Source organism: Candidatus Manganitrophaceae bacterium (assembly GCA_016200325.1).
In the GTDB taxonomy this organism is placed as follows: domain Bacteria; phylum Nitrospirota; class Nitrospiria; order SBBL01; family Manganitrophaceae; genus Manganitrophus.
The window spans coordinates 1-57671 of sequence record JACQEZ010000008.1; the positions used below are offsets into that span (position 1 = coordinate 1).

The following is a 57671-nucleotide window of genomic DNA, read 5'->3' on the forward strand; positions in this document are numbered from 1 at the left end:
CGGTCGCGCCGAGTTCGGCCGCAGGGGGGCCAGGGGGTTCCACCCCCGGCGTCTGGGGAAGCCGGAGGGGGCGCGACGAGGCGCCCCCACGGTGGGGGGTGGGGTGAAACCCCACGACCTTAAGTCTGTTGAATCCTCGATTCTGAGTCCCAGCTCCTGACTTTTATTCGTCCCTCTTCCCCCTTGACGTTTTCGCTTAGCCCTCTGCTATGATGATCGAATGAAAGAGCCGACTCCGACCGTGGCCCCACCGCTCATCACCCGCGACTTCGTTCTTCTCTTTGCCGCCCATTTTCTCTTCGGCCTCTCTTTCTGGCCCTATGTCCTCCTGCCGGTTTTTCTTCAGACCCTCGGCTTTGATCTTTTCAAAGTCGGAGTCGTCATCGGGACCGCGTCGCTGGCGGGAATCGTCGCCCGGCCCTGGGTCGGGGGGGCGCTCGATCGGATCGGACGGCGGCGGTGCCTCATGATCGGGGGCCTTCTCTTTCTGGCGGCGAACCTCTCCTACCTCGGCATCCATTCATCGGGAGGGGAAATTTATTTTGTCCGGCTTCTGCATGGGCTCGGCATGGGGGTCTTGATGGCGACTTTTTTTACCCTCGCCGCCGACCTCTCACCGGCGACGCGGCGGACCGAGGGAATTGCCCTTTTCGGGATATCGGGACATCTCTCGGGGTCGATCGGCGTGTTGTGGGGCGAGCAGGTCATCCGGCTCGGCGGCTACGCCGCGCTGTTCATCAGCGGCGCCCTCCTGGCCCTTCTGTCGTTGATCATGGGGCTCTTGATCGATGAGCCGGTCCGAGGGGCGCAAGGGGAGCGATCCCAAGATCGATTTCTCGAGATTGCCTTCCGGCCCGCTCTGCGTCTTCCGCTTGTCGCGACGGTCGCTTTCTCCTTCAGCATGACGTCGTATATGGTTTTTCTCAAACCCTATGCGTTGACGGTCGGGATCGGCTCGATGACCCACTTCTTTATCGCGTACACATTAACCGCAGTCGCCGTCCGGCTGATCGGGAGCCGATGGCCCGACCGATTCGGACTCAAATGGGTCCTCTATCCCGCGATGGTGTCGATGGCGATCGGGATTCTCGTCCTCTTCTTCCGGCCGACGCTGGCCGGGTTGGCGGTCGGCGGGATGTTGGCCGGCGTGGGGCATGGATTTATTTTTCCGATCCTCTCGTCGATGATCCTGGGCCGAGAGCGGGAGGAGAATCGCGGCGGGGTGATGACCCTCTTCACGATGCTTTACGATTTCGGTCTCTTCATCGGCGCGCCCCTGTTAGGGTGGGTCGCGCAGGGAGGACGGTATGGGGCGATGTTTTGGGTCGCCGCGTCGGTGCTGACCGGCAGCCTCTTCGCCTTTGTTATTTTTGATTCGACGGGGGGTCATTCTCGCTGACCAGGCCTTTTGCTGAGGAGGCCGGGGGGAGCGTCGCGATGAATTGGGCGATCTGTTCGAAATAAGCGGCGCCGCCGACGGCATCGGTGTTGTTGTGGCCGGCGCCGGGAATCGTATAAAACTGTTTCGGCTCCCGGGCCGCCGCAAAGAGCATCCGGCCCTGCTCAAAAGGGACCACTTCATCCTGATCTCCGTGAACGATCAAAAGGGGAACCGCTACCTGGCCGATCTTGGCAAGATTGTCATAACGGGTTGTCAGGAGCGGCCCGATCGGAATATAGGGTGCGACGATCCGCGCCATCTCCCGGATCGATGCAAACGGTGCTTCTAAAATCAGCCCCTGCACCGGCCGCTGCAGCGCCAGCTCCGTCGCGACCCCGGCCCCCAGCGAGACCCCGAGCAGCACAATCCGGCTCGGATCGACATCCGGCCGTGCTCGAAGATAGTCATAGGCGGCTTGCGCATCGCGATAGGTCCCTTCCTCGGAGATCTCGCCCCCGCTTCGGCCGTAACCCCGATAATCGATCACCAGAATATTGCACTTCAACCCGGGGGCGAAGCGGCGGATCCGGCCGACGACGTAACTGATGTTCCCGCCGTTTCCATGCAGCCAAAGAAGCGTGGTCTGCGCCCCGGGGTAGGGAACGAACCAGCCGTTAATTTTCACCCCGTCGGCGGTGTCGAGGTAGAGCTCTTCGAAGGGGAGGCCGGCGTCGGCCGGCGTCTGCATGATCTCTTTTTCAGGAAAGAAAATAAATGATTTCATGCCACAGCCGTTGAGAGTGAGGAAGAATAGCAGGAGGATTGGAAGAAAGGATCGCCGAGTCATATCTACCCATTTGAGATAACTGATTTGGAGGTGGAAGTCAATCAGGAGGAGAGACGTCGGGTTTGATTCTACAGGCGGCCGCACGGTAGCGTCCTCCCTTGAGACGCCAAGAGGCAGCGGGATGGATCCCATCCAGCGGATTAGGAAGTTTAAAGGAATTTAAGAAAGGGTGATGTCGGCTCGGTCCGTTTCGAAACCTGAACAGCTGAAGATCGGAAGAGGAGGGTACTTGGGATAAGAAGGATCGGTGTCATTTCGCCGGCAGAAGTAGAAGAGGCTTCCTTTGGCGGAACGGACGACCTTCGCATGGGCGCATTCCCGACAAAGGCCGATCTGATCGATGTCATTCCCTTCCATCGCATCCAGCGGATCTAGCAGCGTTCGACCGTGCCTGCATGGGGCCCGCCCCAGCCCGGGGCGTTTAGGCGAGGCTGAGACGATCCGGCCGCGCGGTCCGGGGACAGCCCCCTTCTATCCTTTCTACACCGACGCCCGCGTCTGCTCGTATTTCCGAATCTTCTCTTCCTGCTGAAGCGTCAGACCGATGTCGTCCAGTCCGTTAAGCAGACAGTGGCGTCGAAACGGATCGACTTGAAAGGAGAAGAGCAACCCATCCGCCGAGGTGATCTCCTGATTCTCCAGATCGACATTTAGTCGGTACCCCTCTCTTGCACGGGTCCGCTGAAAAATCATTTCGACCTGATCCTCGGAGAGGGTGATCGGGAGCATTCCATTCTTAAAGCAGTTGTTGTAGAAAATATCGGCGAACGACGGCGCGATGATGCACTTGAAGCCGTAGTCAAGGAGTGACCAGGGGGCATGCTCCCGCGAAGAACCGCAGCCGAAATTCGCCCGGGTCACCAGGACCGTCGCCCCCCGATAACGGTCGGCGTTCATCTCAAACTCGGGGTTCGGCTTTTTCCCATCGATAAAACGCCAATCATAAAACAGAAACTGTCCGAAGCCGGTCCGCTCGATCCGCTTGAGAAACTGTTTCGGGATGATCTGGTCGGTGTCGACGTTCGGAAGATCGAGCAGCGCGACCAGGCCGTTGAGTTTCACGAAAGGTTCCATTCTCTCTCCTCTATTTTTCTAACTTTTCAGATCGTATTGCCGAACGTCAACGAAATGCCCCTCCACCGCCGCGGCCGCCGCCATGAGCGGGCTGACGAGGTGGGTCCGCCCCCCCTTCCCCTGGCGTCCTTCGAAATTGCGGTTCGAGGTCGACGCGCAGCGCTCGCCCGGCTGGAGGATATCGGGATTCATTCCAAGACACATCGAGCAGCCAGACTCGCGCCAATCGAAGCCGGCCTCTTTGAAGATCCGATGGAGCCCTTCCTCCTCCGCTTTGTGCTTTACCTGCTGCGAGCCGGGAACAATCATCGCGTAGACTTTCGGGGAGACCCGCCGGCCCTTGACGAACGTGGCGACCCGCCGAAGGTCTTCGATCCGGGCATTGGTGCAGGAGCCGATGAAGACCCGCTCGATCGGGATCTCTTCGATCGGGGTGCCGGGGCGAAGCCCCATGTATTCCAGCGCCCGCTCCGCCGACTTGCGATCATTCGGGTCGGCGTATTCGGACGGATTCGGAATACGGGCATCGATCGGCAATACCTGTCCTGGATTGGTCCCCCAGGTCACCTGCGGGGTGAGGGTCGCGGCATCGACTTTCAAAGTACGATCGAAGGTCGCCCCCGGATCGGTCGGAAGGTTCTTCCATCGCGCCACCGCGGCGTCGAACTCCTTCGGGGCATGTTTCCGTCCCCGCAAATAGTCGAAGGTCTTCTCGTCGGGGGCGATCATTCCGGCGCGTGCGCCTCCTTCGATCGACATGTTGCAGACGGTCATTCGCTCTTCCATGCTGAGCGATCGGATCGTATCGCCGTCAAATTCGACGACGCTGCCGACGCCGCCGCCGGTGCCGATCCGCCCGATGATCGAGAGGATGATGTCCTTCGCCTCCACGCCGTAGGGACGGGCGCCATTGACTTCGATCAGGAACGTCTTCGGTTTGTCCTGCAGCAGGCACTGTGTCGCGAGAACATGCTCGACTTCGCTCGTTCCGATGCCGAACGCCAGCGCGCCGAAAGCGCCGTGCGTCGAAGTGTGGCTGTCGCCGCAGACGAGGGTGACGCCGGGGAGGGTGAGTCCCAATTCGGGTCCGATGACATGGACGATCCCCTGCTCCGGGCTGTTTAGATCGAAGAGGGTGACGCCGAACTCTTTGCAATTTCGCGACAGGGTGTCCATCTGTTGGGCCGAGATCCGGTCTTCGATCGGGAGGGCGCGATCGCTGGTCGGAACGTTGTGGTCCATCGTGGCGAAGGTGAGGTCGGGACGTCGCACTTTTCGCTCGGCCAATCGCAGGCCGTCAAAGGCTTGGGGCGAGGTCACTTCATGCACCAGATGGCGGTCGATGTAGAGGAGGGTCGGCTTCCCTTGCTCTTCATGGACGACGTGCGCTTCCCAGATCTTCTCAAACATGGTCTTCGGTTTCATGCTGTTCTTCCTCTCCGACGATATCCGTTTATCGATAATGTGAACCGACATTATAACTGAAAAAGAGTGCCGTTGAAAAGTGCTTTTCAGAGGGAGGGTTTGCCGGAGACGCCGGCGGCAAGCCACCAACCGTATCCGGGATCCGGGAAAAGGACACTCCCAAGGAGGGTCGTCGGCTGATCGACCGGCGTCGCCTTGATGCCGATGTTCGAGAGGCTATACAGGAAGGTGCTCGAACCGGAGGTCATGAACACCGATCGGATCGGGGCGGCCCCGCCGAGGAACAGGCCGGCCCGGCACGCGTCCGCCCGGCTGGGTTGATCGGGGGGAAGGTTCGTGCAGTAAACCTGAAAGGCCAGATCGGCATGGTCGACCCGCCCGAGCTCCGTGAAGCCGTCCGTAACACTCACCCGGAAAGCGGCGATCCCGCTGAAGGTATTTCCTGGAGCAGGATTCCAGAGAACCAATGGGATGGCGAGGAGATTCCGCGGGGCATAAAAGGTAAATGCATGCGGATCCCAGAGGGCGTCGCTCCAGGCGAACTGGCCCCCTCCCGCAGGGGTGAACTTGTGAAGGAGTTTTGGATGGATCAGGTCGGTGACGTCGAAGAGCTGAAGCGCGACGCTCCCGCTCTCGGAGGCGACCGTCAGAAGGTGATTGGCGTCGAGCGGATGAAGGTAGGTGCTGAATCCGGGGATCGTCAACTCGCCGATCAATTTCGGCTGACGCGGATTGGAAAGATCAAAAGCGAAGAGGGGATCGACCTGGCGGAAGGTGACGACGAAGCCGCGGTCGCCGAGGAAGCGGGCGCCGGTGATCGACTCGCCGGGCGCAAATCCGTCGACCGAGCCGACGACCTGCAGCTCCCCGGCCTGGTCATCTTCCAGGACAAAAATGTGGTTCTTTCGCTCGAATTGGTTTGTATCGGGATTGATCCGCTGCTCGGTGCTCGCCGCCCGAAGAAATCCGTTCTCCTCGCTTAGGTTAAAGCGGTTGCTGATCCAGCCGTCGATACTTCCGGTGGCGACATAAACCGGCTTTTGGTCTGAAATACGAAATTTGTAGAGGGCCGTCTGCGCCGCCTGATTTCGATCCCACCACCAGCCGCCGCTCGATTGCGCGACATAGAGATACTCTTTGCTCGCATAGGCGAGCCACGCATTGTTGATGAGTGCGGTGGCGGCCAGGTTCGATCCGTCGATGTCGACGCTCGTCACGATCAGGAGGCCGAGATCCTCCTTCACTTCCGGAAGGAGAATATCGCTGCAGGAGAGGAGGGAGATCTCCGTCTGGGTCTCTCCGACCCGGCGAAACGCGTGCGGCAGCAGCCCCTGCGGATCGGCCGCCGTCATCGCTTTTTGAACCGCCTGTTTGATCTCCTCTTTGAGCGGATCGCTCCGCTTCGTCTCCTCCGCGCTTCCGGTGCCGTTCCAGACAATCTGCCGGTATTGGTTGACGAGATCGAGAAAGGCGCTGTCGGTGGTCAATGCGGTCGGCTCCGGCATCTGAAATCGGGATACCCGATGAATCCGCTTCCCGACGCGGCGGCTGTCGATCTGAAATCCTTCCGTTGAGAGACGGGCGGTGATCTGCGGGTGGGCCGGATCGGCGACATCAACGAAGATCATCTGATCGTAGATCCGGAATGGGGCGGCGATCGGCGCCCCCGTCGTGACGGGAGCGGCCGGTCCCGCCAACGGAATCTGCTGAGACGCAAAGATCACGACCCGCCGCGCCGCTTCATCGAGATAGAGGCCGTAGGCGACGCTCTCCAACTTTAAACGGGAAAGCTCTTGAAGTCCCTCAGGAGGGAACCCCTCCTCAATCACCAGAAACCCGCCATTCACGACATAAAGGCGGCCCTCGGCATCGGCTTTGACCCGATCGGCCTCATCGACCCCTTCTTCCTGGGTGTTGGTCCGTGTCACGTCGTCGGGATGCGCGCCGCCGGCGACCCCGGAGGCATTGCCACCCGTTGTCTCCGGGATCGCCGGTTGGGGACAGTCGATGCAGAAAGGGGGCGCTTTGTCGGTATACCGCTCAATCAACGCATCGGTCAGATACTGCTTCAACTCATCACAGTCGGCGGAAGGGGTCAATTTGAGCGCCGAGAGGGGGACCGCCGAGGCGGGGCGCGCCACCGAGGGGTCGGAATGGCCTTTACTTTTACAGCTTCCGATCAGCAGAAAGAGGAAGGAGGTTAAGAAAAGAGAAAACACCCTCAACCCAAAAGAGCGGTTTGTATCGTCGAATTTCAAGGTATCATCCAGCCTGTCGCCTGTTGATAGAGAACCCATCGCTCTAAGATATTCCTCCCCCGTATCGATATTCAACTATAAAAAGGACCTCTCTCCTGCTTTCTCGCGAACGCATTTTGATTATTTGGCGCCACTTTGGTAAGATGGCTTCTTGCTTAACGGTGAGGTAAAAAGAATGTTCAAATCAATCGGATTGCTGTTGCTCGGCGTCATCACGCTCACGGGATGCTCGGGGAGCATCAGCGATGAAGCGCTGGCGAACCTCCCTCCGCCCGAGGCGGGGAAAAAAGTGTTCGAAGCAAAATGCAAAGGGTGTCACACCATCAACGGCGCGGGAGGGGTGAGGGGGCCGAACCTCTCGAATGTCGGCGGCAGGATGGATGAGCCGACCCTTCGCGCATTTATCAAAGATCCCCAGGCGGTGCGGCCCGGCGCCCGGATGCCGCAAATCTCTCTGACCGACAAGCAGCTCGACGCGGCCGCCGCTTATCTGGCGGGGCTGAAGTAAGGCTTAAAATAAGAAGTCAGGAGTCAGGAGCCAGAAGAGAGAATGGGAAAGCGTTTATATTCTGACTCCTGACTTCTCTCTTCTCTTCCTAAGGAGCTTCAATGGCCTGGTGGAAGCTCTCCTTTTTCCTGTTGGTCCTCCTCGGGGTCGGCTTCGTCTTCTCCTTCAGACGGGGGAGCGATCCCGATCGGGGCACTCTCTTCGACCGCCAGCGCTGGAGCATTTGGATCGGCCTCTTCGGCGCGGCCCTCCCCAAATCGGTCAGCGCCATCGTCCTCTGGACCCCCTGGATCTTTCAAAGCCATCCGATTGTCGTCCCGATCTATCTTTTGGCGGAGTTTTCGGTCTTCGTCGCCGTCCTCCTTTTCTACCGTCATATGACGGCGCAGCCGCTGGCCGACCTCGGCTTCTCCTCGGAGCGGCTCGGGATGCGCCTCCTCTTCGGATTGCGCTGGATCCTCGCCGCCTTCCTCGTGATCTATGCCACCTTTTATTTTCTCCTCCGCTTCCAAACATTGGAGGTGTCGCAGGCGTGGCTTCTCCGTCTTTATCGGAACCAAGATGTCATCACCGGGTTGATGCACTTCTTCGAGAAGATGTGGGGCCTGCCGTCTCTGGCGATTCCGATTCTCTTCATGGTGGTTCTCCGGCCCTTTTCCGAGGAGATGATCTTCCGAGGCCTCCTCTACGGTCCGATCCGCCGCAAATCGGACCCGGTGATGGCGGCGCTGATCACCTCTTTTCTCTACATGCTGGCCGATGGGTCTTATACCGGCCATCATCTCCTCTCCGGCGTGTTGGCCGCTTATCTCTATGAGCAGACCGAGTCGCTCTTCCCGGGAATGATCCTGCATGGCTTGATCAATCTCGGCAGCGTGGTCTACTATTTCGGCGGAAAAGACATGATGTCGGTGGTGGTCCGAAAAACGGAGGCGGGCTGGATCGCTCTGTTGTTGACTGTCGTATTGGTGGGATTGGAAGTGCTCTACCGTGTTCTTTTAAAGAGAAGCCGCACCCCGCAAGCGCCGGTTTCCACCTCTTAATCGGCTGTAATCAATCGAATCGACATTCCAAGCGCAGCGCGCTCTCCAGCCGCCGGAGATATTCTTTTTGGGGGATCTCAACCGCGCCGAAGCGTTGGAGATGCGAGGTGATGAATTGGGTGTCGAGAAGCGTGTAGCCGCGCGTTTTCAGCCGCTCAATCAAAAAGACCAGGCAGACTTTGGAGGCATCGCGCATGAGGGTGAACATCGACTCCCCCATAAACGCGCCGCCGAGCGCCACCCCGTATAGCCCGCCTGCCAGCGTTCCTTCAAGATACGCCTCGACCGAATGGGCTTTCCCCAGCCGGTGGAGCGCGGTGTAGGCTTCGATGATCTCTTCGTTGATCCAGGTCTCCTCGCGGCCGGCGCAGGCACGGATGACCCCCTCAAAATTGCGGTTGACGGTTATCTCGAAACGCCCCTGCCGTACAGTGCGTGCCAAGCGTTTCGAGAGGTGAAAGGTGGGAAGATCGAGGATGCCGCGGGGATCGGGCGAATACCAGCGGATCTCCCCGTCGTCGGCCATCGGAAAGATTCCGCGGCAATAGGCCGCTTCGAGAAGCTCAGGCGTCAGCAGGAGAGACATGCAGCTCACTATACCTGAACCGCCGGCGGGGAAGCAATCGCGGGGAAGAAGATGAAATGCGAGGAGACAGAAGTCAGGAGTCAGAATTCAGAATAAAAGCGCGATCGCTTCGCTTCTGACTCCTGTCTCCTGACTTCTGACTTCTGATCCTGCTACGCCGCTTTAGAGAGAAGGTCCTCTTTCAATGAAGCGAATTTTTTTGCCTCCCGGGTGATCGCTTCGTAGTTTTGGCTCTCGACATGTTTTCTTGGGGTCAGCAGGCTCCCCAGCGCGATCGCCTCGACGCCGAGCGAGAGATATTCTTTAAAGGAGTCATAGGTCTTCACGCCGGCCGGAATGATCTTGAGGAAGGGGAGCGGCTTTAAAATTTCATCGACATAGTCGGGGCCACCCAACGCGTCGACCGGGAAGACCTTTACCATGTTCGCTCCCCCCCGCATCGCCGAGTAAATCTCGGAGGGGGTGGAGGCGCCCAAAATGCAGGCGACATTGCCGTCCCGGCAAATCGGGACCAACTCCAGGTTTCCGACCGGAGAGGCGACGAAGTGGCATCCGAGACCGATGGCGGCGCGTGCTTCACGCAGCGTGAGCACCGTCCCCGCGCCGACCAAGATATTCTTCTCCTTCGTTAATTCGCGAATCACATCCTGAGCATCCGGAATGGCATACGAGATCTCGAAGATCCGAACGCCCCCTTCAATAACGGCCTGGACTGTCTTCACAGCCTGATCCGCGCTGTCCGTTCGAATGACGGCGATAATTTTTTCCCGAGTAATCCGTTCGAGTATCGTATTTAACATCTTTTCCTCCGAGTCGATAAAAATGCAAGATTCCCAAAGATTCCAAAAGACGCCTGGAAAAAGGACCCTCTTCCTTGAGGTCCGGAAGATCAGACGCATCGAATCTAGGGTCATGATGATCTTTCGTTTCTGCGCGCGATACACGATGGATCGGCGAAGGAGATACTCGTTCTCCTTTAGGACCGTGATTTCGGTCACACCAGAACGGAAAAATTTGCAAATGCAATGCCGTTTGCAGTTGTTTCAGGTCGCTCGAGAGAACTCGGGAAGGAGATCGACTGTGAAAAAAGAGAACAGATTCGGGAGGGCGATGCCTTCGGCTGGCTTTGAACAAAGAGCAGAAAGAGAAAAGATCCGATTAAATCGGACCGGTTTAGGCGCACCTTCTTCAGTTGAAGCTCAACAACAGGGGGAAGAGACCGTTCTTCTCTTTATAGAGAGAATGGCGAAAGTGGCTCGTTCGGCTGAAGGCGATCCAGCAAAGATGTGCAATAAATGCATACAAACTTATGTTTATTTTTCCTTTTCAAGTACTTCAATTTCTCCGGCGCCGTTTAGAATTTCCCAATGGGATCTTCCCCCTTTTCGGTAAAAATGGACATTTATTTTCACACCTCCCACCCGAAGGTTGCTTAATGTCAGGTCGGGCAGCCAGTCGGGGAGGGTCGGGCGAACATAGAGACGGCGATGCGGCGCATCCGCTTCAATCCCCAGGATCGTTTGTAAGAAGTGGAAAAGGCTCGCCGCCGCCCAGGCCTGTGGGGTGCTGGCACCGAGATACTGAACGGGAAAATCTCCATCGACCCGCTTCAGCCCGGAAAAGAGCTCCGGCATCCGAAACTGATCGAAGTAAGTTGCCGCATCAAAAATCGCTTTCGCAACCCGATTGGCCTCTTCATCAAAACCGTATCGCTTAAAACCGGCGGCGATCAAGCCATTGTCGTGCGGCCAGACCGATCCCAATTGATAGGAGAAAGGATTGTAGGCCGGATTTCGGGAGGAGAGGGTTCGGATGCCGAAGCCGGAGAACATATCTTCTTCGAGGAGGCGCTGCACGGTCCGTCCGGCCCGGTCGTCAGAAATAATTCCCGACCAGAGACAATGGCCCGGATTGGAGGCGACCGTCTCGATCGGCCTCTTCTCCGAATCCAAACCAAACGCGTAAAATTTTTCGGAATCGACCCAGAACGCGTCGTTAAACCGCGTCTTGAGCCGCTGCGCCTCTTGCTCAAGCCGCTCTGCCCGCGCTGCATCCCCCGGCTCGCCCCACGCGCGGAGCAGCTCGGCCATTCTTAATTTTGCATCATAGACATATCCTTGGAATTCACAGAGCGCGATCGGGGTCGGCACCTGTGACCCATCCGGATAGACCACCGCATCATGCGCATCTTTCCATCCCTGATTTCGGTAGCCTTGAGACGACCGGGTTTGATATTCGAGAAATCCATCGCCGTCTCGGTCGCCGTATCGGCCGATCCACTCGAGACATCGATCGGCCGCCCCGCGGAATGCTTTCAGTCGGACGGCATCCCCCCCCCAGCGGTACGCTTCGGACAAAACAATCAGGTAGAGGATCGTCGCGTCGTGGGTGCCGTAATAGGGAGTGTGCGGAATGCGATTGAAATGGGCCAGCTCGCCGAACCGGATCTCATGAGGGATCTTCCCCGGCTCCGCATCCCGCCAGTCGTCGATCTGAGTCGCCTGAAGCTCGGCCAGCGCCTGGAGTGCGCCGAGCGCAAAATTGGGATAAACGGTCATGCTCTGTAAAGAGACGATCAATGCGTCCCGGCCGAAGAGGGTCACGAACCACGGCACACCGGCGGCGGGAACCCAGAGCGACTCCGATTCTGTTTTCTTATAAAGACGAAGCGATCCGATGTCATCAATCGCTTCCAGATAAGCATGGGCTATCTGATCGTTGGGGGAAGCGATTTGTGTGCACCGCTTTCGCCACTCGACCTGAAAGTTTTCCATCGGGGTGGTTTGTTCGGAGGCGGCATGGCAGATTTCGGTCGGTCCGTGAATTTGACCGTCATAACATAAAATAATGTAGCCGCAGGTGTGCCAGCTCTGACCGGGGTCGAGATGGAGGTCGAAGATGATCCGGCCGTTGACATAAGCGGGGGGAGAGCTCGGCCCGACGATTTGATAGATTGTCTTGCGGACGAAGTCTTTGTTCTGGTAGGTCGTGATCGATTCGAAAAAGCCTCCTTCGTTTTTCCGCCATTCGCTGAAGAGGTGGCCCCGCTCCATGAAGCGATGCGATTTCACTTCAAAGATATCGGCAAAATCACAGCGTAAGACGATCTCGAAAAAGAAGGTGACCGGTTTGGAATGATAGTTGGTCAGATGGATATCTTCGTGGATGCCGTCGCCGACACTCCGCTCGATTCGGAGGCCGAGGGTGCCGGCGGGGATGACCCCTCCTTCCGTTTCGATCTCGGAATTGGTGAGGTGAAGGCGCGCCGCAAAATAATGAATCTGTGCGGAAGTCAGCAACTTCCAGCGCTGCATATTGATGAAGAAATGATAATACGATATAAACCGGGTGTCTTGCGCGAAGACGCCGAGCGGCTGCTCGCGGTCGATTTCTCCGGCCTCGGTGGTGATCATGAATGTGTTGCCCTGATTAATGGTGAGGACCGGCGGACCGACCTTGATCTCAACTGCCATGTTTTATCCAATGGGTGTCTTCTTCAGAATAGCGGGAAGGCCCGGCTCTTTTCAAGACAAACAGAGGCAAAGTCCTTCAAGGGGCTTGACATCATTGCGCAATCTCGGATAGTATCTGCCAGTCTCTCCGGTCCCCATCGTCTAGCCCGGCCTAGGACATCGCCCTTTCACGGCGGTAACAGGGGTTCGAATCCCCTTGGGGACACCAACGAATGACGGTTTGTTCGCAGCACTTCCATGCTGCTTCAGACCACCGGGAGACCCCACTGAATCTCCGCCAAATCGGATCGTCTCGACCGTTCCATACCCATTGAGGAACTGAGGAGCACCCTCGCTGTCCAGTGATGGAGGATCCGAGGCGCGGTTTGCAGTCAGCTCGTGATCTGGAACCGTCACACCGACGGAAGCATTGACCATGGCGCTCTTCAATCAAAACCAGCAAAACCAGCAAAACCAGCCGATTGCACAAAACCAGCTGATTGCGTTAAAGCTCAAGAAGCCGATTCCGGCGTTCTCTTTTATGGGATACGCTCGTTCGGACCACCCGTTCGAAAATCTCGACCGGAAAAGAGGAAGAGGTTTGATTTTTATCCGTTCTACCTTTAGGACCGCCGATAGAGCCGGGATGCACCGAGGGATGATAAAACTCATTTAAAAGCGGCGGATTTTTCCGGAAAGAGATCGGTCGATACACCCCGGATCTCCTCTCGCCGCGCCGATTTGAAAATGTCTAGAAAGGAGGTTTAGTGCAATGCCAAAAAGGGTTTTGGTCGTCGATGATAACCAAGATGCGATTCATATATTATCGGCGGTTTTGAAGAAGGGTGGATACCTTGTCTCGGTCGCGCTGAACGGGGAGGAAGCGATGGAGAAGGTCCGTCAAGAGCATCCCGCGCTGATCCTGCTCGACATCATGATGCCGAAGATGGATGGGTTCGAAGTCTGCAAAGCGATCAAAGCAGCCGTGGAGACGCGGGAGATTCCCGTTCTTATCGTCACCGCGCGGAAAGATGCCGAATCCCGGCAGCGCGGAATGAGCGTCGGCGCGAATGAGTACCTGGTAAAACCGATCCGCCCCGCCGAGGTGCTTGCCAAAGTCAGAGCGTATTTGGGCGGCGGCGATTCTTCGGCTCCCCCCTCGTCCTTGAAGTCTATTTTCTTCTCTTTTTTCTTATTAAGACAGACGGTCGATTTTGAATTAAAGACATTCGCATACTGCTCGGCAACGGAGGATAAGCCGGTGTCGTAACCTCATCGCACACCGGATCGTTCCGTCTACGTCTCGGGACGGTCTTTATCAGGTTGGTTTAAATGAATCTGAAATAACGCCCCTTGGAAATCGGCGACCCCTATCGAACAAACAGGTCGAGTCATTCACCTACATCCCATGGAAGGAGATCGGACGATGGAAAAAGCGAATAGGCATGAAAGCGGCTGTTCCGGATCGAGAATTCCCATCTATTGCATCGTTCCCCCCCACATTCTAAAAGAGATCGCGCAGCGCGGCACCGCCGACCAGAAAGCGTGGGCGTTTCGAACCTTGACCGTCTCCGAGCAGGCGCGCGGCCAGCGGCAGGCGGTCGGCCTGATCGCGGCATTGACGGCGACGGCCACCGGCACCAAGCGCCGAACCATTTATGATGCCCAACAGGGAAGCAGCCTCCCGGGGAAAATGGTCCGTATCGAAGGGGGTGCGAAGAGCAAAGACCGTGCGGTGAATGAAGCCTATGACGGCGCCGGAGCGACCTATGATCTTTATCTCAAAGTCTATCAACGCAACTCGATCGATGATCGCGGCATGCGGCTCGATTCGACCATCCATTATGGCCGCAATTATGACAACGCTTTTTGGAACGGCCAGCAGATGGTCTACGGCGACGGCGATGGAAAACTTTTCAACCGGTTCACCATCTCCATCGACGTCATCGGCCACGAGCTGACCCACGGCGTCACCCAATATGAGGCGGGCCTCGACTATCAAGACCAAGCGGGCGCGCTGAACGAATCGTTTTCCGACATCTTCGGCTCTCTCGTGAAGCAATACAAAAAGAAACAGCTGGCCAAGAACGCCGATTGGCTGATCGGAAAAGGCCTTCTCGCCCCCGGGGTGAAGGGCAAAGCGCTCCGGTCGATGAAAGAGCCCGGCACCGCCTATGACGATCCGATTCTCGGAAAAGATCCCCAGCCGGGTGACATGAAAGATTACATCAAAACGCAAGACGACAACGGCGGCGTCCATCTCAACTCCGGCATTCCCAACCGCGCCTTCTATGAAACGGCGATGCAGATCGGCGGCAGGGCGTGGGAGAAGGCGGGGCAGATTTGGTATGTGACGCTGCGGGATAAGTTGCGGCCGACCGCCCAGTTTAAAGATGCCGCAAAAGCAACCGTCGCGGTTGCAAAGGAGCTCTACGGCAACGGCAGCTTGGAGATGAAAGCGGTCAAACAGGGATGGGCCTCCGTCGGTATTAAAACCTAACGCATTTGTCATGAGTTCGCCATGAAAATCGATTTTAGTCGGAGCGGCGGCTTTGCCGGGATCCGTTTGACGGCCTTGATCGACACGGAGACCCTTCCCTCCGCCGAGGCCCAACAGCTCTGCCGGCAGGTCGAAGAGAGCGGGATTTTCGATCTGCCGGCGGTCCTCCGCTCCGACGCCCCCGGCGGCGATCGATTCCAATATCGGGTGAAGATCGAGGATGGGAACCGGAAAAAAGAAATCATCGCCGATGAGGCGGCCGTTCCCGAATCCCTCCGCCCGTTGTTGGATGATCTGACCGATCGGGCGCGTTCCGGCCAAAAAAGAAAAAGCAGCTAAACCGCGGATCAGACCGCTTTATCGATTTTAACGAGACCTGCAATCTCTCACCCCATTATTACCTGCAAAATACTACCGTCAAACAATCTCCTTATTAAATTCCTTGGATTGACACTCATTCTCCGGAGGGATACGATGCATCATCCTTCCCTTTCCTAAAGCCTTCTGAGTCCATCTCGGTCCATATTCCGGTTTATCCCCGGCAGCAACACCGGGGACGCATGATCAAGGCGCTGCGAATCAATGGGGGAGAGATGGGCACACCGCTTCGCGTATTGATCGTTGAAGATTCCATAGAAGATGCCGCCCTCATACTCGATCGGCTAAAGGCCTCGGGATATGATCCCTTCTCCAGACGGATCGACACCGAGCGGGCGATGAACATCGCGCTCGATCAAGAGAGCTGGGATGTCGTCATCTCCGATTTCATCCTTCCCGGATTCAGTGGGCTCGCCGCCTTGAAGCTGATACAAGCACGGGAGCTGGACCTGCCGTTCATTATCGTCTCGGGAAAGATCGGGGAGGAGACCGCCGTAGAGATCATGCGGGCGGGCGCGAACGATTACATGATGAAGGACAATCTGACCCGTCTTTCTCCCGCGGTGGAACGGGAGCTGCGGGAAGCGGTGATCCGCCGCAATCACAAGCAGGCGGAGAAGATGATCAAGTATATCGCGTATAATGACCTCCTCACCAGCCTGCCGAATCGCGTGCTGCTTCACGACCTCGTTAAAAAAGTGCTTCTCGATCGAGCCGCCGAAGGGAAACCGATTGCGCTGCTGCTCTTGGATCTGGACCACTTTAAGGAGATTAACGACACCCTCGGCCATCCCTATGGCGATGTCATTCTACAGCAGGTCGGACACCGCCTCAGCGAAGCGGTCGGGGAGGAGGACAGCGTGGCCCGTTTAGGGGGAGACGAGTTTGCCGTGTTGTTGGCGAAGGTGACCTCCAAAGAGGACAGTCTCCTGGTCGCGAATAAAATCTTGAAGGCGCTGGAGGTCCCGTTCATCATCGAGGAAATTCCGATCGCGGTGGAGGCGAGCATCGGCATCTCCGTCTATCCCGATCACGGAGCCGATTTCGATTCCCTTCTCCAGCGGGCCGACGTCGCCATGTATGTCGCCAAGAAAACGGGAAGCGGCTGCGCCCTTTATTCCCCCGAACTGAATACCCACAGCGAGCGCCGACTCGCTTTGATGGGAGAGCTCCGGCAGGCGATCGACCACGATGAACTGGTTCTTTACTACCAGCCGAAAATCGATCTAAGAACGGGCCGAATCATCGGCGCGGAAGCGCTGGTGCGATGGGAGCACCCGCGTCACGGCCGGATCGCCCCGGATCAGTTCATCGGTCCCGCGGAGCAGACCGGCTTGATCAAACCGCTCACGCAGTGGGTTCTGAATCAGGCGCTCCGGCAGGGACGGATGTGGGGTGAGATCGGATTCAGAATCCCGATGGCGGTGAACCTCTCCGCCAGAAACCTTCTGGAGCATCGCCTTCCGGAAGCGATCGAGCAACTCCTTCAACAATATGGCACCGCACCGGAGTGGCTGCAGCTGGAAATTACCGAGAGCGCCATCCTGGCTGAACCGGCCCGCGTCCTTGAAAACGCCACGGCGTTGGACCGGATCGGCACCGGGCTCTCGATCGACGACTTCGGGACCGGCTACTCTTCGCTCGCTTACCTTAAAAAACTCCCGGTGGATGAAATCAAAATCGACAAGTCATTTATCATCGGGATGAAAGAAAACAGAGACGATGAGGTGATCGTCCGTTCGACCATCGATCTGGCGCATAATCTGGGACTGAAAATCGTCGCCGAGGGGGTCGAAACCAAAGAAACCTGGGATCAGCTTGTCGCCCTCGGCTGTGACGCCGCGCAAGGCTATTACATGGCCCGGCCGCTTGCGCCGGACCTTTTCATCGATTGGCTGAAGCGCTCCCCTTGGGGTTTTAAGAAGGACGAAGCAGGGTGATAGACGGGGGCCCGGACGGCTCCGACGGCTTTATTTCGATGACGATCTCAATTTCATCTTCGGCGGAAAGACCGCGATTCCGGATGTGTGAGGTGAGATTCCCGTAGCCGCGCAGCTGAAGGAAAATATTTTTGAGAATCTCCGGCTTGATTTCCGATTCCCAACGCCGCAGCCAGGCGTGGCCGTCCTCTTCTCCCTCATACTCTTCCGGAAACTGCGCCTCCAGACTGAACCGCAGCACAAACGTCTTTTCCTCTCGAAACAATCTTTCCTCCTTCGTCGACATCCCGCTAACCCTTTGAAACAAATCGTTGGACCTGTGCGGCCAGGAACTTGGCAATCTCCGATGCTTCGAACGGCCAGGCATAGGAGAAGGAGATGCGGGGATGCCGCGCCTGCGCCTGTTCGATGGCGGCGGGGATGTCCGATTTGGAATGGGCGCCGCCCGGGGTCATCATCGGCGTGAGGACCACCACCTGCTCCGGATTCCGCTCCGCGGCCTGATCGAGCGCTTCGTCGACGCTCGGCGCGCAGAATTCGTTGAACCCGACGATCACGTCGCACTTCATTTCTTTTTGTAAATGCGCCGCAAGCGAGATTGATCCATAAAAGAACGGGTCGTTTTCCTCGGTGCGCGGCCAGCCTCGCATCTTGGCATCGAGCGCGTCATGGCGCTGCGCCAAGGCGGCGCGGCCCTCTCCGGACGCCTGCCGAAGCTTCGCCCGAAGGTCGAACAATTCCGCCGCTTCCTTCCTCGGAAAATCGGCCGCCGGCGCACCATGCACCGCCAGCACCACCACTCTCTTCAATCGGTTTTCTCCTCGGTCCGGTGATCGTTCCGGTGTAAACAGGATCTAGCAATTGATCTTTTCTGAGCGCTTTATTTTAATTTAAATCGCCCGGAGTATAACATGACCGACCGATGAATGCTTCTGGAAAAAAGGAGCGGCTTCCTGTAAAATGGGGCGGCTTTTTATGACAATAGAAAGGAAAATGTGATGCCGCAATCCGATTCAGAAACAATGAAACGGCCCCGTCTCGGGGCGCACATGTCGGTCGCAGGCGGGCTCGACCAGGCGCTGTTGCGCGGAAAGTCGATCGACTGCGAGGTGATTCAGATCTTCTCAAAAAACTCCAACCAATGGAGCGCCAAGCCGTTGACCGAAGAAGACCTCTCTCATTTTAAGAAAGCCCGGCGCGAAACGGGGGTCTTTCCGGCGATGGTCCACAGCTCTTATTTAATCAATCTCTGCTCGACGAAAGAAGCCGAGTGGGAGAAGTCGGTCGAAGCGCTCTACATTGAGATGGAGCGGGTGGAGGCGCTGGAGATGCCTTACCTCGTGCTCCATCCGGGCGCCCATCTGGGGGCCGGCGAGGAGGTGGGGATTTCCAGAGCGGCCGAAGCGCTCAACCGGTTGAATCAGCGCGCCGCCGGTTTTCGGATGCAGATCTTGCTCGAGCTGACGGCGGGACAGGGGAGCTGCATCGGAAGCCGCTTCGAAGAGGTCGGGGCGATCTTCAAGCAACTCAGAGAGCCCGAGCGGGTCGGGATCTGCTTCGACACCTGCCACGCTTTCGCCGCCGGCTATGATCTGAGAACCCAGACCGATTATGAAGCGACGATGGCCGCCCTCGATCGCGCGGTCGGCTTAAATAAAGTCCGGGCTTTTCATCTAAACGATTGCAAAAAAGATCTCGGCTGCCGCGTCGATCGGCACGAGCATATCGGTCAAGGGAAAATGGGCACCGCGCCATTCTCCCACCTCATGAACGACCGCCGCTTTTGGGGCCTTCCGATGGTCCTCGAAACGCCGAAGGGAAAAGAGCTTAAGGAAGATGTGATGAATTTGGCGGTTCTGAAAGGGCTGATGAAGGAATAGTCCGGAAAACGGGTTCGAAATGCGGAGTGATACCGGCCGCATTCCACTTTCCGCCCGCCAAAATTACAATATAGGGTTGATTTCATTCGGGTGCACTGTTAGAATCGGGCGGATAAGCCATTAATTTTCGTTCTAGGAATAAAATCTGTGGCCTCATTGAAGTTGGAACGTTAGAACCGGGCGGTTGATTTTGGGTTGGCTTTGCTTTTATTTGGGTTGGCTTTGCTTTTATTAGGATGGAATCGGTTCGGATCAAGCATGGGAGGAGTATTCAATGGCAAACGATAAGAGACAGTTCGTCAATTATATCTTTTATAAGTTGGATCCGGCCTGGAGACGCCTTCCGGCCCAAGAGCGAGAGACCGGAAAGCGGGAGTTCCTGGCAGCCGTGGATGAGTTCAACTCCAAGGTCTTGACGGTCCCTTATTCCACCGTCGGCATCCGCGCCGAAGTCGACATCATGCTCTGGCGGATCAGCTATGATCTGGAGGCGTTCCAAGACATGTCGGCGAAAATGGCTTCAACCAGCCTCGGGAAATACATGAACACCAGCTACTCTTATCTCGCCATGACGAAGCGGTCGATCTATGTCGACAAGCACCACCATGAAGGACAGGAGTCGAAGCGGCTCACCATCGTTCCGGGCGAGGCGAAGTACCTCTTTATCTATCCCTTCGTCAAGACCCGCGAATGGTATCTGCTGACGAAGGCGGCCCGGCAGGGGATGATGAGCGAGCATATCGAGATCGGCCATAAATATCCGACCGTCAAAATCAACACCTCCTACTCGTTCGGTCTCGATGACGCCGAATTCGTTGTTGCGTTCGAGAGCGACTACCCGAACGACTTTCTCGATCTCGTGATGGAGCTGCGTGAGGCCGAGGCCAGCCGCTTTACCGAGCGCGACACGCCGATCTTCACCTGTGTTCGAAAGAGCCTCAAAGACGCGTTGAACGATCTGGGAAGCTGAACGGAATCCGCAGAGGGAAAGCGCTTTCATGACGAATGAAGTTCAGAATGTGATCATCATCGGATCGGGCCCGGCCGGCCTCACCGCGGCGGTCTATGCCGCGCGGGCGAACCTCCGGCCCCTCTTGATTGAAGGGGCCCAGGCGGGCGGGCAGCTGATGATCACGACCGAAGTGGAAAATTACCCCGGATTCCCCGACGGGATTCAAGGCCCGCAGCTGATTTTGGAGATGAAAAAGCAGGCGGAGCGCTTCGAGACCACTTTTCTGACCGGCGATGTCACGTCGGTCGATCTCTCGAAGCGTCCTTTTACCCTGGTCGTCGATGGAGAGCGGACCTATCAAGCGAGAACGCTGATCATCTGCTCGGGCGCCCGTGCGAAGCTGCTCGGGATCGAATCGGAATCCCGCTTGATGGGGCATGGCGTCTCCGCCTGCGCCACCTGCGACGGTTTTTTCTTCCGCGGAAAGGAAGTCTTCGTCGTCGGCGGCGGCGACACCGCGATCGAGGAGGCGAACTTCCTCACCCGTTTCAGCCCGCAGGTCACCGTGATCCACCGGCGGGATAAGCTGCGCGCCTCCAAAATCATGCAGGACAAAGCCTTCCGGAATCCGAAAATTAAATTCGTTTGGGACACCGAGGTCTCCGACATCCTCGGAGAGGGAACGGTCACCGGCGCCGTCCTGAAGAACCTGAAGAGCGGAGAGACGTCACAGACCCACATCGAAGGGGTCTTCATCGCCATCGGCCACGAGCCGAACACCGCTTTGTTCAAAGGGCAAATCGACCTGGACGACCGCGGCTATATTAAAACGCAGCCGGGCACCTCCTATACGAACATCCCCGGCGTTTTTGCGGCGGGCGATGTGCAAGATCCGACCTACCGTCAGGCGATCACCGCGGCGGGGACCGGCTGCATGGCGGCGATCGACGCCGAGCGATTTTTGGAATCTTTGGAATCTGGGGAAGGACACTGACGCATGGCCGAAAAAGAAAACATCCTTTTGATCTCCTGCAGCGAAACCGACTCCAACATGTACTACGCCACAAAATTTCTTGCGCCCGATCCCTTTATCTTCGTCCACGCCCGAGGAAAAAGCTTTCTCTTGATGAGCGACCTGGAGGTCGATCGGGCCCGGGCGCAAAGCCGCGTAGATGAGGTGCTCTCTTATTCCGACTACGAAGAGCGGGCGAAAAAGAAGGGGAGAAATGTTCGAGAGACCGCCGACGTCGTTCAAGTGTTACTTGAAGAACAAGGGGTGAAAGAGCTGACCGTCCCAACGAACTTCCCGCTGGAGCATGCCGACGCCCTTCGGACGCGCGGCTTTACCCTCTCGACGAAAAAAGAGCCCTTCTTCGAAGAACGCGCCATCAAGACCTCAGAAGAGGTCGACGCCATCCGGAAGACCCAGATCGCCGTCGAAGAGGCGGTGGAAGAAGCGATGAATCTGCTGCGGCGGGCCGAGATCAAAAACGGCCAGATCTATCTCGAAGGAAAGGCGCTCACCTCCGAATCGGTCCGCAGCTATCTCCACCTTCGATTGATGGAGCGGGATTGCATCGGCCAGCATACGATTATCGCCTGCGGGGTCGACGCCTGCGATCCCCACAACGAAGGAACGGGGCCACTGCGCGCCAATGAGCCGATCATCTTCGATGTCTTCCCGAGATCGTCCGAGAGCCGCTACTTCGCCGACATGAGCCGGACGGTGGTCAAAGGCCGTCCCTCCGACGGCTTAAAAAAACTCTATGACACGGTTTTAGAAGGACAAGAGCTCGGCATTCGGAAAGTCAAAGCCGGCGCCTCCGGGAAGGCCATCCACGAGGAGATCGTTCAGCTCTTCGACCAGCGCGGTTATCACACCGGCAAGGTCGGCGGCCGGATGCAGGGATTTTTTCATGGCACCGGTCATGGGGTCGGCCTCGACATCCACGAGCCGCCGCGGATCAGCCGCGCCGATTGGACGCTGAAAGAAGGAGAGGTCGTCACGGTCGAGCCGGGACTTTATTATCCCGAGATCGGCGCGGTCCGGATTGAAGACATGGTCCTGGTGGAAAAGGATGGCTGCCGAAATCTGACGACCTATCCCAAGAAATTGGAGATCGACTAAGTGGCGCCCAAACGCAACGGGAAGCAGGCGGTCGGAGACGGTCCCAAAAAGGGGGCTCTGGAGATAGAAAGCCCGGCCCTCAAAGAGCTGGTCGAAAAAATGTTGGTCTCGCTCGGAGAAGATCCGGCCCGGGAGGGATTGAAGGGGACACCGGGGCGCGTCGAGCGCTCGCTTCGTTTTCTCACCAGCGGCTACCATCAAAATGTCGATCGGGTCTTGAACGACGCCTTCTTCACGATGACGAACGAAGAGATGGTGATCGTGAAGGACATCAATTTCTTCTCCCTCTGCGAACATCATCTTCTTCCCTTCTTCGGAAAATGCCACATCGCTTACCTCCCGAACGGAAAGGTCGTCGGGCTCAGCAAGCTGCCCCGGGTCGTCGAGGTCTACAGCCGGCGGCTGCAGCTGCAGGAGCGGCTGACCGGGGAAATCGCCGAGGCGATTTCGGAGAAGATTCATCCTCACGGCGTCGGCGTCGTTATCGAAGCGCAGCACCTCTGCATGATGATGCGCGGGGTCGAGAAGCAAAATGCAAAAACGGTGACGAGCGCGATGCTCGGGGTCTTCAAGACCGATCACAAAACCCGCGCCGAATTTCTCGACCTCTTGCGTCACGATCGGTTTTAGCGGGTAGAAGCGCTATTCCGTTTACTTCCATCCATCCACCTGAGGGGGTCGATGATCTCCGTTGAAGAAGCCCAAAAGCTTATCCTCGCCGAGATCCGCCGCATGGGGACGGAACGCGTCTCGCTCTCCCTGGCGCTCGGCCGGGTTCTCTCAGAAGAGCTCACCTCCCCCCTCGATCATCCGCCGTGGGATACCTCCGCCATGGACGGATATGCCGTCCGCTGGTCCGATACCGCCGGCGCTTCCAAGGCGACCCCCCGCACCTTAAAAATCATCGAAGAAATTCCGGCGGGAACCCTTCCCCGGAAAGAGGTTCAACCGGGCCAGGCTTCCAAGATCATGACCGGCGCGCCGCTTCCCCGTGGGGCCGACGCCGTCGTGAAGGTCGAGGAGACGGAGCGAGCCGGCGATCAGGTCCGGATCTTCGAGGCGGCGGAGGAGACCGACTTCATCCGTAAGAAAGGGGAGGCGATCCGGACCGGCGATTTAATTCTTCAGAAGGGAATTCGGATCCGCCCCGCCGACATCGCGATGATGGCGTCGATCGGCAAGTCGGTCGTTCCGGTTTATCAGCAGCCGCGCGTCGCCATTCTCTCGACCGGCGACGAGTTGGCCGAGCTCGACGAGCCGCGCGGGCCGAACAAGATTCTCAACAGCAACGGCTACGGCCTCGCCGCGCAGGTGGCCGAGGCGGGGGGCGTTCCCATCGTTCTCGGCATTGCGAAAGACACGCCGCAGGATCTGAGCGCGAAGCTGCGGCAAGGGCTGCATGCCGACTTCATCCTCGCCTCCGGCGGGGTGTCGATGGGCGACTACGATTTTGTCCAAGATGTGTTGGTCGAACTCGGCGCCGAGATGAAGTTCTGGAAGGTGGCGATGAAGCCGGGCCAGCCGCTCGCCTTCGGGATGATCGCAGAAAAACCGGCGTTCGGCCTGCCGGGCAATCCGGTTTCCGCGATGGTCTCCTTCGACCAATTTGTTCGTCCGGCCCTTCTCAAGGCGGGTGGGAGAACCGATTTTCTCCGCCCGACGATCCAGGCGACGCTGGAGGAAGAGGTGCGGAAGCATCCTGGAAAACGTCACTTCCTCCGGGCGATCGTGTCGGTGGAGAATGGAGCGTACCGTGTCCGGACGACCGGCGATCAAGATTCGCACATTCTTCTCTCGCTGGTGAAGGCAAATGCGCTGATGATCCTTCCCGAAGAAGGAGACCGGATCAAAGCCGGGGAGAAGGTCTCGGTTCAGCTTTTCTAAATTCCCGATTTGAGTTTGAGACAGATCGATCTGTTTTGAAGGGCCCCCGTTAAGCCCGTTTTTTCGATATCCCCCCCAGCTACAAATTTTCCATGATATTTTCTTGACTGAACCCATTCTCTTCTATAAACTGGGCCGATCCACGCACTCGGGCCGATGACCGTGGAGAATTCTTTACCGATGGAGCGTCGATGAACATGCGGGACAAGCGGAAAACGGTTTTCAAAAGGGGGATTCCAGGCCTCTTGATGGTTTTACTTTTGGGAGCGACGGCGCTCTGGTCGCCTCCGCAGACCTTTGCCGAAGGGGCGGAAGGGGGTAAAGCCGGAAAACCGCGGGTGCTGTTCATGATCGCGGAGCAGAATATCGGCCATCAATTTTACTCCTTCTGGTGGTGGGGTAAGAGCGAGATCCACGGCGAGACGGTCGACCTCTCCGCGGCGGAGACGGCGCTCAAAGAAAGCTTCTTGAGCAAAGGGTTCGAGGTGGTCGATATGTCGGCGACGTCGGGCGTCTTCGACATCTCGAATACCTATAAGGTCGCCGACCTCGGCGACAAAGGGGCCCGAGAGATCGCAAGAAAGGTCAACGCGGAGATCGTCATCAAAGGAAAAGCACTGGCGAAGGAAGGACCGAGAACCCCCGGAAGCGCCGTCGGCTCCTACATCGCCGATGCGACGGCGACAGCGATCCGGGTCGACAACGGCCAGGTGCTCGGCTCCGCCAAAGGACATGGCGTCTCGAGAAATATCTCGGAAGTCACCGGCGGCACGGAAGCGTTGAGCAAGGCCGGCACCGAATTGGCCGACCGCCTCGCCGAACAGATGACCGCCAAATGGCCGGCGTTGAATCAATAATTTGATTGAAAGCACCCCATTTTATTTTCAAGGAGAGGAAAAATGAAAAAGGGTTCGATCTTCCCGGTCCTTGTCGTCGGTTTGCTTCTGGTCTCGTGCGCACTTCCAGTCCACACCATTCCGACGAACCCCTCTAACCCGATTTATACCGTCGCCGTTTTACCGATGTATAACGCCACCAACGATGTCGACGGTCCCAAAGTCGTCCGAGAATTGGCCGATAAGCGAATTCAAAAATGGCATTACAGCAGCAAGCCGTTGACCGAGGTCGACCAGATCCTCCGCGACCAAATGGGGATCTCCATCGGCTCGCAACTCGATTTGACGACGCCGCAAAAGCTCGGCGCCGCCCTCGGCGTCGACGGTGTCCTTTACGGCTATCTCTTGAACTTTGACGACGTGACGACCGGCGTTTACAACGAGAAGCGGGTCCGGGCTGGATTCCGGCTCGTCGACACCAAAACCGGCAAAACCGTCTGGGCGGGGGGACGGGGGGTCCGCAACCAGTCGGGCACCCTCGGATCAATGGCTTCTACCCGGGATGATGGGATTGGCGGTCTGAAGTCGGTCCAAGGTATTTCCGAAATTTCCAGGCTGGAGGAATGGGAGAGTGTCGGCGGCGCGTCGGACGCTTCCTTCATGAAGGCGATGGGAGGGAAACTCCTCGACAAGGCGACCGGCGGCTACCTCAAGTCGGAGAGCGAGGCGATGCTCGATCGGATCTTCGGGAATTTCCCCGCCGGACGCGGCACGGGTGAGGCCGTTCAAGTTGCGATTCCGAGTGCCGTGGCGCCCAAGATGCCGGCGGCGCCGACGCCGACCTACACCGGAAATCCCTTTTTCAGCTATATGAAGCTGGGACAAAAGGATTTTACCTCCGACATGGTGATGACCTCCGTGATGAAAAAAGACAACCGGGAGATGGTGATGACCGGAAAGCTGGCGAAGGGAGGGGAGAACTTTCGCGCCGACCTCGACATGACCGAGACGATGAAAGAGGCAAAGGGCGCACCGCCCGGCCTCTTTAAAATGGCGACGATTTCGAAAGGCCATGACAAAAAGAGCGTCGTCCTCTACCCCGACCTAAAAAAATATATGCAAAATGACGTCACGGAAAAAGAGCTCAAAGAGCCGAAGATCACGAAAAAGAAGGTCGGAGAAGAGGTGGTCGACGGCCGCAAGTGTGACAAGTATCAGGTCGACGTGACGTCGGCGGATGGAAAAACCACGCAAGGCTTTATTTGGGAGCCGAAGGATCTGAAAGATTTCATCGTGAAATCGGAATTTCAAGACAACGATTTCAAGCAGACGATGGAGCTGAAGAATGTGAAGATCCTCACCCCCGCTCCGTCGCTTTTCGAGATTCCGAAAGATTACACGTTGGCGGCGAGCTTTATCGATTTGATGGGAGAGAAGAAGTAATCCGGCGCAGAACCTGCGCATCGGTTTCAATCAAAACATGCACTTTTAGATTCAATCATTCGATTCAATCAATGGAGGAAACCAGATGGTTACGAAGGGGGTTCTTGGTCAAAAAAATATTGGAATCAGCGCTTTACTATTAACCGGTCTCATTGCGGCCGTTTCATCCTCCTGCTCACCCACCACCACCGGTGCGGTGAAGGATGATGTCAGCGTCACCGGCCAGACCAACAAGCTGGAAGAGGCCGGCGTCAACTACAGCGGCCCGCAATACAACGTCGCGATCATGACGTTCGAAAACAAAACGCCGAGCAAGGTGCTTGGGGTCGGCGAAGCGGCGACCGATATCTTGAGGACGATCGTGAAAAAATCGGGCCTCGAGCCGATCACCCTGACCGATTCTGAAATGAGGGAGCAAGAGAAGTTGGTCGCCCTGCAGCAGACCGGGGCGGTAAAGACCGGCAAGAAGAACGCGGCAGAAGGATTCGATTCGATCGATTTCAGAATCTCCGGCGCGGTTACCTCTTACTCTGAGGTGGAGGAGTCGTCCGACGTCCTGGTGGCAAAGAGCAAAACCCAGGTGGCGCGGGTCCAGGTCGATTACGCTTTGGTCGACATTGCAACCGGGAAGAGCCTCGTTGCGGATTCCGGGATGGGCGAGTACAGCAAGAAGACCGGCGGGCTGTTCGGTCTCGGTTCCAAATCTTCAGCCGACACCGGGTTGAGAGAAGGGGCGCTTCGGGACGCCATGACGAAGGCGATGACGAAGATGGTCGAGAAACTCAACAGCATTCCGTATCAGGGCCGGGTGCTCGACGTGGAGAGCAGCAGCCTCCTCATCCGCGCCGGAACGAAGAGCAAGCTGAAAGCCGGGACCGACTTCGGCGTCTTCAGACCGGGCAAAGACATCGTCGATCCGGATACCGGGCGGGTCATCGGAAAGAGAGAGAAACAGGTCGGGGAGGTCACCCTCACCGGCCATCAAGGGGACAATATCTCCGAGGCCAAGGTGAAATCCGGGTCGGGCTTCCTCGTCGGCGACGTGGTCCGGGTCATAAAATAGTTTAATCTTAAGAAATCCTCCTCACCGTCGCTCCCTGCCGTCGCTCACTACGATGGACGGCAGGGAGCGACCGGTGCAACCCTCCATTGCATACGAAGAAGCCTTCGCAATTTTAGCCGGCCTCGACAGAGTCGCTTCCCTCACTTCAGACCGCGCATTTTTTCAGCAATCAAGGGCGAGAGCGCCAGCACGAGGAGGCCGATCGGGAGCAGTCCGCCCTCGGCCAGATTGTAGTCGGAAGCGATCCTTTCCCACGGCGCACCGATCACGAACCGTCCGAAGAGCATCTCAAAGGCGAGCGTCAGGCCGAGCCAGAGGAATCCGACACTGAGTCGGTCGCGGGTGCTCGTCGGAGCGATCCAACGGATCGACCGCGTGACGATGGCCAAGATAATGATGGAGCCGGTGAAAACGGCGATCTGCCGCGCCCTGAAATCACCGATCCGCGGGGCAAGAAAGAGGGTCCGTGCGGCGCCGTGGAGGGACTCGGCGGCCATCAGGATCACCCAGACCCCGAGTGCCCGGAGAAGGATCGCTGCGACCCTAGGATTCGGGGAGTTTCGCCGCGAGGACATCGACCTTCTCAATGGCGGGCGGCTTCGCTAAAAGCTCCGGCGCTTTCTCCATCAGCGCCGCCGCGACACGGCCGGAGAGGTGCGCCTGTCGGCCTGACTCGTCGGGAAAAGCGTCGAAGATGCCGAAGCTGCTCGGCCCGAGGCGGATCGCGAACCAAGCGGTGGTTGCCGGCTCCTGCTGGACCACCGACAGGCCGCTTCGCAAAAAACTTTCGACATCCTTTTCTTTTCCCGGTTTTGCTTCCAATCGAACGAACAGCGCCACTTTCACCATGATCGACCTCCGCTTTTGGATCGTTGATGTTTCTTTCGTTGATTTTGCGATGCTTCTTCTTTACTGGGCCTTTTTCTTTTCTACCTCCCAAACCGACCGGTAATCATAGGTCGGATAAAATTCGGTCCGAAACGCCCCCAGGCGCCATGCTCAATCGCGAGATTTACCTCGCGCAATTTTTCCGCCGGAACGCGCAGCGTCGCCACCTGGCCGATCCCCATCATCACATACCAAGAAACAATTTCCGTTCCGTCGGGGGGAAAGCTTTTGTAGAAGCCGTTCTTCTTTAACTTCGCCTCGATCTCATCGAGCGCCTTCGTCTGGTCATGCCGGAGGAAGATCGTCAGGAGGATTGGACCCTTCGGACTTTTGCGGCTCCTCTCGTGCGTAGACTGTGGACATTGAGATGAGGGCGATCAGAATAACAGCCAGAAATAAAAAGGATCGCCTCTGCATATCACATCCGATGCTCCACATCTTCATGACATTCTCTCATCGTTAGGAATAAAGCAGATTTATTGCGGAATTGATATTTAGCGTTGATGGTTGGGTGAGATACGGCCCACCGCCGCGGGAACAACTGCTTTCAGTCTACGCTGGCGGGACCTTGAGATTCAAGCTTTGATAATGAGGTCGAGGCGCATCGCTGACCGCGCGGCAAGGGATTGCCGTTCTTGGTGTAAGCAGTCGGGACGTAGATATTCAGCGTTCGCAACGGCGCACGGCCGGTGTTCCGGATCTCATGTTTGTCTTTACGTTCAATCAGGAGCAGCGTCCCTTCACGCAGCGGACAGCGCTTGCCTTTGACGATCGCCACGCCCGCGCCGGGGACCACATACAGCCACTGATCACTGCCACGATGGAGATTGTCCGAATCTCCCTCCGAATCCCCAGGAGCGAGGACCATTTCGGCTGCCTGAGATTGGCGGTTGCCGAGGGCAACGCGGAATCCTTGGCCGAATCGAAGATGTTTATGTTTCATTCAATTCCTCCTCATCAATGGCAGATGGCTGTAACCGAGAACCCACGGGGCTAAAAACCCGGCGGTCACATAAACGGTGTCGAGAAGAGCGTGAAGCTTGAGGCCGATCGGACCATGTTCTATCTCGAAGCGATCACCCGTGATCTGTGGGGTATCGATTTCCATTTTTGAGAGGCTGCGCTAAACCCTTTCAATCCGGTCGACGTTTGAATAATCGACCTTCGCGTTGATCTTCGATCCTCTTTTCAGACATTGGAAATCATAGTAGTAAACGCGCTTGATCTCTTTATCGGAGAAGGTGACGGTGTCGATAAACTTGCCATGCTCCTCGAAATCCCAATCGTCTTTCGTCCGATCAAACGGCCGATCATTTTTCTTGGCCGCCTCCTCGCACGCTCTTCCGGGAAGGGAGGCGAGGCCATAGAGATGGGTGTCCGACTGATCGAGCAAGAACGGGTGCCCCGGAAGATCGGTCCGCTCTACCGTCTGCCCCGACCAGTGATTTTTGTAGGGGACCGCCTCTTCTCCCGAAAAAGCACCCGGTGCCTTTGAGCCGGCCGATTTCCACCGAAGCACGCCGAGAACATGTTCATCCTGAAAGAAGGTAGCGGGACGGGCAAACTGAAAGCTGATTCCGGAGGAGGGTCCTTCCAGCGGATGCAGGGTGAAGAGCTCTTCCTCGGTGAATTGGGACGGCGCCCTCACCGTAATATAAAGATCGGCCACCCCCGGCTGAGGCCGAGCGGGCGCCGTATGAGCCGCTCCTTTGGGCGGGCTCGGCTGAGGCGCTTTCGAGAATCTTATTGCAAAGGCATCGGCGCTTCTCGGGGCGGCCGGCATCTCGTAGGCAGGGGGGATCGGGGTGGAATGGCGGTCGGCCGTTTCTGTTTGAAAGAGCCGCGTCACCGCTCGATTCCCGATCGTCCGATGCAATTGATGAATCGAATCCACGGGGCGACTGAGGGAAGCGGAGTCGCTCCGGGATCGCTCATGAGCGCGTGCGGACCGGGGCAGGGACAAGCCCTGTTTTCGTTCAAACGATGACATCTTTCCCTTTACCGATAAAAACCAGACGACTGGGCCGATGATATCACAATTTCGCGGTTCGATTCAGAGCAAAGCCGGGCGCTGATTGCCCGCCGGCACGGGGATAAAAGAGGGGCAGACCCTCGAAGCAGCCTGCCCCTTTTTTATCGTGACAATCCAAAGGTTATTTAGAATGCTCTTTTGCCGGGATGAGGCGCCGGTTGGGCGGCGCCCCGACGGACCGCTTCAACCCCCTTCTCAACCTGCTCGCCATACTCCACGTCGGCGCTCCGGAAATATCCGATGGCGCGCTCGATCACATCCTCCCGGCTCACCCGTCCCAAGCTCGACGCGATCGTCTCGACGAGCCGCTTCTTCGACTCGGCAGGAATCAATCGATAAAGGTCTCCCGCCTGGACGAAGTCGTTATCTTCGGCATGACGCGTCGCTTTCTGCGCGCCGGTCACACCGTGCACCGCCAGCGGCGCATCGGGCCGGTCATTCGTTTGAACCGGTCCGTTGTCGCTGTTCGGCTCGTAGTTCTTGGCCCGTCCGCCGTTGCCGTCGGAGCGCATTACACCGTCGCGGCCGTAATGATTCACCTCGGCGGCATGCGGCCGGTTGACCGGGAGCGACGTGTGATTGATGCCGAGACGGTAGCGGTGGGCGTCGCCATAGGCGAAGAGCCTTCCCTGCAACATCTTGTCGGGGGACGGACCGATGCCGGGAACAAAGTGGCCGGGGTTAAACGCGGCCTGCTCCACCTCCGCGAAGTAATTCTCCGGGTTGCGATTCAAGACGAGCCGGCCGACCTCGATCAGCGGATAGTCATCATAGTGCCACACCTTGGTGAGGTCGAACGGATTGAACCGATAGGTCGATGCATCCGCCGCCGGCATGATCTGCATCTTCAACGTCCAGGAAGGAAACGCCCCTTCGTCGATCGAGCGAAGCAGGTCCAAATGATGATGGTTGGGATTCTCCCCGGCGATCCGTGCCGCCTCTTCAGCTATCAAGCACTGGATTCCCTGGTCGGTTTTGAAATGATACTTCACCCAGAACGCCTCCCCGGCGGCGTTGACCCACTGAAAGGTATGTGAGCCGAAACCGTCCATTTGCCGATAGCTCGCCGGAATGCCGCGATCGCCGAAGAGCCAGGTAAACTGGTGGGTCGCCTCCGGAGCGTGGGAGAAGAAGTCCCAGACATTGTCCGGCTCCTGGACGTGGGTGTAGGGATCGCGCTTTTGCGAGTGGATGAAGTCGGGGAATTTGAGCGGATCGCGGAGGAAGAAGACGGGGGTGTTGTTGCCGACGAGATCGTAGTTCCCCTCTTCGGTGTAGAACTTCATGGCAAAGCCGCGCGGGTCGCGCACCGTGTCGGCCGAGCCGAGCTCTCCTGCGACGGTGGAGAACCGGACAAACACCTCGGTTCGCTTGCCGATTTGGTTGAGGAACTTCGCTTTGGTCCATGGGGTCACCTCTCTCGTCACTTCAAAATAGCCGTAAGCGCCCGAGCCCTTTGCATGAACAACACGCTCCGGGATGCGCTCGCGGTCGAACCGGGCGAGTTTTTCGATCAGATGATGATCTTGAAGGAGCATCGGGCCGTCCGGGCCGGCCGTTTGAGAATTTTGGTTGTCGGCCACCGGCGCGCCGACTTCCGTCGTCAACTTTTTACGTTCTTCGCTCATGGTTTTTCCTCCCATTATTATAGTAATTCTACTTTTAGAGTTTATATAAATACGGGGTAAAATTTTTTGCTGCTGATTACACGCGGACCTTCGTCTCCATCCTTTCATGCTTCATGGCATACCCCCTGCAATATCGGGTATGGACCGTCCATCTAGGATAGAGATTAGAATAACTCTAAATTTAAACCATGTCAATAATATTTTTAGAGCCGAGTCGATTTTAGACGGTGGGTATATAGATGCGTTGGTTTCAGAAAAGAGCCGAAGGGCAAACTCGACACAACATCCCGGCTATAATAAGGGACATCACTCAAAAGGGATCGGTTCGATTAAATCGGGACGCAGACCAGAGGAGAGTCGTTTATCAGAGGACTGAGGTCAGAGTGAGAGGGCGCATCGGTTAAGCCGCTCTCGATCTCCGATCGGACGGCTCGTCGGATTGAATGTCGATCCGCTTACCGCCCGCCTCCGGCGCGGGGAGGGTCACATAGAGAACCCCCTGGTGATAATGTGTTCGGAGCCGATCCTCCGGGGGCGGGGAAGGGAGGGTGATGACCCGCTCGAAGGGACCATAGGAACACTCCTGCAAAAGGGCCTCGTCTATTTTGTATTCCCCCGGCGGTTTTCTCTCTCCTTGAATCACGAGATGATTGTCGATGATTGACAGCGTCACCTCCTCCGGATTCACCTCCGGCAGGTCGATCCGGGCGATCCACTCATCCCCTTGCCGATAAAGATCGGCCGGGGGCATCCACCGTTCCCATCGCTCCGTATCGAAATCAACCCCGAACGGGTCGGGGCCAAAGGTTCTTCTGAAAAGATCGTTTAACTCATGTTGTAGCCGTCGCAACCGGGAAAGGGCGCTCTCCATCGGATCACCTCATCTGAATGCGGGTGTTGTCTCATTATGATCGGATCGACTCTGAAGCGTCAAGGTCGGCTACGTTTAGCCTCTTCGGCATGCTGAGCATCAACGGGAAGCGAAGGAGCGCGGATTGAACCTGGTTTCGCAAAGATGCTACTCTGAAACCAGATGGCGATGGACGATGAGCAATCATAGGCAATTATGAGCAACCATGAGCGCCTATGAGCAACGATGAGCAACGATGAGCAACGATGAGATGGATCGCTGACTTTCACCTTCATTCCAAATACAGCGGCGGATGCAGCCCCCTGATGGAGCCGGAGCACCTGGCCGCGTGGGGGGCGAAGAAAGGGCTCAACCTCCTCGGCACCGGCGACTTCACCCACCCGATTTATCTCGCCCGGTTGAAGGAAATCATGGAGCCGGCGGAGCCGGGACTGCTCCGGCTCAAATCAACCCCGCGCGATTCCGATGCATCGCCTTTCGTCCGGTTCGTCTTATCGTCTGAGATGGGGCTCTTCTTTAAACAGGACGATCAATGGCGCAAAATTCATCTGATCATCGTCGCCCCTTCTTTTGACATAGTCGATCGAATCAATGCGGCGGTTCAGCGTTACGGCGATCTGGCGGAAGATGGCCGCCCGAAGCTCTTTTTGTCGCTGACCGACTGTATCGACCTGGTTCGCGGCATCTCGGAGGGGTGCTGGTTGATCCCGGCGCACATCTGGTCCCCTTGGTTTTCGCTCTTCGGGGCCTTCTCCGGTTTCGATTCTCTGGAAGAGGCGCTCGGCAAAAACGTGACCGCGATCGATGCGGTCGAGACCGGCCTCTCCTCCGATCCAGCGATGAACCGGCGGGTCTCGGCGCTCGACCACCTCCCCCTAATCTCGAATTCCGATGCACACTCTCTTCCGAAATTGGGACGGGAGGCGAACGTCCTCGAAGCGGAGGCCGACCTGTCTGCCCTCCGCGCTGCGATTAAAAGCCAGGATCCGAACCGATTTCTCTACACGATTGAGTTCTATCCGGAAGAGGGGAAGTATCACTACGATGGCCACCGCGGCTGCGGCGTGTCCCTTCCGCCGGAGGAGACGGAACGGCTGAAAAGAAGATGCCCCGTCTGCGGAAAGCGGTTAACGATCGGCGTAATGCACCGAGTGGAGGATCTGGCCGACCGGCCCGAACAAGGTCTGCCACCGCCGAGAATCCCGGCGCGCTATCTTGTTCCATTAATTGAAATTATCGCGGAGGCAATGGGACGACGGGTGGAGGCAAAAGGGGTGACGCAAACCTACGACCGTCTGATTGCGGCGGGCAAAAATGAATTCCGAATCCTGCGCGACGCCCCGCCGGAGGAACTTGCGACCTTTGTTCCCCCCGACATTTTAAAAGGAATCCTCCGGATGCGGGCGGGAGAGGTGATAAAGATCCCCGGTTACGACGGTATTTTCGGGAAGATTCAGCTGTTGAAGTGAGCGCTACTGTTTGATATTCAGAAGAAGGTAGCTGCCGACCCCGAGGAAAAGAAGGTTGGCGCCCCAGGCCGCCAGCCAGGGGGGAAGTACATCAGTGTGGCCGAGCGAAATAGTGATCGAGAAAACGAGCCAGTAGGCGAGCGCCAGGGCAAGGCTGATCGCCGCTCCCCGCGCCACGCCGGCGCTCCTCCGATCATAGAGCGCAAAGGGAATCCCGAGAAGAACCATCATCAAATTGACAAAAGGAAATGCCTGTCGCCCGAGCAGATCGACCCGGTAACGGGTGGCGTCCAGTCCGTCTCGGGAGAGGCGATTGATATAGGATTCAAGGCGGCCGTAGGTCATTTCTTCCGGAATGACGGCGGCTTGTCGAAAGTCTTGCGGTTTTTTATTCAACGGAATGATCTTTTCATCGAACCGCTCGATCTCCACCGTTCCGTCTGCACGAAAGGTCCGATGAATTCCCTTCGACAGCTGCCAATGTCCCTCCCTATAGCTGAGTTCTTCCGCCTCGATCATCTCCGGAAGAGAGAAATCATTCCCAAGATAATAGATGTCGACCCCGCGCATCGTCTGCTTATCCGGCTCAACTAACTCGATATTGAAGATCGTCCGGCTGTCGGGGCGAAGCCAGATTTTATTTTGAACGAGGTTTCCTTCCTGGTTTCTCTTTTCAATCTTCACCTCCTGGATCGTCTTGGCCTTCTTGTGGGTGGAGGGAACCAAGGAGCCGTTTAAGACGAAGAGCAGTCCGCTGAGAAAGAGGCCGAAGAGAACGAGGGGCATCGTCAGCCTCAGCACGCTGATCCCCGAGCTCTTCATGGCAATGATCTCATTGTTCTTCGAGAAAAGACCGAGTGTCAGAAGGGTCGAGATGAGAACGGCGAGCGGAGCGATGTCGAAGATAATCCTCGGAAGGCGATAGAGAAAATATTGCATCACCAGGAGCACTTCAGCATTCGCTTCCGCAAATTTTCGTATCTTTTCCAAGAAATCGATTGTGAGATAGACCACCGAGAGAATGGCCACAACCATCGCGAAGATTTTAAGATATTCCTTAAGAATATATCGAGAAATGATCGACATTGGTCAGGGCCTCTTGTTGCCGAGCTGAAGCAGCCGGGGGTAGGACTCTTGCGCCATCATTCTCATCAGATAGAGCGTCAGGGGGATAAGGACCAGATGGGGAACACCGACCGCCATCAACGGCGGTGCGATCTGAATCGTAATAAGATAGTCTCCCAGGGTGTTTAAAAGATAATAGAGGGTGATCAGCCCGATGCCGACGGTAAAACCTCCGAGCCGTCCCGTTCTTCCGGAGATCATGCCGAGCGGAACACCGATAATTCCGAAGATGAAGGAAGCAAGGGAAAACGAAAAGTTTTTATAAAATTCAGAGAGGAGCCGCAGCGCGCGAAGATCCTTTCCTCCGGAAGCGTCGATTCTCTGCTTGAGCTCCTGATAAGAGGGGGTATCGAGGTTTGCCGGACCCTGGACCATCGATCCGAAATCGAGCCTCAAATCATACGTCCCAAAGGTCATCCGTTGATAGTCCGAGCCGTCCTTGCTCTTCAGATGCAAGCTTCCATCCAAGAGGCGAAATTCGATCGCATTGCTGGCCGGATCATTGGTGAGAACCCCTTTTTTTGCGATGATGATTTTGGGAGATTCCGGATCTCTTTGATCGTAAATAAAGACCCCGTTCATTTCGCTGAAGGTCGGCATCGACTCGACGTAGAGAACGAGGTTTGAAAATGTCCCGTTGAACTTCCCCTCTTCTATGCCGACGCTCGCTCTTTTTTTAAGAATGCGCATCGCCAAGGAGTTAAATGATCCGCCACCCCAAGGTTGGGCGATGCTTCCCATATATAAGGTCAAAAGCGCGGCGGCGACCGAGAAGAAAAGCACAGGTCGAATCAGTCGATAAAACCCGACGCCGACTGACTTTAATGCGATGATCTCATTGTCATAAGAGAGCCGATTGAAGGTCATGATGGAAGCGAGCAGCGCCGCCATGGGGATTGTAAGGAGGAAAAAAGAGGGGAGGAGGGAGAGAAAAATTTGTCCGACACTGACGATATCGACCCCTTTGTCGATAACAAGCTCCATCAACCTCAGGAGTTGATGAATCAGAATTAAAAATGTTAAGATAGAAATGCCGAAAACAAAGGGGACGATCAGCTCTTTGATAATATAGCGATCAAGAATACGGACCATACGACCACACTATACATAGGTTCTCGACCATTGTAAACATCCTGTCTCACGCTTGACAGGGGGGGTGGTTTGTGTTACAAGCAAACGCCCAAATTCGACTGGGAATCTCATTCACATTCACAATCACAAGATCATCTTCGATCTGTTGATCGTATTTAGAATACGAAAGGGGTATTAAGATGAAGAACTGGACGAAACTGTTCGCTGTTTTATTGATTGCCGCCGGATTGACCGGCTGCTATGACCGACCCAAAGAGGAACAAAAACCTCAAACACCCGCCGAGGCACCGAAGCCGGTGACGCCTCCCGCTGAGACGCCTGCGCCTGGCTCGACACCTCCTCCCGCACCAGGCGGGGCACCCGGTCAGACGCCTCCGGCAGCACCGGCGAAATAGGATTAGCACAGACCAAAAATAAATAAAAAGCCTGCTGGTTTATGACAATAAGCCACAGGCTTTTTTATTTGGTTTTCTTGACACTTTGGGGGTTCTATGATATCTCCTTAATACGAATCTAGAGAGGGAAATCCTTGTCTTCCGATAAGAGTTCTATTATCGAACGCGCCCAAAAATTGACTGCAAAAGGGCAGATCGACAAGGCTATTGAGGAATGGCAAAAACTCATCGCAGAAACCCCTAATGACGGCAATATCTATAACACAATCGGCGATCTTCACCTAAAGGCCTCTCATACCAAAGAGGCGATCGATGCCTATCTAAAAGCGGCCGACGCCTTCAGAGGCGCCGGGTTTGATTTAAAGAGCATCGCCGTCTTCAAAAAGATCCTAAAAATAGACCCCTCCAGAATAGATGTTTATGAAAAGTTGGCCGATGTCCATGCCGAAAGGGGACTGGTCGCTAACGCCGTTGAAGATTATACGCGCGTCGCGAAACATCATGCCAAACAGGGAGACCTGCACGCTTCTGTCGCCGTCTATCGGAAATTAGCCAACCTCGATCCGAAGAATTTTGCCGTCCGCCAAAAGCTTGCGGAGGTCTGTCAAAAATGGGGGCTCGCAAAAGAGGCCATTGAAGAATATGGAAAGGTGTTGGCCATCTTTAAAGACCAGCAGATGACCACCGAAGCGCAACAAGTCATCGATGAAGTCCTCAAGCTTGACACTTCCTTGGCCCCCGAGGTAGCTGCAGCCGCAGCGCTGGCTCGACAAGAAGAAGTCCCACCTGCCAAAGAAGAACCCTCCGCTCAGGAAGCGGCGATTGCAGAAACGCCCACTTCAGCCGAGAAAGTCCAAGGGCCGGAGACCGAGCCCTCTGAGCCGGCGCCGGTCCCTTTGGCATTGAGGATGGAGCAATCTTTAGAAGCTGGAGATTGGCCGACGGCTGAGTTGCTTTTAGCCGAGCTTCGAGAAGATCCGCGGGAGGCATTTGCCTTCTTATCAAGATGGGTTCTGTCCTTCATCGGCCGGGGCGCACTCCCTGAGGCACGCTCTATTCTTCAAGAGGCGGTGGGCTTGGCCGAGATGCATTCGATGGTTTCGGAGAGTTGGCCCCTGATTCAGCGCTACCTTGAAGAAGATCCCGAGCAGGTATCTATTCATAAGCTCCTGGCCGAGAGCTTCGAAAAGTCGGGTAAGGAGACGGAAGCGATTGCATCCTATTCAACGATTCTCTCTTTATTATATAAACAAGGTTCGTTGACCGAGGCGCAAACATATTATCAAGAGGTCAAATCACACCTACCCGGCATTTCAGAAGTGAGTCAATGGCGGGAGATCTTCGAGCCGCCGGTGGAAAAAAGCATCCCGTCTGTTCAGGAGTCAGCGGAAGCCGCTCCAGTACCGATCGCGGAAGAGCCGCTTCTACCCGAAACGGAGGCGATCTCCGAGGGCTCCGACGACAACACAGGGACGGGAGAGGCAATCTTTTCAGATTCCATTCCGTCTCAGAGAGAAGCCAGCCAAGCGCCTCAACCGGAACCGGTTGCAGCGCTCTCCGACAGTGCCTTCCAAAGCCACCTCACGGAAGCCGAAGTTTATATTAAATATGGTCTCAGCAGCAAAGCGATCGAACAATTAAAACTTCTCTCCGGGATGGCCCCTTCAAGGGAAGAACCGCACCTGCAGTTGAAAGAGCTGTACCTAAAAGAAGGAATGCGCCAGGAAGCGGCGGAAGCGTGTCTCTTCCTCGCCGACCTTTACGAGAAAAACGGAGAGGAAGAGAAAAGGAGTAGCATCCTCGCCGAACTTAAACTGATCGATCCGAATCGACACGATCAACAGGATGCGCTTCAAGAGATCAAGGAAGATGCCGAACCGATGGAGGAAGCCGTTGCATTACAGGAGATACCGGCGGATATACTCTCAGCCCCTCTAGATGAACTGCTGGAAGCCGGCACAGAGTTGTCCGATGCTTCCGATATTCAAGGAATACCTGCAGCTTCGGAAGGGGAGGCGGTCGAGGAAGAGGCGGCGTCTCCGGTGGATGCCCTCCGAACCGAATTACTCGAAGCTGAAGCATGCTTGAAAAACGGCGATCCAAACGGCGCCAAAGCTATTTTGTGGCAGATATTGAAGGCCGACCCCGGCTGCGCTGAAGCACGTTTGATGCTCCTGAATATTCAACAACGCGTCAAGGATCCTGATCCGGAACCCGCAGCGCCGATAGAAACGCTGGGCCAAGAAGCGGGAGGGGAGGTTTCCTTCGAAGGCCTCGAACAAGGAATCGAGGAAAGCCTACAGGATCTATTATCTGAAGAGCCCGACAGCAACAGCGCTGAGGAAGCGATAGAACCTGCCGCTTCCGAAGAAGACAAAGGCGAATATATCGATCTGAAATCGATCTTCGGAGAGGAACTTAAAGAGGAACTCGATTTGGATGAGATGCTGGATATCAGCCTCACCGGTTTACATGACGTGGTGAAAGATCTACACCATGAGGTTCAAAAAGACCATGACGAGCAGGAGATTGAGACCCACTATAATCTCGGGATCGCTTACAAGGAGATGGGATTAATCCCCGAGGCGATCAAGGAGTTTGAGCTGGCGTTTCAGGGGGATCATCGGTTTCAAGATGCATCGAGCATGTTGGCCAGTTGTTACAAAGAAAACGGAATGATCGAACCCGCCATCGAGATCCTTCAGAACGCGCTGCAAGATTCAAGGTGTAAAAAAGACAACCTGCTGGCCCTCAAGTATGAATTGGCAGGACTCTTTGACCTACAAGGACTTTATGCGCAATCGAAAGTGCTCTACGAGGAACTCTACCTTCTTGACCCTGATTTTCGAGATGTCTCCACCAAAAGACGGTTCCAGCCGGAACCTCCGGCAGACCCAGTTGCACCATCCGTTCAGGAACCGGTCAATCCCAATCGCGGGAAAACCACCAAGAAAAAGAATCGGATCTCCTATTTATAATCGCCTATGAGCTATTTGGAATTCTACAACTTGAAGGAGCAGCCTTTTTCGATCTCGGTCGATAATCGCTTTTATTTTAATAGCAATCAGCACGCGCATGCGCTGGTAAAACTAAAATATGCGGCGGAAGAGCGAAAAGGGCTCGCCGTTTTGGTCGGAGGAATTGGAACGGGCAAAACCACGCTGGCGCGCCGGCTGCTCGATGAACTCGACGAATCCCAATTCGAATCGGCTCTTTTGGTTGTGATTCATACTTCAATCACCTCCGAATGGCTCCTGAGAAGAATTGCCGTTCAGCTGGGAGTGCAAAACCCTTTGGATGACAAGACCGAACTGCTCAGTCAGCTTTATAATCGACTGGTTGAAATTTACGATACCGGGAAAAAAGCGGTGGTGCTCATTGATGAAGCGCAGATGCTGCAGCGCCGGGAGGTGATGGAAGAATTTAGAGGAATTCTCAACATCGAACTGGATGGTCAGAAGTTAATTACCTTCATTTTTTTCGGGTTGACCGATCTCGATACCTATCTGGCGTTGGACAAGCCGCTTCAGCAGCGAATCGGCGTTCGCTATGAGCTCCAGTCGTTTACAGAAAAAGCAACAGAAGAATACATTCGCTACCGGTTGGACGTGGCCGGCGCGAAAAGAGACCTCTTTACAAAAGGCTCCTTCACCACCATTCACCAATACTCGGAGGGGATTCCTCGTTTGATCAACAGCATTTGCGATAATGCCCTTCTCGAGGGATTTCTCCGAAAAAAAGAAAAGATCGATGAAGAAATGATCAAGGAAGTCATTGCCGACCTAAAGCTCGTCGGCACAAACTAAGGCCCGTCCCGCAGCGGACGAACCTTATCGGTCCTCCTCTTTAAAATCAGCTTACGGCACCGCTCAGAATTCACCTCTGCGTGCCGGAAGCCTTTTCCAGGTTTATCGACAGACCCTAAGATGAAAGGTAAACGAAGATGCGTGTTCCTTTGCTGGATTTAGTTGCGCAACATCAGACCATTCGATCCGAAATTCAGACAGCCGTCACCGAGGTCTTTGAGAGTCAGCAATTCATCCTCGGACCCGCTGTCTCAAAGCTGGAGAAAGAGATCGCCGCCTATTGCAGCGTTCGGCGTGCCATCGGTGTCGCTTCGGGATCCGATGCATTGCTGTTGGCATTGATGGCAATCGAGATCAGCCCGGGAGATGAAGTCATCACCACTCCTTATACTTTTTTTGCCACGGCCGGTTCAATCGCAAGGCTGCAAGCCCAGCCTGTTTTTGTCGATATCGATCGGAAAACCTATAATATTGATCCAGGAAAAATTGAGGAGAAAATCACCGCACGGACCAAGGCCATCCTTCCCGTTCACCTCTATGGCCAATGTGCCGATATGGATCCGATCTTAGAAATTGCCCAACGCCATCATCTGCCGGTAATCGAAGACGCGGCTCAATCAATCGGAGCCACCTACAAAGGGAGGCAGGCCGGTTCGATCGGAAACCTCGGTTGTCTCTCTTTCTTTCCATCAAAAAACCTGGGCGGGGCGGGCGATGGGGGAATGGTGCTGACACAAGACGAGCAGTTGGCGGAAAAACTCAAAATTTTAAGGGTGCATGGCAGCCAACCGAAATATTACCATCAGGTCATCGGCTGCAACAGCCGGCTCGACTCTCTTCAGGCGGCGGTCCTCTCGGTCAAACTTCCTCATTTGGAAGAATGGAGCCGGAAGCGGCGCGAGAATGCCGAATTCTACAACCAGGAACTCGGTAAGCTCAACGGTATCGGCCTCCCCTATGTTGAATCTCAGAATAAGTCGATCTATAATCAATATATTGTCCGGCTCCCTCAGCGCGATAAATTAATCGGTTATCTGAAGGAGAAGGAGATCGGGACAGAAGTCTATTACCCGGTTCCGCTTCATCTCCAGGAATGCTTTAAGTATTTGGGTTATTCGAAGGGGAGCTTTCCAGAGTCGGAGCGGGCCGCGGCTGAAACGATTGCGCTTCCGATCTATCCGGAGTTGACGATCGATCAAAAAAGCTACGTGGTCGATCAGATCAAGCGGTTCTTATTACCTTGACTTGTCGGGCGATCCTCTTTTATAATAACTAAAATTTTTTTGTCCAGAGGGATACAGATATATCATGTTGGAAAATCTAACAAAAAGGCTCGATTCCGTCTTCAAAAATATCCGCGGAAAAGGGCTCTTAACGGAAGAGAATATCGATGAGGCATTGAAAGAGGTCCGCCTGGCCCTTCTGGAGGCCGATGTTCACTTCAAGATCGTCAAGTCGTTTATCGAGTCGATCCGGACGAAGGCTGTCGGCAAAGAGGTCTTGGAGAGCCTGACCCCCGGCCAGCAGATCGTTAAAATTGTTTGGGAAGAGCTGTCAAAACTAATGGGGGAAAAGGGGGTCGGAATTCCCCTCTCCTCGGCCCCTCCGACCCTGATCATGTTGGTCGGTCTACAAGGGTCCGGCAAAACGACCACCGCCGGTAAGCTGGCCCGCCTCTATAAAAATCAAGGCAAGCGGGTGCTGCTGGTCGCGGCTGATCTCCAGCGGCCGGCCGCCATCGATCAGCTTCAAATCCTCGGAAAAACAATCGAGGTTCCGGTTGCCGTACCCCAGACCGAGAAGCGCCCTGTGGAGGTCATCTCCAGAGCGGTGAAGCAGGGGGATACCCAAGGATTCGATCTCGTCATCATCGATACGGCCGGTCGCCTCCAGATTGATGAGCCTTTGATGGAAGAGCTGGCCCAGATTAAGGCGACGGTCACTCCGAACGAAATTCTCTTTATTGCCGACTCGATGACCGGTCAAGCGGCCGTGAATGTGGCCGATACCTTCCATAAGAAGCTCGGTTTGACCGGAATCATCCTCACCAAAACCGAAGGAGATGCCAGGGGAGGGGCGATTCTGTCTATCCGCGCCGCGACCGGTGCGCCGATTAAGTTCATTGGAACCGGAGAGAAACTCGACGCCTTCGAACCCTTTTATCCCGATCGGATGGCCTCTCGTATTCTGGGCATGGGAGATGTCCTCTCCTTGATCGAGCTCGCGGAGCAGAATTATTCACAGGAACAAGCAGAGACCCTTCAGAAAAAACTGCGCTCGGAGCAGTTCACGCTCGAAGATTTCCGAGAACAGATGAAACAGCTGAAGAAGCTGGGGAGTCTGGAAAGAATACTGGAGATGATCCCGGGCGTAAAAGGGTTGAAGGAGTTGCCCAACGAAGAGGAAATAGACAAAGAGATGCGTCATGTTGAAGCGATCATTTGCTCAATGACCCCTCGTGAGCGGCAGGATCCAAATGTAATCAATGGGAGCAGACGGAAACGCATTGCGACAGGAAGCGGAACATCCGTTCAGGAGGTCAACAAACTTCTGAAGAAGTTCCAAGAGGCAAAAAAAATGCTCAAGCTTTTTTCCGGGAAAAGAAAGGGCTTGGGAAAGATGTTGATGCGCTTCTAATCCGCTGTGGAAGGGCAGGGTTGGTTATTTTAATCATAAGGCAAATAGCCTATTAACAAAAGGGGTGATGTGTGGCAGTTAAGATTAGGTTAACACGGATGGGACGACATAAGCGACCTTTTTACCGCATTATTGTAACCGATTCTCAGTCACCAAGAGATGGACGGTTTGTTGAAATCCTCGGAACATACGACCCCCTTTCCGATCAAGGCGGGGTCAATCTCAAAGAGGAAAGAGCGATCGGATGGTTAAAAAAAGGTGCGGAGGTTTCAGAAACCGTACGCAGCTTATTTACCAAAGCACAGCTATTCAAAAAAGTAAAAGAGTCGAACACAAAATAGTCTCACGGGCAGCGCCACCTTGTTTGCTGAAGCAGTTGTTCCCGGTGCAGATTCCCGTCTCACCTGAGAACGCTTATGGAGGTAGTGTCGATGAAAGAGTTGATCGAATACATCGCAAAGTCGCTGGTTGATCGACCGGAGAATGTGACCGTTAGGGAGACCGAGGGGGAAAAGACCACGATCATCGAATTACGGGTAGCTCAAGAAGATTTGGGAAAGGTCATCGGCAAACAAGGACGGACTGCCAGAGCCATGCGAACGATCCTCAACGCCGCCGGGACCAAAATAGGGAAGCGGTGTGTTTTGGAGATCTTGGAATAAGCAGTATTGAGGGATATGTCTATTACCATTGGAACGATACTTAAGCCGGTCGGACTCCGGGGGGAATTGAAGATCGCCCTATTGACCGATTTCCCCGAAAGATTTGAGAAGTGCCGAGACGTGACCATCAAAACAAAAGAGGGGGAATCACAACCGGTTGAGATAGAGTCTGTCCGCTATCTTTCTCCTTTCGTCTATCTTCGTCTAAAGGGACATGCCTCCCTCGAAGATGTGGAACCGCTGGTCGGCGGTTCCATCCTGATTCCGGATCAGGAGCGGATGCCGCTTCCGGAAGGAAGCTATTACCACTTTGAAATCGAGGGACTTGACGTCTTTTTGGAGGACGGAACCCCTTTGGGAACGGTAGAGCGCATTCTGCAGACCGGGAGCAACGATGTTTATCAGGTTAGACATGGCGAGAAAGAATACCTCATTCCGGCGTTGCTCTCCATCGTTCGTGAGATCGATCTTCCCAAAAAACGGATGGTCATCCGTCCGCCAGAAGGATTGCTTGAACTTTGATGAAGTGTGATATAATAACACTTTTTCCCGGAATGGTAGAACCCGCTTTAAATCAGAGCATTTTAAAGCGGGCACAGGAGCGAGGACACTTGGATGTCCGCGTTCACCAATTGCGGGATTTTGCCGTCGATAAACATCAGACCACCGATGACGTTCCTTACGGCGGCGGCCCCGGAATGGTCATGAAACCGGAGCCGATTTTTTCAGCCGTTGAAAAGGTCCGGCAAGAACGGGGGGAGATCCGGATCATTATGCCTTCACCCCAGGGGGCTTTGTTCGATCAAGGAATGGCCGAGCGTTTCTCGAAGGAAGAAAGAAGCCTCGTCTTTATTTGTGGGCATTACGAAGGGATCGATGCGCGTGTCAAAGAAGGACTGCCGGTCGAGGAGATCTCCATTGGAGACTATATTCTCACCGGGGGGGAATTGGCCGCGCAGGTCATCATTGATGCCTCGGCACGACTGATTCCGGGGGTGTTGGGTGAGCCTGCTTCCCTCGAGGAAGAGTCTTTTTCATCCTCTCTTCTGGAGTATCCGCAGTATACGCGTCCAGCGGACTATCGAGGCCTGAGGGTTCCCGAAATTCTTATCTCTGGCAATCATAAAGCCATCCGTACGTGGAGGAAGCAGCAAGCGCTCCTCAGTACCCTTCGGAACCGGCCCGATTTGTTAGCAGATGCCTCTTTAACCGAGGATGAAAGAGAATGGGTATCCCAGCAGCAGTGCGACGCGATCAAATTTCACTCTTGAACTGAAGAAGGAGAATAAATTCAATGGATCGGTTAGAGCGGTTGGAGAGAGGACTTCTGAAACCGGCGGTTGCTCAGATTAAAATCGGAGATACGGTCAGGGTTCATGTGAGAATCATCGAGGGAGAAAAAGAGCGCATCCAGGTTTACGAAGGGGTCGTCATCCGTAAGAAGGGGACACGCAACCGTGAAACCTTTACGGTCCGGAAGGTTTCGTATGGGGTCGGTGTCGAGCGGGTCTTTCCGCTTCACTCTCCTTACATCCCGCAGATCGATGTGGTTCGAGAGGGAAAGGTTCATCGTGCCAAGCTCTACTATCTCAGGGAGCGAACCGGTCAAGCGGCACGCATCAGCGAAAGAGAGCGGAGCAGCCCCTCGGTAAAGGCATCGGAGAAAACGGCAGCCCCGGCCGAGGAGCCGCAGACGGTGAAAGTCGAATCGTAGTCCGAACGAAAGCGGCTCTCGATACCCTTGGCGGGCCTCCCCGTCCTTGGAGAGCTTCGACGTCGGGATAAAGACCAATGGACGAGATGAGAGCGCTTCTGCTCTCGCCTGTTTTCGATGACATCTGCCATTCTCCTTAAGGTTCATCTATCATGGGGTGCTTTGACGGGTGATGCCTCTCGATACCGAAGAAGCGCGTCGTTTATTTAAAATGACCCTCTTTGAGAGGATCCTTTCCTTAGACGGATATCGACAGGTCTGCGGGATCGATGAGGCAGGGAGAGGTCCATTGGCCGGCCCTGTCGTCGCTGCAGCGGTGATTCTCCCCGCCGCGATTTCCCTTCCCGGGATTCGAGATTCAAAACTGCTTACGGCAAAGCAACGGGAAGCATTTTATGAGCGAATTCTGCAGGAAGCGATCGCCGTCGGGGTTGGCGTCGTTGACAATATTACGATAGACGAAATCAACATCTTGCAGGCGACTTACCTGGCGATGCAGAAAAGCCTGCAATCCCTTCGCATTCAACCCGACTACCTGTTGATTGACGCGCTAACCCTTCCGAATACCGCCATCCCGCAGCGAGGCCTGATCCGAGGAGACAATCTCTCCGTCTCCATTGCAGCGGCTTCCATCGTCGCAAAGGTCACCCGGGACCGCTTGATGGACCAATATCATCAAGAATTCCCGAGTTATAATTTTATCTCGCATAAGGGATATGGGACGGGAGAGCATTTAAAGAATATTCGGATGTTCGGCCCCTGTCACATCCATCGGAAAAGCTTCCGAGGGGTTCTCTCATGACCGGAAGGGAAGGGGAGAAGATCGCCGCCGAGTTCCTTTTAAAAAAAGGATATCGTATTCTGGAGCGTAACTTCCGGACCCGTTTCGGAGAAATCGACATCATCGCACAAGACGGAAAAATGCTCGTCTTCGTGGAGGTGAAGGCAAGGTCCAGCGATCAATTCGGCGCTCCCCAACTGGCCGTCAATACAAAAAAGCAGGTGAAGATGAGCCGTGTCGCACTCGCCTACATGAGCCAAAAAAAAATGGATGCCTGTGAGTGCCGGTTTGACGTCGTCGGGATTAGGGCTCAAATGGGAGCGCCGCGGATTGAACATTTCAGAGATGCTTTTGAAGCGTTGGAAACAGGAACAGGATGTTAAGCGGTATTAACACCGATATTCAGTTTAAGGGTGAGGTGTATCACATCCAAACGGAAGATGGAGGCGCAACGAATCCGGTCATTACGACTCTCTTATTTAAAGGGGGGGCGATCTGCAGCTCCAAAAAAACCAGCTATGCCGACATCCTTGAGTCACCGTCGTTTCAAGAGGTGGTCAGAGAGTTGATGAAGGAACAGCATAAAGGGATGGTCCGTGATCTGGCGGCGGGAAAATTCGAATCGGCTCCCCCGCGCCCCAAGGAGGCACCGTCCGCCGAGAAAACCGAGACCGGCCCAACCCCAAAATCAAAGAACGCTTCGCCCTCACCCCAGTCGCCGAATCAGAAGAAAACATTGGACGATTTAATTTTAGATTATCTTTCCGAGAAGGAAGAAAACACCGACTAGACCGCCTCCTGAATGATCTCTTTACCGATGCGGACGGGACCTCGCCATACGGATGCTTATTTCGAAAAGAGGTCACCGATTCCATCTTCCGAACGCCGGCGCCCTCCTTTGTTTAGATAATCGGTTATGATTAGAACAGTTTAGGATAAAAAATGATCCAGATGTTTCATGTCTATAAATATTACGGCAAGGATCATGTGGCCCTAGATGATATTAATTTAAAAATCGAAAAAGGGGAATTCGTCTTTCTCGTCGGGTCAAGCGGCGCAGGAAAATCGACATTGCTCAAGCTGATCTTTTGTGAGGAGAGCGCGGAGCAAGGACAGATCCTCATCAGCGGTAAAAACATCTCTCGTTTAACGGCATCTCAGATTCCGTTCCTTCGGCGCAATGTCGGTTTCGTTTTCCAAGATTTTAAACTCATCCGGAGAAAAACGGTTTTTGATAACATTGCGCTCCCCTTAGAAATTGTCGGCGCCTCCGGCTCCGAGGTGCGACGGCGGGTCCAGGAGGTCTTAAAGTTGGTCCAACTGGAGCACCGCCGGAATCAGTTTCCGCAATACCTCTCGGGCGGGGAGCAACAACGGGTCGCCATCGCCCGCGCCATCGTGAACCATCCCCCGCTCTTGCTGGCGGATGAACCGACCGGCAATCTGGACGACGCGCTGTCGGTAGAGATCATGGATCTATTGAAGAATATCCATATTCATGGGACGACGGTCGTCGTCGCCACCCACCGTCAGCATCCGATGGTGAAAATGGCAAAGCGAACCATCCTTCTTCAAAAGGGAAAGATCGTTTCCGATGGGATGTTAGGATGAGACAGCTTGTCTATTTTGTGAGATCGGCGATCGAAAATATTCAGACCAACCGGCTGATCGCCTTCTTTTCTCTGATATCATTAAGTTTGACCTTAATGTTGTTTGGAGTTTTTCTCCTTTTCTATTATAATGTTGAAATTCTCCTCCGGTCGATGCAGGAAGATGTTCAATTCAGCATTTATCTCTCGGAAGGAGCCGATGACGACGCGATTCGGGTGATTAAGGATAAGTTATCGTCGGACGATCGTATCTCCTCCGTGAAATATATTTCGAAAGGAGAAGCGCTCGATATCTTCAAGAAGGAGTTTCATGACGAATCGCTCTTAAAGAGTTTGGGAGGAAATCCGCTGCCGGCCTCTTTCGAGGTAAAGGTAAAAGCGGCTTATCAAGAGCCTCGCCAACTTTCGGTCATGGTCGATCGCTTTAAAAAGCTTTCGGGGGTGGAGGAGGTCGAATTTGGATCGGAATGGCTTCAGAATCTCGATGCATTTCTCAAGCTCCTCCGGAAAATCGGGATCGGAATCGGCGGCCTCCTCGCCGTCGCAATCGTGACGATTATTGCCAATACGGTTCGGCTTCACTTCTATAATAGGAAGGACGAAATTGAGATATTGTGGCTGATCGGCGCCACACATCGCTTTATAAAAATTCCTTTTTTTATAGAAGGAGCGCTGATCGGACTCCTCAGCGGGGGGATGTCGGTTCTCATGCTCTTCGGCATCTTTCGGGCGGCTCAAACGCATCTCCAATCCATCGGTGGAATGATCGGCGGTTTCCTGAACCTCCTTTTTCTCCCCCTGCCGTTTCTGCTCGGCATTACGCTCGGGGGAGGGGTTCTGGGCGGCATTGCCGGATTTGTCTCTCTCTCGGCCTTAATGAGGCCTCAAATTCCAGCCGATGGTCAAAAACGGGGTTAAAAATTTTGGCATCTGGATTCTCTTCTTCTCTACACTGACTCTCTCAGAGATGAAAGTGGAGGCGGCGGTTGAAAAGGGGCCGTCGATCAATGATAAGCTCAGCCGAGAGAAAAAGGAGCTCGAAAAATTAAAAGGGGAGATCGAGGAAAAGCGGGATAAAAACATTACGATCAAAAAGAGAGAGGGCTCTGTTCTCTCGCAGCTGGAGGAGATGGATCGGCGGCTTCGCATTCTTCAAAAAGAGGCCGACCTCATTGAGCTGAAGATGAAGGAGAAGGACAGCGAGATGGGCGATCTCTCGGGGGTCATCAGAAACTTAAACCAAGACATCCAAGGGAAGAAGGTCGCCATATCGAAGCGGCTCCGAACGATCTATCAGGAAAGACAGGCCGGGTCTCTTAAGATTTTATCGGCCGCGCGCGACTATCCCGATTTCATGAGACGGCTTCACTATTTGAGGACGATTGCACAGAAAGAGGGAGAGATGCTCTCTCAATTCAAAGAAAGACATGCCGAGCTGGAAGAGAAAGGCCGTCAGTTGGGCGCCGTCAAAGAACACCTGGTAAAGGACAAAGAGGCCTTGGCGGAAAAATTGGTCGAGATCCGCTCCGAGAAGAGAAAGAAAGATCAATTTTTAGCACGCGTTCGAAATGAGAGAACTTTTTATGAACGATCTCTGGCGGAACTCGACGAGTCGTCGCTCCAGCTCCAGACGATCATCAAGAAACTGGAGGAGGAAAAAAAGCGGCTTCAACAACCGGCTGGAGATAAATTTTCGAAAGAAAAGGGCCGATTGACCTGGCCGAATGACGGGCAGATCGTTTCACTTTTTGGGCGGCAAAAACATCCGAAGTTTGATACTTTTATTTTTAAAAAAGGAATTGAGATCGAACCCTCAAAGGGAGATCAGGTTCGATCGGTTTATGACGGCGTGATCATCTTTGCAAATTGGTTCCGTGGATATGGGATGGTGATTATCGTCGATCACGGAGAAAACTATTATTCCATTTATGCCCACCTTGCGAAGCTGTTGGTCTCCGTCGGCGACCGGGTGGGAAAGAACGTGCCGATTGGGCAGGTCGGCGAGACCGGCCTTTCCCAAGGGAGCAATCTTTATTTTGAAATTCGGCATCAGGGGGAGCCGCTGGATCCGTTGGCCTGGCTCCAAAGGAAGCGATGACCGGGAAACCGGTGATATCAGCAAGGAGGAATATTCATGACTTTTACCAAACGGGCACGAATCACCTTTCTGGTGATGATCATATTCGGTGTATTCGGTATGAGCATCTTTGCAGGAAGGGATCTCGAAGGCAAGGTGACCGCCGAGACGGACAGCTATGAAGATTTAAAGCTTTTTTCAGAAGTGCTTTCGAGCCTTCAGAAAAACTACGTCGAGCCGGTGAAGAGCAAGGAACTCGTCTATGGCGCAGTGAAGGGGATGCTGAATACCTTGGATGCCCACTCCGCCTTCATGCCCCCCGAAGTTTATAAAGAGATGCAGGTCGATACGAAGGGAGAATTCGGGGGACTCGGCCTTCAGATCGGGATGAAGGAGAATAAGCTGGTCGTCATCGCCCCGATCGAGGGAACGCCCGCCGACGTCGCCGGGATCAAACCGGGGGATGTGATTCTTAAAGTAGATGATCAGACGCTGACCAAAGAGACCAGCCTCATGGAGGCGGTCAACAAGATGCGGGGTGAGCGGGGGTCGAAAGTTCATCTGACGATTCAGCGGGACCAGGTCGCCAATCCGATGACCTTTGAACTCGTCCGGGACATCATCCGGATTCAAAGCGTCAAATCAAAAGTCCTTGAGCCCGGCATCGGCTATGTTCGGCTCACCCAATTTCAAGAGCAGACCGCGCACGATCTCACCAAGGCGGTCTCAAAATTGCGGGAAAGCAATATTCACTCGCTCATTCTCGATCTGAGGAACAACCCCGGAGGGCTCCTGACCTCTGCGGTCGAAGTGAGCGAACAATTTCTAGAGAGCGGAAAGTTGATCGTCTTCATTAAAGGACGGGACGGAAAGCGCGATGAGTATATCGCCAGCAATTCGGCGGCATTAAAAGACATCCCGCTGATCGTCCTCGTGAATGAAGGAAGCGCTTCCGCCTCGGAGATTGTTTCCGGCGCCCTCCAAGACTGGGGAAGGGCGGTCGTGGTCGGAACGCAAACCTTCGGAAAAGGTTCCGTTCAGACGATTCTTCCGCTCTCGGACGGCTCGGCCCTCCGTTTGACGACGGCGAAATATTATACGCCGAAAGGCCGTTCGATTCAGAATACCGGGATCGATCCCGACATCACGGTGAAACCGAACCTTCCAAAAGAGGTTAAAAACGGTCCGGTTCTCCGCGAAAGGGATTTGGAACGCCATTTGAAAAATGAGCTCAAACCGGACTCCGACAAGATCGAGGCGCCGGCGCCGCGTCCGATGGAAGATGCGACCGGGATCAGCGAGCCGTCCCCGGAGAAAGAAGAAGACATTCAGCTCCAAAAAGCGATCGATCTGCTGAAGAGCTGGAGAATATTTAAAGACTTGGCCCCTCAACTCACCGCGCAAAAGAACAGCCGATAATTTCGGGCGGATCGTCTTTCGAGTCTCGGAAGACGATCCGCTCTCCCTCAATTTTTTTTATCCAAAGTCAATTTGGTACTTGATTTTAACAACCCTGTTGTTATATATCTTATTAGCACTCAGGACGAGAGAGTGCTAATCAAGCAACTCTCCATCTCTATATTCGAAACTTATTCATTCCAATTCACTTTTTTGTTAAGGAGGGAGGCCAATGGCACAGGCGACTAAAACAGCCGTTAAATTTAAACCGCTCAAAGAGAGGGTATTTGTCAGCTACTCAGGCGAACTTGAGAAGACCTCCGGAGGGCTCTACATTCCCGACGCTGCAAAAGAAAAACCCCAGCGAGGCAAAATTGAGGCGGTGGGCAGCGAGGTGAAGGGGGTGAAGGTCGGGGATACCATCCTTTTCGATAAGTATTCCGGCAGCAAGATCACCTTGGAGAACCAAGAGTTTTTAATTCTGAAAGAAGAGGACATTTTAGGTATTCTCGAATAACCTAACCGGTAATGTAACCTGCTCAACGAAGGAGGAAAATCGATGGCAAAGCAGATGATTTTCAGCGATGACGCCCGGGCGGCCATCCTGAGAGGTGTCAATCAACTTAGCAATGCGGTGAAGGCGACACTCGGCCCCAAGGGACGGAATGCCGTGATTGAGAAAAAATTCGGCGCTCCGACCATTACGAAAGACGGCGTCACCGTGGCAAAAGAAATCGAGTTAAAAGATCCTTATGAAAATATGGGTGCCCAGCTGGTGAAAGAGGTCGCGAGCAAAACATCCGACGTGGCCGGCGACGGAACCACGACTGCAACGGTTTTGGCTCAGGCCATCTTCCGGGAAGGGGTGAAGAACCTCTCTGCCGGCGCGAATGCAATGGAGTTGAAGCGGGGAATCGACAAAGGGGTTGAAGTTGTAATCGAAGAGCTCAAGAAGATCTCCCGGCCCTGCCAAACTAAAAAAGAAATTGCCCAAATCGGTATCATCTCCGCAAACAATGACAAAACGATCGGCGATTTAATCGCCGAGGCGATGGAGAAGGTCGGGAAAGACGGCGTCATCACCGTTGAAGAAGCGAAAAGCATGACGACCTCTCTTGATGTGGTCGAAGGAATGCAGTTCGACCGCGGTTATATCTCTCCGTATTTCGTGACCGATTCCGAGAGAATGGAAGTGGCTTTAGAAGATGCTTTCATTCTGATCAATGAAAAGAAAGTTTCCACCATGAAGGATCTTCTACCGGTTCTCGAGCAGGTCGCCAAGATGGGACGTCCCCTCTTGATCATTGCGGAGGATATCGAGGGAGAGGCGTTGGCGACCCTCGTCGTCAACAAGCTGCGCGGCACCCTTCAAGTCGCTGCAGTGAAAGCCCCCGGTTTTGGGGATCGGAGAAAGGCGATGCTTGAAGATATCGCCATCCTCACCGGCGGTCAGGTCATTTCAGAAGATCTCGGACTGAAGCTTGAGAATGTCAAGATCTCCGATCTCGGACGCGCCAAACGGATCACCATCGACAAGGACAACACCACCATCGTCGAAGGTGCCGGAGACGCCCATAAAATCCAGGGCCGGGTAAAGCAGATCAAAGCCCAGGTCGAGGAAACAACTTCCGATTATGATCGTGAGAAACTTCAGGAACGGCTCGCGAAGATTGTCGGAGGGGTTGCGGTGATCAATGTCGGTGCCGTGACGGAGACAGAGATGAAGGAGAAAAAAGCGCGGGTTGAGGATGCGCTTCATGCCACGAAAGCGGCTGTTGAGGAAGGGATCGTCCCCGGTGGGGGAGTCGCCCTGCTCCGATGTATCTCGGCACTCGAGAAGGTGAAGGTAGATGGAGATCAAAAGGTCGGCATCGATATCGTTCGCCGAGCCTTGGAAGAGCCGATCCGGCAAATTGCTGAAAATGCCGGTGTCGAAGGCTCTATCGTGGTAGAACGGGTCAAGCGTGAGAGTGGCGCAAACGGATTCGATGCTGGCTCGGAAACCTACGTCGACATGGTTCAGGCCGGGATCATCGACCCTACCAAGGTCACCCGTACTGCGCTTCTGAACGCAGCCAGCGTTGCCGGATTAATGCTGACGACCGAGGTGATGGTGGCCGATATCCCTGAGGAAAAACCGAAGGGGGCACCGGCCATGCCGGGCGGCGGAATGGGCGACATGTACTAAACGAAATCGCCATAAAGGCAACTCTTTTCCAGATGAAAACCCTCCATGGTTGGCTCAATCATGGGGGGTTTTCATTTTTTTCATGTTTGACTTGATGGGGTAACTCGGCTAGAATAAATTCAACTTTTCAGAAAGGGGATGAGATGAGTCAAGCAGTCAAAATATCCGGTCAAAAGTGGGAAGACGAAGTCCTTAAAGCGCCCGGCTCCGTCATGGTTGACTTCTGGGCCGCCTGGTGTGGTCCGTGCCAAATGATCGCTCCGACGATCGATGAGCTCGCAGTAGAGTATGCCGGAAAATTAAAGGTCTGCAAACTGAACACGGATGAGAACCCTGAAATCGCCGGACGCTATCAAATTATGGGGATTCCGACCCTCCTTTTTTTTAAGGACGGGAAGCTCGTCGATAAGATTGTAGGCGCCGCCTCTAAGAAACAATTCAAACAGAAGATTGATAGCCTCCTTTCATCCTCCTAAGTTACTCCAGGTCCATGCTGAGAGAGCTTCACATCATAAATTATGCAATTATTGATGAAGTCTCTCTTGAATTCTCGGAAGGTCTGAACATCATCACCGGCGAAACAGGCGCCGGAAAATCGATTCTCATCGACGCCCTCTCAGTTATTTTGGGAGGGCGTTCGTCGCCCGACCTGGTTCGAGAGGGAAAGAGCGAGGCCACTTTGGAGGCGCGCTTCGACCCGCTTGAATCTGCTCCAAGCGATCTCCCTTCCGAAGAGTGGCTGATCCTCAAACGCGTTCTCTCCAAATCGGGAAAGAACAAGACCTATCTGAACAATTCGTTTGTCAATGTCTCCACCCTGAAAGAGATCGGCCGAAAGCTCACCGAAATTCATGGACAACATGAGCATCACAATCTATTGAGCCTTGAATGGCAGCTTCATCTCCTCGATGCGTTTGGCCGCCTTACCCCGCTAAGAGAGGATTACACGCGGTGCTACCGCAGCTGGTCTCAGTTGCAGGAAGAACAACGCTCCCTCCAAAAATTAGAATCCGAAGGAAGGCAGAAACAGTCCTTTCTGGAATATCAGCTCTCCGAAATCAGAGAAGCCGCGTTCCAACCGGGAGAAGAGGAGACGCTGGAACGGGAAGAGAAAACGTTACAGAACTGGGAAGCGATCCTCTCCACCGCAGAAAAGGCCTATGCGCTTCTCGCCGGGGAAGAAGCAATGCTCAATCAACTGGACGAGATCGGCAACGCAGTTAAAAAACTGCAGGAACTCACGGATGACGCCTCCGATGAAATCGGTCTCTGGGAAACCTCTAAAATTCAGTTGAAGGAGTTATCGGTATTGCTGCGCAACCGAACAGATCAGATGGAGTACGATCCTGCGCGCCTTGGCGAGATTCGGGAGCGGCTGTATTTAATGCAAAAGTTAAAGAAAAAATATGGCCGGTCTTTTGAAGAGCTTTTAAAGTTTCAGAAGGAATTAGAGGAGGAGCTCTCCAAAATTTCAGGCTGCGAAGCGGAGCTGATCGCCATTCAAAAACACTTGGATAAGACCGAGAAGACACTTTCGGAAAAAGCAAAAAATCTTTCCCGAGAAAGAAACAAAATAAAAGCCAAACTGGAAGCAAAAGTAAAAGAAGAGCTTTTTCAACTGGGGATGGAACGGACCCAATTCGAAGCCCAGCTCACCGAAAAAGCACTTTCCGAGGATGGGTCGGATAAAATCGAGTATCTAATTGCGCTACCCGGAGAGATTCCTCACTCCCTCGCAAGCGTCGCTTCGGGAGGAGAACTCTCAAGAATCATGCTTGCCTTAAAAGTGGTCCTCACTGAAGTGGACCCTGTCGGGGTATTAATTTTCGACGAAGTAGATGCAGGAATCGGAGGCGCCGTGGCCGAGAAGGTGGGAAAGAGATTGTCTAAGCTTGCCTCGAGTCATCAGGTTTTATGTATTACTCACCTTCCTCAAATCGCACGGTTTGCCGATCATCATTACTTTGTTGAAAAACGGGATTCGGGAGGGAGGGTCATTACGTCAATCAAGGAGTTATCTACCGGGGAGCGGGTTCACGAGCTGGCTCGAATGCTGGGCGGGGCCACCATCACCCCGATTACACTGCGCCATGCGGAGGAAATGATCGGCATCCACTCGCCGAAGGGTGAAACTATACTATCGCAGCAAACAAGGCAATCGAAAGGAGGGCATAGTAAATAAGGAAACGGGGAGGGGTGACCATGTAGCTCTCAATCCAGAGATAAGATAAGGAGAGGAGTAAAAAACCGGCGATAAGAAATGTGAGACTGCTCATTTTAAATGGGTACTATTTGGAAACGGAATCGATTGTTTTGGTCCGCTCTCTGTGTTCTTTAAAGTAGGTTTTGATATCTTCCAACCGGGTATTTAGACCAAACGTCTCGCCCACCTCGGAAAGAAAATCTTGCAACTCCTCCATTTTCTTTTTCTTGCCGAGAGCGCGGTTAATAATATTGATAATTTCGGAAATATTAAACGGCTTAATCAGATAATCACAGGCGCCATGTCTTATCCCATCGATGGCGCTTTTAAGACTTCCATACCCGGTGATGATTAAGACTTCAATATCCGGATTTTTCTGCTTGATCTGCTTTAATACTTCGCCGCCATGGGGACCCGGCATCTTCAAATCGAGTGTCACAAGATCGATCTGCTTCTGTTGAATCATTTCGAGCGCTTTAATACCATCTTCGGCCGTTTCCACGTTGTAAAAAGGTTTTAGTATCATTTTAAGCGATTCACGTGGGCCGATCTCATCATCGACAATTAAAATCGTTCTCTTCGACACCATGGCGCCCCCTTATGTTGACGGTGATGCATATAAATGCAATTTAGATACCAATCAAGGATTCCAAAAAAATAATGTAAGCCATTGTTATATAAATATAATTCTACGGTGTTGCCTTTCTCCGTCCATCAATTTAAGCCCAAACAGTACATTTTTGTACTACCGCACATTAATGTGCAATGGGTCGATTTTTCCGGTGATAATAATTTAATTCCTCGGTCGCCTTCGGCCATCAGGCGGAGTAGAAACAAGTAAAAACGCAGCCTTGCAGCTCGGCCCTCACATTGGCATCGATTGATCAGCAGAGACAAATTCGGGACTCGGGAGGATTTAATCTCTTGACAACGCATCGGACGGAACGTAGAATCAGTGCCCGTGAAACCTGAGAAATTCAAAATATTTTTGTTCACTCTCCTGATAGGCATTTTTCCCTCTCTCCTATTAATTCACCCGGCACACGCTGAACGCCCTTTTCTCCTTACGGAAAGGGCAATTCCAATTGATAAGGGAAATTATCGGCTGGAATCGGGCGTTGTCTTTGATCGTTTTTCGTCCAGCAGCAAAGAAACAATCGTTTCGGCGGATATGAGATATGGTCTTATTCAGAACCTGGAGCTCGGTTTAGAGGTTCCTTATCTATTTCGCGAGGAGGGCTCGGAGAACGAAAATCAAATTGGGGATATGCTTCTGAGAGCAAAAGTTCGATTTTTGAAGGGAAGAGAGGCAAACCCACTCTCAGTCGCAGGTGAAATGCTTTTGAAGTTACCGACCGCCGGCCGAGATCAATTTTTCGGAACAACCGGCAAACCGGATATCGGTTTCATTGCGATTGCAAGCAAGGAGTTTACTCCGGTCACCGCTCACATCAATTTTGGTTATATTTTTATTGGAAATCCACCCTTAAAGGATGTGGCGGATCAACTCATCTATG

57 protein-coding genes and 1 tRNA gene (1 of these 58 running past the window's edge) are annotated in these 57671 nt (G+C 54.5%); 39 read left to right on the forward strand and 19 right to left on the reverse strand.

The features are described 5' to 3' along the window. Positions 1-220: 220 nt before the first annotated feature. Positions 221-1399: an MFS transporter gene (locus HY282_05815; GenBank protein ID MBI3803262.1), complete on the forward strand. Its 1179-nt coding sequence runs from the start codon at positions 221-223 to the stop codon at positions 1397-1399. Here the strand turns inward: HY282_05815 and HY282_05820 are convergent. From HY282_05820 to HY282_05840, 5 genes are all read right to left on the reverse strand, one after another. Continuing rightward, positions 1365-2165 (reverse strand): alpha/beta hydrolase, encoded by an 801-nt coding sequence (locus HY282_05820; protein MBI3803263.1) that lies wholly within the window; start codon positions 2163-2165, stop codon positions 1365-1367. The genes HY282_05815 and HY282_05820 overlap by 35 nt on opposite strands. 222 nt (positions 2166-2387) lie before the next feature. Continuing rightward, positions 2388-2585: a hypothetical protein gene (locus HY282_05825; protein MBI3803264.1), complete on the reverse strand. Its 198-nt coding sequence runs from the start codon at positions 2583-2585 to the stop codon at positions 2388-2390. A 123-nt stretch (positions 2586-2708) separates the two neighbouring features. Continuing rightward, positions 2709-3302 (reverse strand): 3-isopropylmalate dehydratase small subunit, encoded by a 594-nt coding sequence (gene leuD, locus HY282_05830; GenBank protein MBI3803265.1) that lies wholly within the window; start codon positions 3300-3302, stop codon positions 2709-2711. A gap of 18 nt (positions 3303-3320) precedes the next feature. After that, on the reverse strand, positions 3321-4727 hold the full coding sequence (gene leuC / locus HY282_05835) for a 3-isopropylmalate dehydratase large subunit (GenBank protein MBI3803266.1): 1407 nt from the start codon (positions 4725-4727) through the stop codon (positions 3321-3323). A gap of 86 nt (positions 4728-4813) precedes the next feature. Continuing rightward, positions 4814-6985, reverse strand: a complete 2172-nt coding sequence (locus tag HY282_05840; protein ID MBI3803267.1) for a beta-propeller domain-containing protein — start codon at positions 6983-6985, stop codon at positions 4814-4816. Positions 6986-7160: 175 nt separating this feature from the next. On the opposite strand from HY282_05840, the gene HY282_05845 reads away from it, so the two are divergent. Then, positions 7161-7493, forward strand: coding sequence for a cytochrome c (locus HY282_05845; GenBank protein MBI3803268.1), 333 nt, complete (start codon positions 7161-7163; stop codon positions 7491-7493). 101 nt (positions 7494-7594) lie between these two features. Further along, entirely contained in the window at positions 7595-8536 is a 942-nt protein-coding gene (locus HY282_05850; GenBank protein ID MBI3803269.1) for a CPBP family intramembrane metalloprotease, read from the forward strand. 10 nt (positions 8537-8546) lie between these two features. Here the strand turns inward: HY282_05850 and HY282_05855 are convergent, their stop codons facing one another. From HY282_05855 to HY282_05865, 3 genes are all read right to left on the reverse strand, one after another. Continuing rightward, positions 8547-9122 carry a leucyl/phenylalanyl-tRNA--protein transferase gene (locus HY282_05855; protein ID MBI3803270.1) on the reverse strand — a complete coding sequence of 192 codons (576 nt, stop codon included), beginning with the start codon at positions 9120-9122 and terminating at the stop codon, positions 8547-8549. 152 nt (positions 9123-9274) lie between these two features. Then, positions 9275-9922 (reverse strand): bifunctional 4-hydroxy-2-oxoglutarate aldolase/2-dehydro-3-deoxy-phosphogluconate aldolase, encoded by a 648-nt coding sequence (locus HY282_05860; protein ID MBI3803271.1) that lies wholly within the window; start codon positions 9920-9922, stop codon positions 9275-9277. Between the two features lie 513 nt (positions 9923-10435). Further along, positions 10436-12595, reverse strand: a complete 2160-nt coding sequence (locus tag HY282_05865) for an amylo-alpha-1,6-glucosidase (protein ID MBI3803272.1) — start codon at positions 12593-12595, stop codon at positions 10436-10438. Between the two features lie 130 nt (positions 12596-12725). Here HY282_05865 and HY282_05870 point away from each other — a divergent pair. From HY282_05870 to HY282_05890, 5 genes are all read left to right on the forward strand, one after another. Then, positions 12726-12803: transfer RNA gene (locus tag HY282_05870), tRNA-Glu, on the forward strand. 543 nt (positions 12804-13346) lie between these two features. Next, positions 13347-13844, forward strand: coding sequence for a response regulator (locus HY282_05875; protein ID MBI3803273.1), 498 nt, complete (start codon positions 13347-13349; stop codon positions 13842-13844). 156 nt (positions 13845-14000) lie between these two features. Next, the gene (locus tag HY282_05880; GenBank protein MBI3803274.1) at positions 14001-15074 is read left to right on the forward strand and encodes a M4 family metallopeptidase; all 1074 of its coding nucleotides are present in this window, start codon (positions 14001-14003) and stop codon (positions 15072-15074) included. Positions 15075-15095: 21 nt separating this feature from the next. Then, complete coding sequence (locus HY282_05885) at positions 15096-15413, forward strand: hypothetical protein (protein ID MBI3803275.1); 318 nt, start codon at positions 15096-15098, stop codon at positions 15411-15413. 221 nt (positions 15414-15634) lie between these two features. Further along, complete coding sequence (locus tag HY282_05890; protein MBI3803276.1) at positions 15635-17392, forward strand: EAL domain-containing protein; 1758 nt, start codon at positions 15635-15637, stop codon at positions 17390-17392. On the opposite strand, the gene HY282_05895 is transcribed toward HY282_05890, so the two are convergent. Together HY282_05895 and HY282_05900 are read right to left on the reverse strand one after the other, a co-directional pair. Further along, on the reverse strand, positions 17370-17657 hold the full coding sequence (locus tag HY282_05895) for a hypothetical protein (GenBank protein ID MBI3803277.1): 288 nt from the start codon (positions 17655-17657) through the stop codon (positions 17370-17372). The two genes, HY282_05890 and HY282_05895, sit on opposite strands and share 23 nt — an antisense overlap. Before the next feature lie 25 nt (positions 17658-17682). Further along, positions 17683-18201: a CbiX/SirB N-terminal domain-containing protein gene (locus tag HY282_05900; protein ID MBI3803278.1), complete on the reverse strand. Its 519-nt coding sequence runs from the start codon at positions 18199-18201 to the stop codon at positions 17683-17685. 213 nt (positions 18202-18414) lie between these two features. Here HY282_05900 and HY282_05905 point away from each other — a divergent pair, with 213 nt between their 5' ends. The 9 genes from HY282_05905 (at position 18415) to HY282_05945 (ending at position 27578) form a co-directional block, all read left to right on the forward strand. Further along, on the forward strand, positions 18415-19272 hold the full coding sequence (locus tag HY282_05905; protein MBI3803279.1) for a deoxyribonuclease IV: 858 nt from the start codon (positions 18415-18417) through the stop codon (positions 19270-19272). Between the two features lie 274 nt (positions 19273-19546). Continuing rightward, positions 19547-20242, forward strand: a complete 696-nt coding sequence (locus HY282_05910; protein ID MBI3803280.1) for a chlorite dismutase family protein — start codon at positions 19547-19549, stop codon at positions 20240-20242. 28 nt (positions 20243-20270) lie between these two features. Continuing rightward, entirely contained in the window at positions 20271-21218 is a 948-nt protein-coding gene (gene trxB, locus HY282_05915) for a thioredoxin-disulfide reductase (GenBank protein ID MBI3803281.1), read from the forward strand. 3 nt (positions 21219-21221) lie between these two features. Then, entirely contained in the window at positions 21222-22352 is a 1131-nt protein-coding gene (locus HY282_05920) for an aminopeptidase P family protein (GenBank protein ID MBI3803282.1), read from the forward strand. 99 nt (positions 22353-22451) lie between these two features. Next, on the forward strand, positions 22452-22982 hold the full coding sequence (folE, locus tag HY282_05925; protein MBI3803283.1) for a GTP cyclohydrolase I FolE: 531 nt from the start codon (positions 22452-22454) through the stop codon (positions 22980-22982). 51 nt (positions 22983-23033) lie between these two features. After that, the gene (locus HY282_05930; GenBank protein ID MBI3803284.1) at positions 23034-24236 is read left to right on the forward strand and encodes a molybdopterin molybdotransferase MoeA; all 1203 of its coding nucleotides are present in this window, start codon (positions 23034-23036) and stop codon (positions 24234-24236) included. A gap of 191 nt (positions 24237-24427) precedes the next feature. Then, positions 24428-25093, forward strand: a complete 666-nt coding sequence (locus HY282_05935; protein MBI3803285.1) for a hypothetical protein — start codon at positions 24428-24430, stop codon at positions 25091-25093. A 42-nt stretch (positions 25094-25135) separates the two neighbouring features. Continuing rightward, the gene (locus tag HY282_05940) at positions 25136-26515 is read left to right on the forward strand and encodes a DUF799 family lipoprotein (protein MBI3803286.1); all 1380 of its coding nucleotides are present in this window, start codon (positions 25136-25138) and stop codon (positions 26513-26515) included. 85 nt (positions 26516-26600) lie between these two features. Next, positions 26601-27578 carry a hypothetical protein gene (locus HY282_05945; GenBank protein ID MBI3803287.1) on the forward strand — a complete coding sequence of 326 codons (978 nt, stop codon included), beginning with the start codon at positions 26601-26603 and terminating at the stop codon, positions 27576-27578. Positions 27579-27718: 140 nt separating this feature from the next. Here the strand turns inward: HY282_05945 and HY282_05950 are convergent, their stop codons facing one another. From HY282_05950 to HY282_05975, 6 genes are all read right to left on the reverse strand, one after another. After that, entirely contained in the window at positions 27719-28153 is a 435-nt protein-coding gene (locus tag HY282_05950) for a hypothetical protein (protein ID MBI3803288.1), read from the reverse strand. Beyond that, positions 28122-28427 carry an antibiotic biosynthesis monooxygenase gene (locus HY282_05955; protein ID MBI3803289.1) on the reverse strand — a complete coding sequence of 102 codons (306 nt, stop codon included), beginning with the start codon at positions 28425-28427 and terminating at the stop codon, positions 28122-28124. The genes HY282_05950 and HY282_05955 overlap by 32 nt, the downstream gene beginning before the upstream one ends. 586 nt (positions 28428-29013) lie before the next feature. After that, complete coding sequence (locus HY282_05960) at positions 29014-29409, reverse strand: cupin domain-containing protein (GenBank protein ID MBI3803290.1); 396 nt, start codon at positions 29407-29409, stop codon at positions 29014-29016. Positions 29410-29589: 180 nt separating this feature from the next. Continuing rightward, positions 29590-30342, reverse strand: a complete 753-nt coding sequence (locus tag HY282_05965; GenBank protein ID MBI3803291.1) for a hypothetical protein — start codon at positions 30340-30342, stop codon at positions 29590-29592. Positions 30343-30623: 281 nt separating this feature from the next. Next, positions 30624-32126 carry a catalase gene (locus HY282_05970; protein MBI3803292.1) on the reverse strand — a complete coding sequence of 501 codons (1503 nt, stop codon included), beginning with the start codon at positions 32124-32126 and terminating at the stop codon, positions 30624-30626. Between the two features lie 400 nt (positions 32127-32526). After that, positions 32527-32997: an Hsp20/alpha crystallin family protein gene (locus tag HY282_05975; protein MBI3803293.1), complete on the reverse strand. Its 471-nt coding sequence runs from the start codon at positions 32995-32997 to the stop codon at positions 32527-32529. A gap of 245 nt (positions 32998-33242) precedes the next feature. Here HY282_05975 and HY282_05980 point away from each other — a divergent pair, with 245 nt between their 5' ends. Next, positions 33243-34466, forward strand: a complete 1224-nt coding sequence (locus HY282_05980; protein ID MBI3803294.1) for a DNA helicase UvrD — start codon at positions 33243-33245, stop codon at positions 34464-34466. Between the two features lie 3 nt (positions 34467-34469). Here the strand turns inward: HY282_05980 and lptG are convergent, their stop codons facing one another. Both lptG and HY282_05990 read right to left on the reverse strand, forming a co-directional pair. After that, positions 34470-35552 carry an LPS export ABC transporter permease LptG gene (gene lptG / locus HY282_05985; protein MBI3803295.1) on the reverse strand — a complete coding sequence of 361 codons (1083 nt, stop codon included), beginning with the start codon at positions 35550-35552 and terminating at the stop codon, positions 34470-34472. 3 nt (positions 35553-35555) lie between these two features. Beyond that, entirely contained in the window at positions 35556-36683 is a 1128-nt protein-coding gene (locus tag HY282_05990) for an LptF/LptG family permease (GenBank protein MBI3803296.1), read from the reverse strand. 529 nt (positions 36684-37212) lie between these two features. Here HY282_05990 and HY282_05995 point away from each other — a divergent pair. From HY282_05995 to recN, 20 genes are all read left to right on the forward strand, one after another. Continuing rightward, on the forward strand, positions 37213-40056 hold the full coding sequence (locus HY282_05995) for a tetratricopeptide repeat protein (GenBank protein MBI3803297.1): 2844 nt from the start codon (positions 37213-37215) through the stop codon (positions 40054-40056). A gap of 6 nt (positions 40057-40062) precedes the next feature. After that, on the forward strand, positions 40063-40884 hold the full coding sequence (locus tag HY282_06000) for an AAA family ATPase (protein ID MBI3803298.1): 822 nt from the start codon (positions 40063-40065) through the stop codon (positions 40882-40884). Between the two features lie 137 nt (positions 40885-41021). Continuing rightward, on the forward strand, positions 41022-42128 hold the full coding sequence (locus HY282_06005) for a DegT/DnrJ/EryC1/StrS family aminotransferase (GenBank protein MBI3803299.1): 1107 nt from the start codon (positions 41022-41024) through the stop codon (positions 42126-42128). A 64-nt stretch (positions 42129-42192) separates the two neighbouring features. After that, positions 42193-43521 carry a signal recognition particle protein gene (ffh, locus tag HY282_06010; protein MBI3803300.1) on the forward strand — a complete coding sequence of 443 codons (1329 nt, stop codon included), beginning with the start codon at positions 42193-42195 and terminating at the stop codon, positions 43519-43521. Between the two features lie 71 nt (positions 43522-43592). Beyond that, complete coding sequence (gene rpsP, locus HY282_06015; protein MBI3803301.1) at positions 43593-43862, forward strand: 30S ribosomal protein S16; 270 nt, start codon at positions 43593-43595, stop codon at positions 43860-43862. Between the two features lie 90 nt (positions 43863-43952). After that, positions 43953-44183, forward strand: coding sequence for a KH domain-containing protein (locus HY282_06020; GenBank protein MBI3803302.1), 231 nt, complete (start codon positions 43953-43955; stop codon positions 44181-44183). A gap of 15 nt (positions 44184-44198) precedes the next feature. Further along, a complete protein-coding gene (rimM, locus tag HY282_06025; GenBank protein MBI3803303.1) occupies positions 44199-44705 on the forward strand; it encodes a 16S rRNA processing protein RimM in 507 nt (168 codons plus the stop codon). Beyond that, on the forward strand, positions 44705-45454 hold the full coding sequence (gene trmD / locus HY282_06030) for a tRNA (guanosine(37)-N1)-methyltransferase TrmD (GenBank protein ID MBI3803304.1): 750 nt from the start codon (positions 44705-44707) through the stop codon (positions 45452-45454). Before rimM ends, trmD begins: the two co-directional genes overlap by 1 nt. Before the next feature lie 23 nt (positions 45455-45477). Next, positions 45478-45897: a 50S ribosomal protein L19 gene (gene rplS, locus HY282_06035; protein MBI3803305.1), complete on the forward strand. Its 420-nt coding sequence runs from the start codon at positions 45478-45480 to the stop codon at positions 45895-45897. A 172-nt stretch (positions 45898-46069) separates the two neighbouring features. Beyond that, complete coding sequence (locus tag HY282_06040; GenBank protein ID MBI3803306.1) at positions 46070-46699, forward strand: ribonuclease HII; 630 nt, start codon at positions 46070-46072, stop codon at positions 46697-46699. Beyond that, entirely contained in the window at positions 46696-47061 is a 366-nt protein-coding gene (locus tag HY282_06045; GenBank protein MBI3803307.1) for a YraN family protein, read from the forward strand. Before HY282_06040 ends, HY282_06045 begins: the two co-directional genes overlap by 4 nt. Beyond that, entirely contained in the window at positions 47055-47468 is a 414-nt protein-coding gene (locus HY282_06050; protein ID MBI3803308.1) for a hypothetical protein, read from the forward strand. Before HY282_06045 ends, HY282_06050 begins: the two co-directional genes overlap by 7 nt. Positions 47469-47620: 152 nt before the next feature. After that, positions 47621-48289 carry a cell division ATP-binding protein FtsE gene (ftsE, locus tag HY282_06055; protein MBI3803309.1) on the forward strand — a complete coding sequence of 223 codons (669 nt, stop codon included), beginning with the start codon at positions 47621-47623 and terminating at the stop codon, positions 48287-48289. Continuing rightward, positions 48286-49206, forward strand: a complete 921-nt coding sequence (locus HY282_06060; GenBank protein ID MBI3803310.1) for an ABC transporter permease — start codon at positions 48286-48288, stop codon at positions 49204-49206. Before ftsE ends, HY282_06060 begins: the two co-directional genes overlap by 4 nt. 49 nt (positions 49207-49255) lie before the next feature. Further along, positions 49256-50386, forward strand: coding sequence for a peptidoglycan DD-metalloendopeptidase family protein (locus HY282_06065; protein ID MBI3803311.1), 1131 nt, complete (start codon positions 49256-49258; stop codon positions 50384-50386). Between the two features lie 75 nt (positions 50387-50461). Continuing rightward, positions 50462-51784: a S41 family peptidase gene (locus tag HY282_06070; protein MBI3803312.1), complete on the forward strand. Its 1323-nt coding sequence runs from the start codon at positions 50462-50464 to the stop codon at positions 51782-51784. A 211-nt stretch (positions 51785-51995) separates the two neighbouring features. Then, positions 51996-52280, forward strand: a complete 285-nt coding sequence (locus HY282_06075) for a co-chaperone GroES (protein MBI3803313.1) — start codon at positions 51996-51998, stop codon at positions 52278-52280. A gap of 42 nt (positions 52281-52322) precedes the next feature. Next, positions 52323-53951: a chaperonin GroEL gene (gene groL, locus HY282_06080; protein MBI3803314.1), complete on the forward strand. Its 1629-nt coding sequence runs from the start codon at positions 52323-52325 to the stop codon at positions 53949-53951. A 143-nt stretch (positions 53952-54094) separates the two neighbouring features. Next, on the forward strand, positions 54095-54427 hold the full coding sequence (gene trxA / locus HY282_06085; GenBank protein ID MBI3803315.1) for a thioredoxin: 333 nt from the start codon (positions 54095-54097) through the stop codon (positions 54425-54427). A gap of 14 nt (positions 54428-54441) precedes the next feature. After that, complete coding sequence (recN, locus tag HY282_06090; protein ID MBI3803316.1) at positions 54442-56133, forward strand: DNA repair protein RecN; 1692 nt, start codon at positions 54442-54444, stop codon at positions 56131-56133. Between the two features lie 106 nt (positions 56134-56239). Here recN and HY282_06095 read toward each other — a convergent pair whose 3' ends face one another. Beyond that, a complete protein-coding gene (locus HY282_06095; protein MBI3803317.1) occupies positions 56240-56743 on the reverse strand; it encodes a response regulator in 504 nt (167 codons plus the stop codon). 372 nt (positions 56744-57115) lie between these two features. Here HY282_06095 and HY282_06100 point away from each other — a divergent pair, with 372 nt between their 5' ends. Continuing rightward, positions 57116-57671: the 5' portion of a transporter gene (locus tag HY282_06100; GenBank protein MBI3803318.1), read on the forward strand. 230 nt of this gene lie beyond the right edge of the window; only the first 556 of its 786 coding nucleotides appear in the window; the start codon lies at positions 57116-57118; its stop codon lies off the right edge, out of view.

Bases quoted from the DNA above. Each gene is read 5' to 3' on its own strand.
- HY282_05945 (MBI3803287.1), top strand. From the start codon at position 26,601: ATGGTTACGAAGGGGGTTCTTGGTCAAAAAAATATTGGAATCAGCGCT.
- HY282_06045 (MBI3803307.1), top strand. From the start codon at position 46,696: ATGACCGGAAGGGAAGGGGAGAAGATCGCCGCCGAGTTCCTTTTAAAA.
- HY282_06075 (MBI3803313.1), top strand. From the start codon at position 51,996: ATGGCACAGGCGACTAAAACAGCCGTTAAATTTAAACCGCTCAAAGAG.
- HY282_05980 (MBI3803294.1), top strand. From the start codon at position 33,243: ATGAGATGGATCGCTGACTTTCACCTTCATTCCAAATACAGCGGCGGA.
- leuD (MBI3803265.1), bottom strand. From the start codon at position 3,302: ATGGAACCTTTCGTGAAACTCAACGGCCTGGTCGCGCTGCTCGATCTT.
- HY282_05930 (MBI3803284.1), top strand. From the start codon at position 23,034: ATGATCTCCGTTGAAGAAGCCCAAAAGCTTATCCTCGCCGAGATCCGC.
- ftsE (MBI3803309.1), top strand. From the start codon at position 47,621: ATGATCCAGATGTTTCATGTCTATAAATATTACGGCAAGGATCATGTG.
- trxA (MBI3803315.1), top strand. From the start codon at position 54,095: ATGAGTCAAGCAGTCAAAATATCCGGTCAAAAGTGGGAAGACGAAGTC.
- HY282_05955 (MBI3803289.1), bottom strand. From the start codon at position 28,427: ATGGTGAAAGTGGCGCTGTTCGTTCGATTGGAAGCAAAACCGGGAAAA.
- leuC (MBI3803266.1), bottom strand. From the start codon at position 4,727: ATGAAACCGAAGACCATGTTTGAGAAGATCTGGGAAGCGCACGTCGTC.
- HY282_05885 (MBI3803275.1), top strand. From the start codon at position 15,096: ATGAAAATCGATTTTAGTCGGAGCGGCGGCTTTGCCGGGATCCGTTTG.
- HY282_05905 (MBI3803279.1), top strand. From the start codon at position 18,415: ATGAAACGGCCCCGTCTCGGGGCGCACATGTCGGTCGCAGGCGGGCTC.
- folE (MBI3803283.1), top strand. From the start codon at position 22,452: ATGTTGGTCTCGCTCGGAGAAGATCCGGCCCGGGAGGGATTGAAGGGG.
- HY282_05990 (MBI3803296.1), bottom strand. From the start codon at position 36,683: ATGGTCCGTATTCTTGATCGCTATATTATCAAAGAGCTGATCGTCCCC.
- HY282_06040 (MBI3803306.1), top strand. From the start codon at position 46,070: ATGCCTCTCGATACCGAAGAAGCGCGTCGTTTATTTAAAATGACCCTC.
- HY282_06065 (MBI3803311.1), top strand. From the start codon at position 49,256: ATGAAAGTGGAGGCGGCGGTTGAAAAGGGGCCGTCGATCAATGATAAG.
- rplS (MBI3803305.1), top strand. From the start codon at position 45,478: ATGGATCGGTTAGAGCGGTTGGAGAGAGGACTTCTGAAACCGGCGGTT.
- HY282_05890 (MBI3803276.1), top strand. From the start codon at position 15,635: ATGATCAAGGCGCTGCGAATCAATGGGGGAGAGATGGGCACACCGCTT.
- HY282_05845 (MBI3803268.1), top strand. From the start codon at position 7,161: ATGTTCAAATCAATCGGATTGCTGTTGCTCGGCGTCATCACGCTCACG.
- HY282_05820 (MBI3803263.1), bottom strand. From the start codon at position 2,165: ATGAAATCATTTATTTTCTTTCCTGAAAAAGAGATCATGCAGACGCCG.
- HY282_05880 (MBI3803274.1), top strand. From the start codon at position 14,001: ATGGAAAAAGCGAATAGGCATGAAAGCGGCTGTTCCGGATCGAGAATT.
- HY282_05860 (MBI3803271.1), bottom strand. From the start codon at position 9,922: ATGTTAAATACGATACTCGAACGGATTACTCGGGAAAAAATTATCGCC.
- HY282_05855 (MBI3803270.1), bottom strand. From the start codon at position 9,122: ATGTCTCTCCTGCTGACGCCTGAGCTTCTCGAAGCGGCCTATTGCCGC.
- HY282_05920 (MBI3803282.1), top strand. From the start codon at position 21,222: ATGGCCGAAAAAGAAAACATCCTTTTGATCTCCTGCAGCGAAACCGAC.
- HY282_06050 (MBI3803308.1), top strand. From the start codon at position 47,055: ATGTTAAGCGGTATTAACACCGATATTCAGTTTAAGGGTGAGGTGTAT.
- HY282_06005 (MBI3803299.1), top strand. From the start codon at position 41,022: ATGCGTGTTCCTTTGCTGGATTTAGTTGCGCAACATCAGACCATTCGA.
- HY282_05970 (MBI3803292.1), bottom strand. From the start codon at position 32,126: ATGAGCGAAGAACGTAAAAAGTTGACGACGGAAGTCGGCGCGCCGGTG.
- HY282_05960 (MBI3803290.1), bottom strand. From the start codon at position 29,409: ATGAAACATAAACATCTTCGATTCGGCCAAGGATTCCGCGTTGCCCTC.
- HY282_05940 (MBI3803286.1), top strand. From the start codon at position 25,136: ATGAAAAAGGGTTCGATCTTCCCGGTCCTTGTCGTCGGTTTGCTTCTG.
- HY282_05935 (MBI3803285.1), top strand. From the start codon at position 24,428: ATGAACATGCGGGACAAGCGGAAAACGGTTTTCAAAAGGGGGATTCCA.
- HY282_05910 (MBI3803280.1), top strand. From the start codon at position 19,547: ATGGCAAACGATAAGAGACAGTTCGTCAATTATATCTTTTATAAGTTG.
- HY282_06000 (MBI3803298.1), top strand. From the start codon at position 40,063: ATGAGCTATTTGGAATTCTACAACTTGAAGGAGCAGCCTTTTTCGATC.
- HY282_05815 (MBI3803262.1), top strand. From the start codon at position 221: ATGAAAGAGCCGACTCCGACCGTGGCCCCACCGCTCATCACCCGCGAC.
- trxB (MBI3803281.1), top strand. From the start codon at position 20,271: ATGACGAATGAAGTTCAGAATGTGATCATCATCGGATCGGGCCCGGCC.
- HY282_05850 (MBI3803269.1), top strand. From the start codon at position 7,595: ATGGCCTGGTGGAAGCTCTCCTTTTTCCTGTTGGTCCTCCTCGGGGTC.
- HY282_05950 (MBI3803288.1), bottom strand. From the start codon at position 28,153: ATGTCCTCGCGGCGAAACTCCCCGAATCCTAGGGTCGCAGCGATCCTT.
- HY282_05865 (MBI3803272.1), bottom strand. From the start codon at position 12,595: ATGGCAGTTGAGATCAAGGTCGGTCCGCCGGTCCTCACCATTAATCAG.
- trmD (MBI3803304.1), top strand. From the start codon at position 44,705: ATGAAGTGTGATATAATAACACTTTTTCCCGGAATGGTAGAACCCGCT.
- lptG (MBI3803295.1), bottom strand. From the start codon at position 35,552: ATGTCGATCATTTCTCGATATATTCTTAAGGAATATCTTAAAATCTTC.
- HY282_06060 (MBI3803310.1), top strand. From the start codon at position 48,286: ATGAGACAGCTTGTCTATTTTGTGAGATCGGCGATCGAAAATATTCAG.
- HY282_05875 (MBI3803273.1), top strand. From the start codon at position 13,347: ATGCCAAAAAGGGTTTTGGTCGTCGATGATAACCAAGATGCGATTCAT.
- HY282_05825 (MBI3803264.1), bottom strand. From the start codon at position 2,585: ATGGAAGGGAATGACATCGATCAGATCGGCCTTTGTCGGGAATGCGCC.
- HY282_06095 (MBI3803317.1), bottom strand. From the start codon at position 56,743: ATGGTGTCGAAGAGAACGATTTTAATTGTCGATGATGAGATCGGCCCA.
- ffh (MBI3803300.1), top strand. From the start codon at position 42,193: ATGTTGGAAAATCTAACAAAAAGGCTCGATTCCGTCTTCAAAAATATC.
- HY282_05975 (MBI3803293.1), bottom strand. From the start codon at position 32,997: ATGGAGAGCGCCCTTTCCCGGTTGCGACGGCTACAACATGAGTTAAAC.
- HY282_06020 (MBI3803302.1), top strand. From the start codon at position 43,953: ATGAAAGAGTTGATCGAATACATCGCAAAGTCGCTGGTTGATCGACCG.
- HY282_06070 (MBI3803312.1), top strand. From the start codon at position 50,462: ATGATCATATTCGGTGTATTCGGTATGAGCATCTTTGCAGGAAGGGAT.
- groL (MBI3803314.1), top strand. From the start codon at position 52,323: ATGGCAAAGCAGATGATTTTCAGCGATGACGCCCGGGCGGCCATCCTG.
- recN (MBI3803316.1), top strand. From the start codon at position 54,442: ATGCTGAGAGAGCTTCACATCATAAATTATGCAATTATTGATGAAGTC.
- rimM (MBI3803303.1), top strand. From the start codon at position 44,199: ATGTCTATTACCATTGGAACGATACTTAAGCCGGTCGGACTCCGGGGG.